Genomic DNA, 57,671 nt, shown 5'->3' with positions numbered 1-57,671 from the left:
GCGAATACCTCGGTGACACCGTCCAGGTCATCCCGCACATCACCGATGAGATCAAGCGCCGCATGCGGCTTCCGGCCGAAGGCAAGAACGCGCCGGACGTCATCATCACCGAAATTGGCGGCACCGTGGGCGACATCGAGTCGCAGCCCTTCCTCGAGTCGGCCCGCCAGGTCCGCCAGGACATCGGCCGCGGCAACGTCTTCTTCGTCCACGTCTCGCTGGTGCCCTACATCGGACCCTCGCAGGAACTGAAGACCAAACCGACGCAGCACTCCGTGGCGGCCCTGCGCTCCATCGGCATCCAGCCCGAGGCCATCGTGGTCCGCTCGGACCGCGAAGTCCCAGAGCCGATGCGCGCCAAGATCGGCCGCATGTGCGACGTCGATATCGAAGCCGTCATCGGATGCCCGGATGCCCCCAGTATCTACGACATCCCCAAGACCCTGCACACGCAGGGACTGGATTCCTACATCGTCCGCGCCCTGGACCTGCCGTTCAAGGACGTTGACTGGACCAGCTGGGACAAGCTGCTCGAAGCAGTGCACAACCCCAAGCACCACGTGGAAATCGCGCTGGTGGGCAAGTACATCGACCTGCCGGACGCCTACCTGTCCGTGACCGAGGCCCTGCGTGCCGGCGGCTTCGCCAACGACACCAAGGTCAAGATCCGCTGGGTACCGTCGGATGAGTGCGAAACCCATGAAGGCGCCGTGGCGTCCCTGGACGGCGTGGACGCCATCTGCGTTCCCGGCGGATTCGGCATCCGCGGCCTCGAAGGCAAGCTGGGCGCCCTGAAGTACGCCCGCGAAACCAAGCTGCCGGTCCTGGGCCTGTGCCTGGGCCTGCAGTGCATGGTGATCGAATATGCGCGCAACGTGGTGGGCCTCGAAGGAGCTTCCTCGTCCGAGTTCGAACCGGATTCCAAATACCCGGTGATTGCCACCATGGAAGAGCAGCTGGACATCGTGGACGGCAAGGGTGATCTTGGCGGCACCATGCGCCTGGGCCTGTACGAGGCAAAGCTCGACGACGGCTCGGTCATTGCAGAGACCTACGGCAAGACCACTGTCAGCGAACGCCACCGGCACCGCTACGAGGTCAACAACAAGTACCGCGACCAGATCGCTGCCGAGGGCCTCGTGTTCTCCGGAACGTCACCGGACGGCAAGCTCGTGGAATTCGTAGAGCTGCCCCGCGAGGTCCACCCGTTCTACGTGGCAACCCAGGCGCACCCCGAACTGAGCTCACGGCCCACGCGGCCGCACCCGCTCTTCGCCGGGCTCGTCAAGGCCGCACTGGACCACCAGAAAGCACAGGACGCGCCGGCAGCCAAGCCGTTGCGTACGGTTGCCGCAAAATAGAACCGAATAAGTAGAGGACGGCGCGATGCCCGGCACACCTGAAACCCCCCAAGCTGCACGGCAGGTTTCGGATGCACCGAGCCCGCGCCGTCTTCTGTCTACGGAGAAGGTCTACGAAGGCCGGATCTGGGATGTGGTCAGCGACAGCTTCCAGCTGAGCGAAACGGGGGAGTCCCTGACCCGGGACTACATTGACCACCCTGGCGCCGTGGCCGTCCTGCCCATGAACGATGCCGGCGAGGTTCTGCTGATCAGGCAGTACCGGCACCCCGTGGGCATGGACCTTTGGGAAATTCCAGCGGGCCTGCTGGATGTGGAAGGCGAGGATTTTGTGGCGGGGGCTGCCCGCGAACTCGCCGAGGAGGCGGACCTCGCGGCCGGCGAATGGAACGTCCTGGTGGACTTCTTCAACTCGCCGGGCTCCTCCAGCGAGGCCATCCGCATCTACCTCGCCCGGGACCTCACCGACGTGCCTCACCAAGAACGCCATGAGCGGACCGATGAGGAGGCCGAGATTGAGTTCCACTGGATCGCTTTGGACGACGCCGTGGCCGCGGTCCTGGAAGGCAGGCTGCACAACCCGTCCGCCGTCGTCGGCATCCTGGCCGCCGCCGCGGCGAAAGCTGACGGCTTTGCGGGACTGCGCCCCGCGGATGCACCCTGGCCTGCGCACCCCAGCCAGCGTTGATGACGGCGAGCACTGAGGCCGAAGCCCCGACGCCGCCCGTCCGGCCACAGACGGCCATCGACCGTGCCATCACCGAGTATCTGCAACATATGGGCGTGGAACGCGGCCTGGCAGCCAACACACTCTCCGCCTACCGCCGTGACCTGGCGCGCTACTCCCGTTACGTGACGTCGGAGGGCTGCCAGGGCCCGGGCCAGATCACCCGCCACCACGTGACGGGGTTCCTGATGGCCCTCAACGACGGATCCGACGGCGGCACGGCCCTGGGCGTCCGGTCTGCTGCCAGGACTGTGGTGGCCGTCCGGGGGCTCCACAAGTTCTGGGCTCTGGAGGGGATCACAACGACGGACCCCGCCAGCGACGTCCACCCGCCCATGCCGGGAAAACGGCTGCCCAAGGCCATCAGCGTCGACGAAGTCACCCGGATCCTTGAAGCCGCGGGCACGGACACCGCCACAGGGCTCAGGGACCGTGCCCTGCTCGAATTTCTCTATTCCACCGGGGCGAGGATCAGCGAGGCCGTGGGCCTGGACGTTGACGACATCGCCCTGCACGAGGCCGAAGCCGGGCCCGCCGTGGTTCGCCTGTTCGGCAAGGGATCCAAGGAACGGCTGGTGCCGCTGGGATCCTATGGGGCGCGGGCTGTGGACGCGTACCTGGTGCGCGGCCGTCCACTGCTGGCGGCGAAGGGCAAGGGAACGCCCGCCCTGTTCCTGAACGCCCGCGGCGGCAGGATCAGCCGGCAAAGCGCCTGGACCATCCTGAAGGCGGCCGCGGACAAAGCCAACGTCACCAAGGATGTTTCCCCGCACACACTGCGGCACTCCTTCGCGACGCATCTGCTCGAAGGCGGCGCCGATGTCCGCGTGGTGCAGGAACTCCTGGGGCACGCCTCGGTTACCACAACGCAGGTCTACACCCTGGTTACGGCTGACACACTGAGGGAAATTTACGCAGCAGCCCACCCCCGGGCGCTGGGCTGACGCCGGCGGCCACGCTATAAGGTTGGGGGCATGACGTTTACCCCTGTCACCCTGTGCTTTCTCACCCGTGAGTCCGCCGGTGTGCCGCAGGTCCTGCTGGGCCTGAAGAAGACCGGCTTCGGCCGCGGCAAGGTGGTGGGCCTCGGCGGCCATGTTGAGCCGGGGGAGACAGACGCAGAGGCTGCCTGCCGTGAAGTCCACGAGGAAGCCGGGATTGTGGTCCGGCAGGAGGATCTGCGCGACGCCGGCGTCGTGACCTTCGATTTTCCTGCCCGCCCGGAGTGGAACATGAGTTCGCGGCTCTTTGTCGCAGCCAATTGGACCGGGCAGCCGGCCGAAAGTGCCGAGATCCGGCCGGAATGGTTCGACGTCGGCGCCTTGCCGGTGGACCGGATGTGGCAGGACGCAGCGCACTGGCTGCCGCTCGCGCTTGCCGGGTCATTCCTGCGCCTGACAGTGGTCCTGAACGATGACAACGAGACCGTCCGCGAAGTGCTGGACTGATCACGCCCCACCTCTGCGTTGGCGTAACGGCCGACGGCGGGCCGGCCACCTTCAAAGGTGACCGGCCCGCCGTCGTGCGTTCAGAGGTTTGGGAGCCGGGTGGGCCCACGCCGGCGAGGGACCCGAACCGAGCTTGCGAGGTTTGGGAGCCGGTGGGGAGGATTACGGAACGTGCCGTTCGTCCGGTCCGTTGTACTCGCTCAGCGGGCGGATCAGGGAGTTGCTGGCTGCCTGTTCCATGATGTGGGCGGTCCACCCGGTGATGCGGCTGGCCACAAACAGGGGAGTGAACGTGGCAGTGTCGAAGCCCATCAGGTGGTAGGTGGGGCCGGCCGGGTAGTCGAGGTTCGGTTTGATGGCCTTGGCCTCGTCCATGGCCTGCTCGAGGCCGTTGTACAGCCCCAGCAGTTCAGGGCGGCCGTAGTGGGCGATCATCTTGTCCAGCGCGGCCTTCATGGTGGGGACGCGGGAGTCCCCGTGCTTGTAGACGCGGTGGCCGAAGCCCATGACCTTTTTCTTCTGGGCCAGTGCATCCTCCATCCATGCCCTGGCGCGGGCGGCCGCTTCATCCAGTGATTCCTCGGGCCGGATGCCGATCTCGTCGAAGGTGTGCATCACGGCTTCGTTGGCGCCGCCATGAAGCGGGCCTTTGAGTGCGCCGATCGCGCCCGTTACTGCCGAGTGCAGGTCGGATAGGCTGGACGTGATCACGCGGGCGGTGAAGGTGGAGGCGTTGAAGGAGTGCTCGGCGTACAGGATCATCGAGACGTTGAAGGCCTCCACGACCTCCGGGACCTGGTCTTCACCGAACGCCATCCACAGGAAGTTTTCCGAGTAGCCCAGGTCATCCCGGGGCTCCACGACTTCCTGGCCGCGCCGGCGTCGCTGGTCGTAGGCGACCACCGCGGGCATGGCGGCGAAGAGATCCACGGCCTTGGCCATGTTGGCCTCGGGCGAGGAGTCCTCGGCCAGAGGGTGGCGTGCGCCCATGACGGATGCTGCGGTCCGGCAGACATCCATCGGGTGGGCGGTAGTGGGAATTGTGTCGACGATCTTCTTCACCACAGGATCAAGGGCGCGGCCGGCACGCTCGCGGGCAGAGAACGCGGACAGTTCTTCAGGGGTGGGCAGTTCGCCGTTCCACAAGAGGAAGGCCACTTCCTCGAAGCTGCATCTGGCGGCGAGCTCCTGGACGGGATAGCCGCGGTACAGCAGCGAATTGGTGTCCGGGTTGACCTTCGAAACCGCGGTGTAGTCCACCACGACGCCGGCCAGGCCCTTCTTGATATCAACAGCTTCCATGCTGTCCTCCTTCGTTCATTGGGCAAGCCCGGATGTGCCGGAATGCTTGCAGTCTCCTTGGTGGCTCTCGGGTCCTAGCGGACGCCGGGAATTTGGAAGTTGAAAACGCCGGTATCGAAGTGGTTGTAGGCCTCATAGTCCACAAGGTCATAAAGCCGCGCACGGGTGAGCATGTTCTCCACCTGTGCTTCCTGCGACCCTGTTGCCTTGATCGATTCCAGAGTACGCTCTGCTGCGCCCATGGCAATGCGCAGCAGCGTGACCGGGTAAATGACCATGTTGACGCCCACACCCTGCAGCTGGTCCACGGTGAACAGATCGCTCTTGCCGAACTCGGTCATGTTGGCAAGGATCGGCACGTCCACGGCGTCGCGGATGGCCTGGAACTCGGACAGGTCCTTCATCGCTTCCGGGAAGATGGCGTCCGCACCGGCTTCCACGAGGGCCCGTGCCCGGTCCTTGGCGGCTTCGATTCCCTCCACGGCGCGGATATCGGTCCGGGCCATGATGAGGAAGTTCGGATCGCGGCGGGCATCAGCCGCGGCGCGGATGCGCTTGGTGGCCGTGTCCTGGTCCACCACGTTCTTGCCATCCAGGTGCCCGCAGCGCTTGGGGTTGAACTGGTCTTCGATGTGGCAGCCGGCCAGGCCGGCGTTCTCCAGTTCCTGGATGCTGCGGGCCACGTTCATGGGCTCGCCGAAGCCGGTGTCCGCGTCCACCAGCGTAGGCAGGTCGGTCATGCGGGCGATCTGCCCGGCACGCGTGGCCACCTCGGTGAGGGTGGTCAGCCCAATGTCCGGCAGGCCAAGGTCATTGGCCAGCACGGCTCCGGAGACGTAAACACCGGCGAAGCCCTTTTCCTCGATCAGCCGCGCCGAGAGCGGGTTGAAGGCGCCCGGGAACTGTTGGATGGTGCCGGACGCGAGCATGTCGCGCAGCGCGATCCGCTTCTGTTCCGGGGTTGTCTTGGAATACAGCATCTGGTTCTCCTGTGCGGGGTGGGTAAGCAGAGCTTAGAAGAGGCCGGCGGGTGCGTTGCTGAGGTCGATGACACCCGGAGCGGCGGTGATGTTCAGCTGGTCCAGTTCGCCCGGGCCCAGGTCCGGGAGGCTTTCGGCGGCCGCGAGGAAACGCTCGATTTCCGCCTCGGCGACCAGGCCGGCTGCCAGGCTGCGGAACTTGTTGATGTACTGCTGGCGGGCGAACGGCCGGGCGCCGAGCGGGTGGGCGTCGGCTACGGCGATCTGGTCGGTGATGACCGTGCCGTCGGTGAGGGTGATTTCCACGGAACCGCCGAAGGCCTTCTCGGCGATGTCCAGCGAGTGGTAGCGGCGGGTCCATTCGGGGTCTTCCACGGTGCTGACCTTGTTCCACAGCTCCACGGTGTCGGCGCGGCCGGCACGCTCAGGACTGTAGGAGTCAACGTGGTGCCAGGAGCCGTCCTGGAGTGCCACGGTGAAGATGTACGGGATGGAGTGGTCCAGGGTTTCCCGGCTGGCCGTGGGGCTGTACTTCTGGGGGTCGTTGGCGCCGGAACCGATCACGTAGTGCGTGTGGTGGCTGGTCTTGATCAGGACCGAGGCCACGTTGGACGGGTCCGTTGCCTCGGGGTGCTCGGCGTGGAGCTTGCGGGCCAGGTCGATCCAGGCCTGGGCCTGGTATTCGGCGGAGTGTTCCTTGGTGTACGTGTCCATGATGGCCCGCTTGGCTTCGCCGGCCTCGGGCAGGGGGACTTCGTAGGAGGCGTCCGGGCCGTCCAGCATCCAGGCGATCACGCCGTCTTCACCTTCGTAGATCGGCACGGGGGAGGTCTGGCCGCGCATGGAGCGGTCCACGGCTTCCACCGCCATCTTGCCCGCGAACGCCGGTGCGTGGGCCTTCCAGGTGGAGATCTCACCCTTGCGGGATTGCCGGGTGGCGGTGGTGGTATGCAGCGCCTGGCCGACGGACTGGAAGATCGTCTCGACGTCCAGGCCCAGGAGCGTGCCGATACCGGCGGCGGCGGACGGGCCGAGGTGCGCCACGTGGTCGATCTTGTGCTTGTGCAGGCAGATGGCCTTGACCAGGTTGACCTGGATCTCGTAGCCGGTGGCAATGCCGCGGATCAGGTCCTTACCGCTCGCGCCGACGTGCTGGCCCACGGCGAGAATCGGCGGGATGTTGTCGCCCGGGTGCGAGTAGTCAGCCGCCAGGAACGTGTCGTGGTAATCAAGCTCGCGGACGGCCACGCCGTTGGCCCAGGCTGCCCACTCGGGGGAGACGCGGTCCGTTATGCCGAAGACGCCGGCTCCCTTGCCGTTGGTGGTCGGTGCGTGGGTCAGCGCCTGGGCGCGGGCAGCCACGATCGGGCCGCGGTTCAGGGAGGCGATGGCCACGGAGGCGTTGTCGATGACACGGTTGATGACCATCTCGGTGACCTCGGGAGTGACCTCGACGGCGTCGGCGGCGACGACGGCGATCTTGTGCGCCAGCTGGTCTTCGCGGGGGAGGTTCTCTTCGCTCTTGTAGACGCGGACGTGGTTGAGCTTAACCATGGTGCTCCTTCTTAGTGCTGTGGGTGGGTGGCTTTGACGTGGGAAAGGCTGCGGTGCAGGTGCAGGGTGGTGGCTGCCTCGGCGAGCCTGGCGTTGCCAGCGGCGATGGCCTCCGCGATGGCCGCGTGTTCGACGGCGGCCGCGTTCAGACGCGGGGCGTCATCGGCGGCGAGGCGGCGGACCCGGACCAGATGGACACGCAGGCTGCGCATCGCCTGGGCGAGGTAGGAGTTGGAGATGGCGGCGTCGATCGCCTCATCCAACCGGCCCACCAGGGCGTAGTACTCATGCCGGGCGGGATCGGCGTCGCTGATCAGCTCCTGCGCCCGCAGGAGATCCGCGTGGAGTTTCTCAAAGACCGCGCGCTCGCCGCGTTCGGCAGCGAGGGCGGCTGCCTTGCCCTCCAGGGTTTCGCGGAGCTCGAACATCTCGTCGATGTCCTCCAGTGAGATGTCGGTGACGACGACGCCGCGGCCGCCCGCCGCCGTCGTCAGTCCTTCCGCGCTGAGCCGGCTCAGCGCCTCCCGGACGGGAGTGCGTGAGACGCCCAGGCGTTCCGACTGCTCCACCTCGGCAAGGACCGTTCCGGGTGCCAGTCGCCATTCGATAATGTCTTCGCGAAGCGTTGCGTAGGCTTTGTCGCTGGCCCGCATGGTCCCTCCCTTCAATCGGCTGCTTAGGAACAGTGTATACACGAATTGCCATTGAGCCCAGTAAATTGGCGAAAACCGACACTAACACGTCATCTGTGTATACAAATACATTCGGCGCCCTCGTCCAGCCCGGGCCAGCGCTACAAGATGGGGCTCGTTGACCGCGCGCCAGCGGACTACAGTTGGCGCCATGCGAAAACTCATCGTCCAGCAGTGGGTTACCGTCGACAACATCGCCGCGGAAGAGGACGGCGGACTCAGCTTCGTGTCCGGGGAGCCCTTTTCCGAGACCACCAACAAGGCGTTCAAGGCAAGCGTGATGGGGCTCATCGACACGGTCGACACGATGATTCTCGGCGCGAATACTTACGCCCAGTCCAAGGACTACTGGCCGTATGCCGACGAGCAGGGCGAGTACGGCGAGAAGCTCAACAACCTCACCAAGTTCGTTGCCTCGTCGACGCTGGATGACGCCCCCTGGGGCGACTTTCCCGCCGCGACCGTGACGCACGACCCGGCCGCCACCATCCGGGAGCTCAAGGAGCAGGGCGGCAAGGACATCTGGCTGTGGGGGAGCTTGACGCTCATGCACTCCCTGCTGGACGCCGGCATCGTCGACGAAGTCCGGATGCTGGTCTGCCCGGCGTCACGCGGCAAGGGAACGCGCATCTTCGAGGATCGGCAGGACCTGCTGCTGGTCGAGGCCACCGGGTTCGAAAACGGTGTGGTACTTCTGCGCTACGAGATCAAGAAATAGGCGGAAAGTCCGATTTTTTGCCGGCAATGCCGTTTCCGTCCTACGGAGGTCTGCATTATGTCCCACCAAAACGATCCCGGCGCGCATGACGAGCACGGGCATCCGCATCTGATTGACCCTGAGCCGTGGGGCACCGGTGACCCCGCGGTCGAGGAAATCGTGAGGGGGGAGCCATCCACTCGGGTCCGGGTGCCCGCGGGCGTGAGCCCCCGGCTCTATAACGAGGACCTGGCGCCCACCACGCGCAAGGGGCGCACCTGGCACGCCTACAGCATCTTCACGCTCTGGGCGAACGACGTGCACTCGCTGGGCAATTACGTGTTTGCCATCGGATTGTTCGCCCTGGGATTGGGCGCCTGGCAGATCATGCTCGCCTTCCTGCTCGGCGCCGTCCTGCTGTTCCTTCTCCTGAACCTTTCGGGGTTCATGGGCGAGCGGACCGGCGTGCCGTTCCCGGTCATGAGCAGGATCGCGTTCGGCATCCGGGGCTCCAATATCCCCGCCATCATCCGCGGCGCCGTGGCCGTCGCCTGGTTCGGCATCCAAACCTATCTGGCCTCGGTGGTGCTTCGTGTGCTGATCCTAGCCCTCGCGCCGTCGCTGGCACCGCTCGATACGGACTCGTTCCTCGGGCTCTCGACCCTGGGCTGGATCTCGTTCGTTTCGCTGTGGGCGGTGCAGACGGGGATCGTGAGCTTCGGCATGGAGATGATCCGCAAGTACGAGGCGTTCGCTGGCCCCATCATCCTGGTCACCATGCTCACGCTGGCCGTCTGGATGTTGGTGGAAGCCGGCGGGACCATCGCCTGGTCCACCGCCGACTCGCTGACAGGCCCGGTGATGTGGGTGCGGATTTTCCAGTCGGCCGCGCTGTGGGTGGTCGTTTACGGGACGTTCGTGCTGAACTTCTGCGATTTCACCCGGGGCGCACCGTCCAGGCGGTCGGTGGTGCGGGGCAACTTCTTCGGCATCCCCATCAACATGCTCTTCTTCGCCGCCATCGTCGTTGTCCTCGCCGGCGCCCAGTACAGGATCGACGGTACGGTCATCGAGTCGCCCACCGACGTCGTCAACGCCATCCCGAACACGCTCCTGCTGGTGCTGGCCTGCCTGGCCCTGATCATCCTGACGGTGGCCGTGAACCTCATGGCCAACTTCGTGGCACCCATATACACGCTGGCCCACCTTTTCCCGCGGACGCTGAACTTCCGCCGCGCAGCCATTATCTCCGCGGTGATCGGCCTGGTGATCCTGCCCTGGAACCTGTACAACTCGCCCGTGGTCATCGTCTACTTCCTCGGCGGGCTGGGCGCCCTCCTGGGACCACTGTTCGGCGTCATCATGGCCGACTACTGGCTGGTCCGTAACGGTAAGGTCAACATTCCGGATTTGTACTCGGATTCCCCCGACGGGGAGTACGCCTACACCCGTGGCGTCAACCGGAAGGCCGTTATCGCGGGCACACCGGCTGCGATCGTCGCGCTGGTGCTTGCCCTCGTCCCTGCGTTCACGTATATCTCCGGCTTCTCCTGGTTCGTCGGCGCGATCCTGGCCGCCGTCACGTACCTGCTGATCATGGATCGCCGTACGCCGTTCCACGCCGTCAACGGCGAGGATATCGCCGTCGCACCGAAGCACTGACCGGCCCGACAAGGGCAAAGAGTCCCCCAACGAAGGAGTTCCAATGCCACAGGCTTTGACCTCGCGGTTCCTGTTCGGTCCGGGACCGAGCAACTGCTACCCGGAAGTGACCGCCGCGTTGGCGCATCCGGTGATTGGGCACCTGGATCCGGTCTTCATTGAACGGCTCGACAACACCTGCGAAGGCCTCCGCACGGTCTGGGGGACTCAGAATGCCCGCACACTGCCCTTGAGCGTCACCGGTTCCGGCGGCATGGAAGCGGCTTTTGTGAACACCGTGGACGACGGCGATGTAGCAGTGATCGCCGTCAACGGCCTCTTCGGTGAGCGCATGTGTGAGGTGGCCCGCCGCTGCGGCGCCACCGTGGTTCGTGTAGACCACGAATGGGGCACGCCCATCGACGTCGAACGCGTCCTGGCGGCCAACCCGCGGCCGAAGGTGATTGCGGCCGTCCACGCCGAAACGTCAACTGGCGTGCTGTCCGACGTCGCATCGCTCGGGCAGAACAAGGGTGATGCGCTGTTAATTGTCGACGCCGTGACATCCATCGGCGGGCTGGAACTCCTGGCAGACGACTGGGGAATCGACGTCGGCTATGCCGGCACCCAGAAATGCCTCGGCGTGCCACCGGGGCTGTCGCCCTTCACGATGTCGGGCATGGCCTTCGAGCGACGGATCAAGAATCCCCGCTCCTGGTACCTGGACGTCGGTCTGCTCGGCGGTTACGTCGGGGCCGCCAGCGGCAGCGGTCGAACCTACCACCACACGCCGCCGGTCACCATGATCGCCGGTCTCGAGGCGGGCTTGCAAAGAATCCTGGCCGAGGGACTGGACGCGGTCCAGGCGCGCCACCGCGCGGCAGGGGCCGCGTTGCAGGCAGGGCTCCAGGAGATGGGACTTGAGCTGTTCGCGGCCGAGGGCCACCGGCTGCCCAGCCTTACCACTGTCAAGGTCCCGGACGGCGTCGACTCCGCGGCCGTGCGCCGCCATCTGCTGGAGCACTTCAGCATCGAGATTGGCTCAGGGGCGGGCAAGTACACTTCCAGCATCTGGCGGATCGGAATGATGGGCCCGAACGCAAACGCCGCATCAGTGACTCTGGCGCTGGGGGCCCTCAAGGAAGCCATCTCCGCTGCCTAGCCACACTCTGTAGTATCAGGGCCGCTTCCAGCCGTATTCGTTCTCCGGCCTGCCGGGCGTGCCGTAGCGGGGCGCTCGCGAAACGCGGCCGGCGTCGGCGAGGTATTCGAGGTAGCGCCTGGCGGTCACGCGGGACATGCCCAGGGCGGCCATGACTTCCGTAGCTGAAACAGATTCCGAATGCTGTTTCAGGTACGTCTGGACCGAGTCGAGAGTGGAGACTGAGAGGCCCTTGGGCAGGGGCAGTTCCGACGGCGCCCGGAGGCTTGCGAAGGCCTGGTCCACCTCGCTCTGGGAGGCGCCGGTCCTGCCGGCACCGGCCTCCGGGGAAGCCAGTTGCTGCCGGAACAGCCGGTAGCTGGAGAGCTTGTCCTCGAACGTGGCAAACGTGAAGGGCTTGATCAGGTACTGGACCACGCCGATGGCGACGGCGCTGCGGACAATCGCCACTTCCCGGACCGCGGTGATGGCAATGATGTCCGCCAGGATTCCTGCCGCACGCATCCGCCGGGCGATGTCCAGGCCATGCAGGTCCGGAAGGTTCATGTCGAGGAGGACCAGTTCCACCGGCTGGCCGGCGGCCGCCAGATCCGTCAGGAGCCTGAGCGCGGACTGGCCGTCAGGGGCCGTCCCGGCAACAGTGAACCCTGCCATCCTCCCCACATAGGCCGCGTGCGCGGCCGAGGCCACCGGTTCGTCCTCCACAACGAGGACGCGGATATCGGTCACTGGAACTGCTCCTCTTTGTCGGTCCCGGCGGCCATGGCCGGCAGGAAGACATGGAAGCGTGCGCCGTCCTTGCCTGTGATGGTCATGGTACCGTCCAGGCGCTGCACGGCCTGGCGGACGAGGGCCAGGCCAATGCCGCGTCCAAACGGACCGGAGGCCTTGGTACTGAAGCCGTGCCGGAAAATGTCCTCCACGGCGGCGGGGTCCACGCCGGGGCCGGAATCCGCCACCGTGATGTCCAGGCCCTCGACATCGGACTCCACGGTCAGCTCCACTGTCCTGGGAACCGCGCCATCCGCGGCGGCGTCGATCGCGTTGTCCAGGAGGTTTCCCAGGATGGTGACAAGGTCCTGGACAGCCAGGCCGGCAACGGACGCGGACCCCTCGGTGGAGAGCGTCAGCTTCACTCCGCGCTCATTCGCTTCGGCGGCCTTCCCCATGATCAGGGCGCTGAGGACCGGCTCGTCCACGGAACTCACCATCTCGTCGGTCAGCTGCTGGCTCAGTTCGAGATCCTTGGTGGCGAATTCCAGGGCCTCCCGGGTTCGGCCCAGCTCCAGCAGGGAAACCATGGTGTGCAGCCGGTTGGCGTGCTCGTGGGTCTGGGCGCGGAGGGCGTCGGACAGCGTCCGCATCGTTTCGAGTTCACTGCCCAGCGATTCGATCTCCGTCCGGTCCCGGATGGTGGCCACGGTGCCGAACACCGCGGGGCGGCGGAGGCCGGGAGAGTCGGGCCCGACGGCCGGGCCCTGGTTCACCACCACGATCCGCGGGCCCGTCAGGTGGATTTCGTCGTGGGCCGTGCGGCCGGATTCAAAGAGTTCCTTCAGGCTGGGGGCCAGCGGGAGGTCCGTCAGGGAGGGCGGCCGGGACGGATCGTTTTCCGAATCGCGCGGCTCCAGTCCCAGCAGCTCAGCGGCCTGGTCGTTGTACATCACCACCCGGCCCTTGGTGTCGATCAGGATCAGCCCCTCACGCACGGAATGCAGGACCGATTCGTAGTAGGCGAACAGCTGCGCCAGCTGCTCCGGCCCCCACCCCCTGGTCACGCGGCGCAGGTAGCGGCCCAACAGCCAGGACGCCAAGGATCCGCCCACGAGCAGGGCCAGGCCGAGGACCAGCAGTGCGGGCAGCCGGCCGGAAAGTGCCACGTCAACTGTCCGGACCGTGACGCCGGCGGCAACCAGCGCCTTGACGTTCCCCGCGGCATCTTTGACCGGAACAACAGTCCGCACCGACGGCCCCAGCGTTCCTGCTGTGACCTCGGTGAAGACTTCGCCACGCAGCGACGCCTCGATGGAGCCGATGTACGGCCTGCCCAGCTCCTCGTCCCGGGGATGCGTCCACCGCGTTCTGTCCGGCGCCATGATGGTGAGGAAGTCCGCTCCGGATCCGGCCATGACGTCCAGGGCGTAGGGCTGGAGCAACGCCGACGGATCCGTACGGTCCGCGGCCTGGAGGACCAGGGGATTGGCGGCGACGGCGGCAGCAACACCCGCCATCCGCCGGCCGGCTTCCTCATAGCTCCGGTCCCTGGCATCGACGAAGGTGGCGGTGCCGGCCACCGCAATGAAGGCCAGCACAATGAGCAGATTCGCCACGAACAGCCTGCGGGCGATACTCCAGCGGTGGAACATCAAGCACCTCCCATGACCAATATGAACGCAACAGTGAGCTAAGTCACGGTGTGGCCAATGATGGATATCACACCGGACCGACGCGATGAGCCCAGAGAATGCGCCGCAGCGTCTACCAGATTATCCATAAGGAGACACATCATGGCTTCTCAACGAGGAGAGTCGCTCGGCACCGTGGAGACGCGGCGCAAGGGCCTGGACAAATCGCACTACCTTTACATTGCCGTTATTGCCGCCGTCATCCTGGGCGCCGTCGTCGGCCTGCTGTTCCCCGAGGTCGGCAAATCACTGAAGCCCCTCGGCGACGGCTTTATCAAGCTCATCAAAATGATGATTGCACCGATCATCTTCTGCACCATCGTCCTGGGAATCGGCTCCATCGCCAAAGCCGCAACGGTCGGCAAGGTCGGCGGCCTGGCCCTGGGCTACTTCGTCGCCATGTCCACCTTTGCCTTGGGTATCGGCCTTGTCGTCGGCAACCTCATCCACCCGGGTGAGGGTTTGAAGCTGGCGGCGTACGACCCTAACAAAAAGGCGGAAGTAGACAGCACCGTTGCCTTCCTCCTGGGCATCATTCCGGGCGACATTCCGGTTCTGCCCACGCTCTTCGCCGCCATCCTCGTAGGCTTCGCCCTCCAAAAGATGGGCCCACAGGGCGCTCCTGTCCTCAAGGCCATCGGCCACGGCCAAGTGCTGGTATTCCGCATCCTCATCATGATCATGTGGCTTGCCCCCGTCGGAGCTTTCGGTGCCATCGCCGCCGTCGTCGGAGCCACCGGCTTCCAGGCGATCGTCAGCATGTTCACCCTGATGGCCGCTTTCTACATCACCTGCGCACTGTTCATCGTCATCATCCTGGGTGGCCTGCTCAAGGTGGTTACCGGCGTCAACATCTTCAAGCTCATGAAGTACTTGGGCCGCGAGTACCTCCTGATCTTCTCCACCTCCTCCTCCGAGGCAGCCCTTCCACGCCTCATCGCCAAGCTGGAACACCTGGGGATCTCCAAGCCCGTCGTCGGCGTCACCGTCCCCACCGGCTACTCCTTCAACCTGGACGGCACGGCCATCTACCTGACCATGGCGTCCCTGTTCGTGGCCAACGCCATGGGCACGCCGCTGGATCTCGGAGCGCAGATTTCCCTGCTGATCTTCATGATCATTGCCTCCAAGGGTGCCGCCGGCGTCACCGGTGCCGGCCTGGCCACTCTGGCTGCTGGTCTCCAGGCGCACGCGCCCCAGCTGCTGGGGGGCGTGGGCATGATCGTTGGTATCGACCGCTTCATGTCCGAGGCCCGCGCACTGACCAACTTCACCGGCAACGCGGTTGCCACCGTGCTGATTGGGACCTGGGTCAAGGAAATCGACAACAAGCAGGTGGGCGAAGTCCTCTCCGGCCAGGCCCCGTTCGACGAGCAGACCATGATCGCCGGACATGGCGAGCCGATGACGGCTTCTCCCAAGGAGCCGGTGCTGGTCAACGCCTAACGCGGCACTGAATCTGACCAAGCTGCGGACCGCCCGCACAGCCCCGGCTGTGCGGGCGGTTCCTGCGTGCGGCAGGCTAACCTTCGACCTCTACCAGAAGGTCAAGGCTCAGAATCCACGCAAAGTCAAGTTCCCTCGAATACCGTGTCGGGGCCTGTAGCCTAGGTGGAAAGCAGGATCGGCGCTGGAGTTCCAGCGGCAGGAAAATCACCGTCATCGAAAGTGTGGATAGATACGTGAGCAGCGAACAGGGTTCGGCAACTCTGGAAGGCACGGAACTCGATCTGGAAGACGCCGTGATGGGTCCCACCGGGCGCCCCCACCGCGAATTTCCGGAACCCGCCCCGCTGTCGTCCCACGGTCCCGCGCGCGTGATCGCCATGGTCAACCAAAAGGGCGGCGTCGGCAAGACCACGTCCACCATCAACCTGGCAGCGGCCCTGGCCGAATACGGCCGCAGGGTGCTGCTGGTTGACTTCGACCCGCAGGGCGCGCTGTCCGCGGGCCTGGGCATCAACCCGCACGAACTGGACCTGACGGTCTACAACGTCCTCATGGACCGCAAGGTGGACATCCGCGACGCCATCCACCAGACCGGCGTCGAAAACGTGGACCTGCTGCCGGCCAACATCGACCTCTCCGCCGCAGAAGTGCAGCTGGTCAATGAAGTCGCCCGTGAGCAGGTCCTGGACAGGGCGCTGAAAAAAGTCGAAGACGATTACGACGTCGTCCTGATTGACTGCCAGCCCTCCCTGGGCCTGCTGACGGTCAACGCCCTGACCGCCGCCCACGGCGTGATCATCCCGCTGATCTGCGAGTTTTTCGCGCTCCGTGCGGTAGCCCTGCTGGTGGAAACCATCGACAAGGTCCAGGACAGGCTGAATCCCGGCCTGCAGGTTGATGGTGTCCTGGCCACCATGTACGACGCCCGCACGCTCCACAGCCGCGAAGTCATCACCCGCCTGGTGGAAGCCTTCGGCGACAAAGTCTTCGAGACGGTCATCAAACGCTCCATCAAGTTCGCGGACGCCACTGTCGCGGCCGAGCCGATCACCAGCTACGCCGGCAGCCACATCGGCGCCGATGCCTACCGCCGCCTGGCCAAAGAGCTGATTTCGCGCGGCGGCGCACCCTAAACACGCCGTGGCCGAGTCCAAACCCGGCTTTGAGGTGCGGCTTGCCAACTTCACCGGCCCGTTCGACCTCCTGCTGGGCCTGATCGCCAAGCACCAGCTGGACATCACCGAGGTGGCCATTGCCACCGTCACTGATGAGTTCATCAAGTACATCAGGAAGCTCCAGAAGCTCGGCGAGGAATGGGCGCTGGATGAAGCCAGCGAATTCCTGGTCATCGCCGCCACCCTCCTGGATCTCAAGGCCGCAAGGCTCCTGCCCGCCGGTGAGGTCGAGGACGACGAGGACATCGCCCTACTGGAAGCGCGGGACCTCCTTTTTGCGAGGCTCCTCCAATACAAGGCGTTCAAACAGGTGGCAGCCCTGATGGCCGGAACCCTGGAACAGGAAGCCAGCCGGTTTCCGCGTCAGGTTGCCTTGGAGGAGCACTTTGCCGCCATGCTCCCGGAACTGGTGTGGAAGCACACCCCGGACCAGTTCGCCCGCCTGGCCGAGTCCGCCCTGAAGGCCAAGACGCCGCGGCCCACCGAGGTGGGCCTTGCCCACCTGCATGGCAGCGCCGTCAGCGTGAAGGAACAGGCCGAGATCCTGGGGCTCCGGCTCCAGTTGGGGAAGCCACTGTCGTTCCGCGCGTTGATCGCCGATGCCGATTCCACCCTCGTGGTGGTGGCCAGGTTCCTGGCGTTGCTGGAGATGTTCCGGGACAGCGCAGTCTCCTTCGACCAGGTGTCGCCCCTAGGTGATCTCACTGTCCACTGGACCGTAGACGGCCGAGACTGGTCAACAGAAAACCTAAGCGAAGAATACGAGGAAATGTCGTGAGCCAAGAACTTCCGGAGCCTGGGGCGGAGCCGGGAATGGACGTCCGGGATCTTCCCGGCGGTGCCAAGGCTGCACTCGAGGCGGTCCTGATGGTCCTGGACCAACCTGCCAGCGCTACTGAGCTGGCGGCCGGGCTTAACCTGACCGTCGCCGTCGTCGAGCAGTTACTGGCGGAACTGCAGCGGGAGTATAGCGGCTATACTGTTAAAGCCCCGGACATGGACCGTGCCAGCGATGCTGGTTTCAGCGCCAGCCCCCGGGGTTTTGAATTGCGGAACATCGCCGGTGGCTGGCGGATCTACTCCCGCGCAGACTTTGCCGAGATCGTCGGACGGTTTGTGCTTGAGGGTCAGACGGCCAGGCTCACGCAGGCGGCCTTGGAAACACTGGCTGTCATCGCGTACCGCCAGCCTGTCTCCAGGGCCCGGGTGTCTGCAATTCGAGGAGTCAATGTCGATTCTGTCGTACGGACATTGACCCAGCGCGGGCTGATCGAAGATTCGGGACACGATCCTGAGTCGGGTGCCATCCTCTACCGGACCACGTCGTATTTCCTGGAACGGATGGGAATCGGCTCCGCAGCGGAACTGCCCCAGCTCTCACCCCATCTTCCGGGGCTTGAGGGCATCGCGGAGTTCTACGACGCCGACAGAATGTAGGCGGGAAATCCCGCATGCACATACGAATATTCATAAGGGCAGATAATTTCTGCATGGCTGGCTAGGGTTGTTCTTGGACAACCAGCGGGCCAAATAACGAAGGACGGGTCATGACACAGGCGGGACGCCAGGGTTCACCACGTAACAGTTCGGGACGCAACAGTTCAGAACGCAATGCCGGACAGGGCGGCGCCAGCCGTAATCCGGCGCAGGGCGGCGCAAGCCGTAACCCTGCACAGGGCGGCAGCGGCCGCCCCAGCGCGGCGGGCGGCGGATTCCGCGCCGGCGCAGGCAAGCGTAACGCCGGATTCGGCGGCGGCGACCGGCCGTACAAGGCCCCGAGGCCTCGCGAGGAGCCATTTGTGGATCCCGGCGACGCCCCGGCATCGTCACCGGCCGGCCGCGGTGCCTCCGACTGGAAGCCGGCCGGCAGCACAGCGGCGCGCAAGCCTGCTGCCCGCAAACCGGGCGCCAACAAGGCTCCCGGCACCCCGGGCGCACTCAAGCCCAAGCCGCGCACCGGCAGGCCCGGGGCGGCCGCGTCACGCGCCTTCGGCAGCGAACGGTTTGGCCAGAACCTTGGCCCCGTGCGGAAGCCTGCCCGCAAGCGTGGACCCCGCAGTGACGTTCAGCAGTCGGAAATGCACGACGCCGACGGCACGCGCCTGCAGAAGGTTATGGCCCAGGCCGGCGTGGCTTCGCGCCGCGTCTGCGAAGAGATGATCGCCGAAGGCCGAGTAGAGGTCGACGGCCAGGTTGTCACTGAGCTTGGTGTCCGCGTGGACCCCAAGACAGCAGTCATCCACGTTGATGGCCTGCGCATCCAGCTGGATGAAAACCTCGTGTACATGGTCTTCAACAAGCCCAAGGGCGTGGTGTCCACCATGGAAGACCCCGATGGCCGTCCCTGCATCAGTGATTTTGTGCGGAAGACCCACCAGGGCGAACGCCTGTTCCACGTGGGCCGGCTGGACGTCGCCACCGAAGGTCTGCTGCTGCTGACGAACGACGGCGAATTGGCCAACCGGCTGACCCACCCGTCCTACGAGGTCCCCAAGACCTACCTGGTCCAGGTCCGCGGCCCGTTCCCGCAGGGAGTTGGCGCCCAGCTCCGGGAAGGTGTGGAACTCGAGGATGGTTTTGCCTCGGTTGACTCCTTCAAGCTGGTGGACTCCACTCCGGGCCACGTGCTGATCGAAGTGATCCTGCACTCGGGCAAGAATCGGATTGTCCGTCGCCTGTTCGACGCCGTCGGGTTCCCGGTCCTGCGGCTGGTGCGCGTCAAGGTGGGTCCCATTGGCCTGGGCGACCAGCGCCAGGGCAGCATCCGCAACCTTGGCAAGCAGGAAGTCGGCCACCTGCTGGCATCCGTAGGACTCTGAGGCATGTCCGCATTTCGCTCCCACGGGCGGGGGCACCTCAATGGGCCGGTCGTGGTGATTGGCACCGGCCTGCTCGGTGCCAGCATCGGGCTGGGCCTGCGTGGGCGCGGCGTGCCCGTGTTCCTGTCTGACCCGTCGCCGACCAACCAGGCGGTGGCCGTCGACATCGGTGCCGGCCAGCCCCTGGACCAGCTCGGGGACGAGGCGCCAGAGCTTGTGGTGGTGGCAGCACCGCCGGACGTGACCGCCGACGTCGTGGCCCGTGCGCTTGCCGACTACCCGGATTCAGTGGTGGTTGACATAGCCAGCGTCAAGGCCGCCATCCTGGCGGAGTTGGGCGGCCGCGGCGCGGACCTCGCCCGCTATGTGGGCACCCATCCGATGGCAGGGCGCGAAAAGTCCGGGCCGGTTGCGGCCCGCGGCGAGCTCTTCACGTCCATGCCGTGGGTGGTTTGTCCGGGCCCGGAGTCATCCGCGGCTGCCGTGCAGACTGCGCGTTCCCTGGCCACGGACCTGGGAGCTGTGGTTTCCCAGTTCACTGCCGACGAACACGACGAAGCTGTGGCCTTGGTGTCGCACCTGCCCCAGATCATGTCCTCGCTGCTGGCCAGCCGGCTGCAGGGGACGCCGCTTCACGCGCTGTCCCTCGCCGGCAACGGCCTGCGGGACGTCACGCGGATCGCCGCCAGCGATCCCACGCTGTGGGTCCAGATCCTGGGCGGCAACGCAGGGAAGGTCGTGGAGATCCTTTACGGAGTCCGCGAGGACCTGAACCGGCTCATCGGCACGCTCGAGGAACCGTTGGCGCCGGGCGCCAGGCTTGACCTGGCCCAGCTGATCAGCGAAGGCAATGCCGGGCAGGCCCGTATTCCGGGCAAGCACGGTGGCCCGCCGCAGGCCTACTCCTGGCTGACGGTCCTCGTGGATGACCGGCCGGGACAGATCGCGCAGCTCCTCACCGAAATCGGTGAGATCGGCGTGAACGTGGAGGACCTTCGGCTGGACCATTCCTCGGGCCAGAACGTGGGCATGGTGGAACTGTCCGTGCTGCCGAACAAGCATGACCATCTGATCGAAGCACTCAACGACCGCGGATGGCGGGTATTGCAGTAATGACACAAGAACTTCTTGACACCCTTCCGGCCTTGCGCGTCGGCAGGCCTTTGGTGGTTGCCATCGACGGGCCGTCAGGCTCCGGCAAGTCCAGCGTGAGCAAGGAAGTGGCCCGCCGGCTGCACCTTGCCTACCTGGACACCGGCGCCATGTACCGGGCCCTGACCTGGTTCTGCGTCACCAGCGGAATTGATCTCAGTGACGCCGCCGCCGTGGAGCAGGCTTCCCGGGACCTGATCCTGGAACTGAGCACCACACCGCGGGAGGAATACGTCCGCGTGAACGGCGCCGACGTCACGGACGCCATCCGTGAACCGGCAATTTCGTCGGCGGTCAGTGCGGTGGCCACCACCCTGGGTGCCCGGACCGAACTGATCCGCCGGCAGCGTGAGCTTATTGAAAAGCACCACCGCCGCATCGTGGTGGAGGGCCGGGACATCACTACAGTCGTGGCCCCGGGCGCGGAAGTCCGCATGCTGCTGACTGCCAGTGAGGAGGCCCGGCTTCGCCGCCGCGGCATCCAGCTGGGCGGCACGCAGGATGCGGAGCAGCTCGCCGCCCAGGTCACCCACCGTGACGCCAAGGATTCCACGGTGGTGAACTTCACCCAGGCTGCCGACGGTGTTGTCACCCTGGATTCTTCCGATCTGGACTTCGCCGAGACCGTGGACGCGGCGCTCGTGATCGTCACGAAGGTGCTTAACCGTGACTGACCGCGGCGTGCGGCTTCCCTCCGGCCTGACCATGACCTGGAGCCGGCCCGTCGGCTGGCTCCTGGACCACGTGGTGTACCGGACGTCCGTCACTGGCCGGGACAACGTGCCTACAGGCGGGCCGGTGATTTTTGCCGGCAACCACATCAGTTTCCTGGACGGGCCGGTGATGTTCGGCGCGTCGCCGCGTCCCATGCACATCCTGGTCAAGAAGGAGATGTTCAAGGGCTTGCTGGGTCGGGTCCTTCGGGCCTCCGGCCAGCTGCCGGTTGACCGCTCCGGGGACCGGGCTGCGCTGCTGCTGGGCAAGAACATGCTCGACGCCGGCCGGTGCATCGGGATTCTTCCGGAAGGAACTCGGGGGAGCGGCCAGGCAACAGACATCAACAACGGGGTGGCCTGGCTGGCTCTGAACTCGGGCGCCCCCGTGGTTCCCGTGGCCATCCTTGGCACCCGGACGGGCAACGAACACCTCGACACGGTACCCAGGCCGGGGCGGCGGTTCCACGTCAGCTTCGGCAACGCACTGACCCTCAGCCGCAACCCCGGCGAAACGGGCCGTGCTTCAATGGACAGGGCGGGAATGGAAATCCGCGCTGCGCTTGCGGGGCACGTCCAGGAGACCATCCAACACAGTGGGCAGCCTTTGCCCCACGCGGATTTCCGCACGAACTTCACAGCAGTAGCCGGGACGCCGGCAGATGACCACTAAGGAAAGTGCAATGAGCGATACGACTCAAACCTCCAGCCACTCCGGCGCCGGCGAAGATGAATACACGCCCACCGGCACGGACCAGGTGGCCGAGCGGCTGGCCGCCATCGACGACGACGAAGCGGAGATGCGTGCCGCGTCGCTCCGCGCCGGCTTGGACGACTACGAGCTCGACGAGGAAGACGCCGCCCTGCTGAGCGGGAACTACGACGACGAGGACTTTGACGGACCGGTCAAGCTCGATCCCGTGCTTGCCATCATCGGCCGTCCCAACGTGGGCAAATCCACCCTTGTGAACCGTATCCTGGGCCGCCGCGAAGCCGTGGTCGAGGACACTCCCGGCGTAACGCGGGACCGGGTGATGTACTCGGCACACTGGAACGGGCGCAACTTCACCGTGGTGGACACCGGCGGCTGGGAGCACGATGCCCGCGGCATCCACGCCCGGGTGGCCGAACAGGCCGAAATGGCCGTGGAAATGGCCGACGCCGTGCTCTTCGTCGTCGACTCCGCGGTGGGCGCCACCGCGACGGACGAGGGCGTTATGAAGATGCTCCGCCGCAGCAAGAAGCCGGTCATCATGGTGGCCAACAAAGTGGACGACTTCGCCCAGGAAGCGGACTCCGCCACCCTGTGGGGCCTCGGCTTCGGCGAGCCTTACCCCGTTTCCGCCCTGCACGGACGCGGCGTTGCCGACCTCCTGGACCACGTGATGGACACCCTGCCGGAGTTCTCCACGATTGAGGGCCTGGAACGCTCGGGCGGACCCCGCCGCATCGCACTGATCGGCCGCCCGAACGTGGGCAAGTCATCACTGCTGAACAAGCTGGCAGGCTCCGAGCGTGTAGTAGTGGACAACACCGCCGGCACGACGCGTGATCCGGTGGATGAGTTCATTGAACTCGGCGACCGCACCTGGCGCTTTGTGGACACGGCAGGCATCCGCCGCCGCCAGCACATGGCGCAGGGCGCCGACTACTACGCCTCCCTCCGGACGCAGGCCGCGCTCGAAAAGGCGGAGGTCGCCGTCGTTCTTCTCGCCGTTGATGAAGTCCTCAGCGAGCAGGACGTCCGCATCCTGCAGCTGGCCATCGAGTCGGGCCGCGCCCTGGTGCTGGCCTTCAACAAATGGGACCTGCTCGACGACGAACGCCGCACCTACCTGGAGCGCGAAATCGAACAGGACCTGGCCCACGTGGCCTGGGCGCCCCGGGTCAACATTTCCGCGCTGACCGGCTGGCACAAGGACCGCCTGGTCCCCGCCCTGGACCTGGCCCTGGAGAACTGGGACCGGCGCATCCCCACCGGCAAGCTCAATGCCTTCCTCGGCGAGCTTGTGGCGGCGCACCCGCACCCGGTCCGCGGCGGCAAGCAGCCGCGCATCCTGTACGGCACACAGGCGTCCAGCCGGCCGCCGAAGTTTGTGCTGTTCACCACCGGGTTCCTGGACCCGGGCTACCGCCGTTTCATCACCCGCAGGCTCCGCGAAACCTTCGGTTTCGAGGGCACGCCCATCGAGGTCAACATGCGCGTCCGCGAAAAGCGCGGCAAGAAGCGTTAATTAGGACACACCGGGGGCGTGCAGGCGGCAAAGTGTCACTTGCACCCTCCGGAATCGTGTAAGCTTTTCAAGGTGGTTCGGCCGGACTGCTGAGTTGAAATCCTGGCTAACATCAGGAGTAAACGCAGCGGAGAACGGCGGAACTAACGGGCTGTAGCGCAGCTTGGTAGCGCACTTGACTGGGGGTCAAGGGGTCGCAGGTTCAAATCCTGTCAGCCCGACCAAAACAGAAGCGTCCCGGAGAATTTTCTCCGGGACGCTTCTGTTTTGTGCCGTCCTTTTCGGATGTTTCGCGGCCTGGCCTATTTCAGGAACTTCGATGTCCGACGGTCCGCCAGGATCTTTCCCTTGGTCTGGCACGTGGGACAGTACTGCAGGGAAGTATCCGCGAAAGACACCTCCCGGACTGTGTCACCACACACGGGGCAAGCCTCGCCGGTGCGGGCATGGACCCGCATGTGGCTGCGTTTGACGTCCTTGAGCTCGCTGGGCGGCTTGCCCTCGGCTTCGGCCAGGGCTGTTCCGAGCACGCTGTGGATGGCGTCATAAAGCACCTGCACCGTGCCACGGTCCAAGGACTTGGCGGTGGCAAAGGGGGAGATCCTCGCAGCATGCAGGATCTCGTCGCTGTAGGCGTTCCCGATCCCCGCGATCACGCTCTGGCTCCGTAGGACGCCCTTGATCTGCTGGGAAGTGGAGCCGAGAATCTCCGCCAGCATGTCGGCGTCGAACGCTGCGCTGAACGGGTCCGGCCCGAGTGCCGCGACGCCCGGCACATCCTGGGGGTCTCGCACCACGTACACGGCAAGGCTTTTTTTGGTGCCCGCCTCGGTGAGATCCATGCCATGGGCACCGTCCGGCCCGGTGAATGCCAGGCGCATGGCGATGTGGCCTTTTCCCATCCGGAGCTGGGTATCCGTGGGGGAGTCCGTGAAGCGGACCCATCCCGCCCGGGCGAGGTGGAAGACAAACGACGGCCCGTCGGTGTCAATGCTGACAAATTTTCCGAACCGCCGCACGCCGGCGACGGTGCAGTTCTCCAGCGCTGTGAACGGCGGATCCGCTGTCTTCAGCACGGCGAAGGAAACGATCTGGACCTTCCGCACCACCGCTCCGCGCAGGTGCTCGTCCAGGAAACCGGCCAGGCCTGCAACCTCGGGAAGCTCCGGCATGGTTTACCTGCGGTCAGCCTGGCTGTCGGGTGCGGCCGGCGCCTCAGGAACAGGTGGCGCCTGGGGAGCAGGTGAGCTGGCCGCGGTATCATTCGCCGCCTTTGCAGCCAGGGAACGCTCGGCATCTGCCTTCTTGAGCACCTTCATCTTTTTGCCGCGCTGCCGCCAGACCCTCCACAGGATCAGGCCAACCACAAAGATCACGACGGCGGCGATGGCTGAGATTTGCGTCCACAACGGGAACCAGGTTGCTTCGGTGCCGAGGATCCGCTGTCCGTTATGGGCGGCCTGCGAGCTGCCGAACATGATCCCGGCGGTCAGCAGATTCGGGGACGCGAGAGCCACAGCGGCAACGAGGATGCTCAGCTTCCAGGGCCAGCTCACGGATTTGCGTGTGGCCTGCCAGGCGACCAAGAGGGGGACGAACGTAAAAACGAATCCGTAAAACATCCCCACCAGGATGCCCGCCCCAAGATTGCCCTGGACCTGGTTGCGGATAACATTCGCCCACCAGACCGGGAGGATGGCCGCAAAGGCAAAGTAAGCGATAGCGAGGACCACCAGCACCACCGCAACGAGGATGATCCGCGCAGCCCAGTTCGCATTTTTCGCGGGCGATTCCTGTGCATCTGATCTCATGCGTCTCATCATGTCAGAATCCTCCTCGAACGCCCGTGGAGTTGTGCCTATACTTTCAGCGGCGGCTTGTTTTCCAGGCCCCGTTGACATTGGTGATTGACCCGATGAAAGGCCCCTGATGAGCAACATTCCCGAAGACCTGTCCTACACCGCCGAGCACGAGTGGGTATCCGCACCGGGCGCCGACGGCGTGGTCCGGGTGGGCATCACCGACTTCGCGCAGGACGCACTCGGAGATGTTGTCTATGCCCAGATGCCGGAAGCCGGCACCAAAGTCACCGCAAACGAAGTCGTGGGCGAAGTCGAATCCACCAAGAGCGTCAGCGACATCTATGCTCCGGTCAGCGGCGAAGTCGTGGCACGCAACGAATCCCTCGATACCGATTCGGCCTTGATCAACTCCGATCCGTACGGCGACGGCTGGCTGATCGAGATCCGGCTGGCAGAAGCGGACGCTGTGGAATCCTTGCTCAGTGCATCCGAGTACGAACAGCAGGTAGGCTGAAGCTAACGGGTTCATCCGGGCCGGCCAACGGGCGTCTTCGCACGTCAGTGGCCGGATCGGGGCCCGGCATCGGATCCGCGAGGCGGATCCGTCAGGGCAAAAGTTGATTGCAGGCGTGAGAGCTGCAGCGAAAGAGGAGGAATCCATGGTTGGCCACGAACAGGACCCTGCCGAAGGCGAGTACGGCACAGGTGCGGCCAGGGCTTCGGAGACCACCTCGATCCATCTCACCCCCGTCTCCGACGAACCCACCATCGCCCCCAAGCTGTCTACGGACGAGCATTCATCCGTGGAGGCGCTGCCGGCCGGTTCCGCGCTCCTGGTGGCCCACAGCGGCCCGAACGCGGGTGCCCGCTTCCTGCTTGACACGGATACCACCACGGCCGGCCGTCATCCTGACGCCGACATCTTCCTTGATGACGTCACCGTCTCGCGGCGCCACGTCGAGTTCCGCCGCACTGCGCGGAGCTTTGAAGTGGTGGATACCGGCAGCCTCAACGGCACTTACGTCAACCACGACCGCGTGGACAGTGTTGAGCTAAAGTCCGGGAACGAAGTCCAGATCGGCAAGTTCCGACTCACCTTCTACCTGAGCCCTGCCCGCGCAGCAGGCCGCGCCTGATCCCGGGACACTTGCCTGTGGCAATGGCACAACCGGAACGCCGGGGGCCCCAAGTTTTGAACATCGGGGAAGTCCTCGCGCAACTCAGCGGCGACTTTCCGGGTATGACCGCGTCGAAAATCAGGTTCCTCGAGGAAAAGGGACTGATTAATCCGCGCCGTACTCCGGCCGGATACCGGCAGTACTCGGACAGTGACGTTGAACGTCTCCGTTTTGTGCTGGCACTGCAGCGGGACCAGTACCTTCCACTGAAAGTCATCAAGGACTACCTTGATGCGATCGACAGGGGAGAGCGGCCCGAGAACCTGCCGCCCGGCGTCGTGGTTTCGCCGCGGATCGTTTCGGATGAATTGGCCGTGGAGCTTCAGAACCGCGGCCGGAAATTCAGCGAGGAACAGCTGCGGACCGAGTCCGGCGCCAGCATTCCGCTACTCCAATCGCTGCTGAGCTTCGGGCTGATCAGCCACAGCAACGGCAAGTTCGACGAGCACGCCCTCCAAGTGGCCCGTGCCTGCGTGCAACTGGAGAGCCACGGCCTTGAACCGCGCCACCTGCGGCCGTTCCAGGCCGCCGCGGAACGTGAATTCGGACTCGTGGAGCGCGCCGTTGCGCCGCTCGCGTCCCGGCGCGATTCCGCGTCACAGGCGCGGGCTGCTGAAGCGGCCCGCGAAATCAGCGACCTCTGCCTGGTCCTGCACCGGGCACTGGTCCAGGACCGTATCTCACGTATGGACATCTGATGATCGAAGTGGAGATCGTAGGCGTTCGTATCGAACTGCCGTCCAACCAGCCGCTCGTTCTGCTGCGCGAGATCCACGGCGAACGGCACGTGCCCATCTGGATCGGGACTCCAGAGGCAAGTGCCATCGCCCTGGCCCAACAAGGGGTAGTGCCTCCGCGCCCGATGACCCACGACCTCCTGGTGGATGTGGTGGAGTCACTGGGCCATTCGGTTGTCAGCGTCAACATTGTGGCCGTTGAGGACAACATCTTTTATGGCCAGCTCCAGTTCGAGAACGGCACTACCGTCAGCTCACGGGCATCGGACGCCCTCGCGATCGCGTTGCGGGCCAAATGCCGCATCTGGTGTGCCGACTCCGTAATGGATGAAGCCGGAGTCCGTATCACCGAGCATGACGAGGGCGAGGACACTGACCCGGGCCCCACCGTGGACGAGGAGCGCGAACTGCGGCGCTTCCGTGAGTTCCTGGACGACGTGGAGCCCGAAGACTTCGACGGCTGAGGTCACGTTAAGGTTAAAGTTGAGCCTGAAAGTTCCGACACGCCTGCGCCAAGCGGCCTAGATCTTTGACCTTGGGGCGCAGCGGGCCTAACGTCGAAGGTATCAAGCTCCCATTGCTTACAGCAGCCGCGCAAGTCACACTGTAAAAGTACGACCCCCGCGAAATTACATGCATGGACTTCATGCGTGCACAGGCTGATGCAGTGGTCCCCGGGAGCTTATGACAAGGAGGATCCAGGTGAGTCCCAAAGGCGAAGCAGGCGGGCTGAAACAGCCCACAACGGCTGGTGTGGCTGTGCCCGCGAGCGGTGCCCAGGGCCTCCTGTTTACCGAAGACCTTCCCGTCCTGGACGAGGACGCCGGCTACCGCGGCCCCACGGCTTGCAAGGCTGCCGGCATCACGTACCGCCAACTGGACTACTGGGCACGCACCGGGCTTGTTGAGCCCGCAGTCCGCGGAGCCGCAGGCTCCGGCTCGCAGCGACTCTACGGCTTCCGGGACATTCTGGTCCTCAAGGTAGTCAAGCGGCTGCTGGACACCGGCGTTTCCCTTCAGCAGATCCGCACGGCGGTGGAACACCTGCGCGAACGCGGCGTGGAGGATCTGGCACAGATCACGCTCATGAGCGACGGCGCGAGTGTCTACGAATGCACGTCCGCTGACGAGGTCATCGATCTTGTCCAGGGTGGCCAAGGCGTTTTCGGCATCGCCGTGGGCAGGGTTTGGCGCGAAGTCGAGGGCAGTCTGGCCTCCCTGCCGAGCGAACACGCCGTCGAACAGTCCTTTCCCGACGACGAGCTGAGCAAGCGGCGCGCTGCGCGCAAGATCGGCTGACACAACAGGCTGACACAATACCAACAGAAGAGGCCACCTCCGGCGGGGGTGGCCTCTATTGTTGTCCGCGGAATCCTTGGCTGCAGCGGAGCTGCGGCCAAGGGGTTAACGCTGGGTACGGTTCCGCAGGCCGCTTCCGGTCGCGAGGAGGTTGACCAGGAGGGCGTCGAACAACGCAGCGGATGTCTTCGCGGATTCGCCGGGCCAGTGGTGCACCGGGTGGGCCGCGCCCTGGATCTGCTGCCAGTTCGCCTGTTCAGGGATGCGCGGGCTCAACAGCAGGTCACCGAACATCGATTCCATTTCCGCGAGCCGATAAGTGTGTTCGGAGGAACCCGTGCGCACGCGGTTGGCCACAATGCCTGCGGGGGACAGGTTCGGCGCGAATTCCTGCTTGAACAGCTGGATGGCGCGCATGGTCCGTTCCGTTCCCGCCACCGAGAACAGTCCCGGCTCTGCCACGAGCGCCACCTTGTCACTCGCGGACCAGGCCATCCGGGTCAGCCCGTTCAGCGACGGCGGGCAGTCAATGAGGACCAGCTCGTAGCGGTCGGCGCCAGCCAGGACCGCGGAAAGCCTGCGGAGGTCCCGACGGCCAAGGTCCGGGCGGTCGTAGATGCCGGTGTACGCCGAACCCACGGCGACGTCCAGCACGGCCGGTCCGGATCCGTTGGCATGCGCCCGTGCCGTCCAGGAGCTGCCCGCGACATTGTCTGCCAGTTTGGCCCGGCGGGGGCTCTTGAGCATCCTGCCGATGTCCAGCTGGTCGCCGGCCTGGACGCCCAGGGCAGTGGTCGCGTCCGCATGGGGATCGAGGTCCACCACCAGTGTGGGGATGCCCGCGGCAAGCGCCGCAGACGCCAATCCTGTGGTGACGGACGTCTTGCCGACTCCGCCCTTGAGGCTGCTGATGCTGACTACTTGCACTTGTGAGACCAAAACCTAACGCCGGCTGCCGTGTTGGGGGTAATGTTTGCTCCGGCACTGCCGAAGCCGGCGGCTCGAGCCGCCTTACTCATCATATGTGGCTGCGCCGGTGAATCCCGTCTTATGGGGACGCGGCATGGCACGGCGATGGTATGGGTGGCCGGTTCTGCCAGCCTCCGTCGATGCACGCGGGACATGACGGAAGCTTCTGTGACTGTGGCCACAATGATTTGTATTTCTGAGCGCGGGTCTTAGACACTGTGACCACTTACCGATACACCCGCAATGATGCAGGAGAATTATGTTTTCCAAGATTCTGGTGGCCAACCGCGGCGAAATCGCGATCAGGGCCTTCCGTGCCAGCTACGAGCTGGGCGCTAAGACCGTTGCTGTCTTCCCCAATGAGGACCGAAACTCGATCCACCGCCAGAAGGCCGATGAGGCATATCTGATCGGCGAAGTGGGGCATCCCGTCCGGGCCTACCTGGATGTTGCCGAAGTGGTCCGCGTCGCCAAGGAGTCCGGCGCCGACGCCATCTACCCCGGCTACGGCTTCCTTTCGGAAAACCCCGACCTGGCCCGCGCTGCACAGGAAGCGGGCATCACCTTCGTTGGCCCGCCGGCTGAGGTGCTTGAGCTGGCCGGCAACAAGGTGGCAGCACTGAAGGCTGCCCGTGAGGCCGGTGTTCCGGTCCTGAAATCGAGTGAACCCTCGAAGGACATGGATGAGCTGATCGCTGCAGCCGACGAGATCGGTTTCCCCATCTTCGCCAAGGCCGTCGCCGGCGGCGGCGGACGTGGCATGCGCCGCGTCGACACGAGGGAAGCCCTTCCCGAGGCCCTGCAGGCCGCCATGCGCGAAGCCGATGCGGCATTCGGTGACCCCACCATGTTCCTGGAGCAGGCGGTGCTCCGCCCGCGCCACATCGAGGTGCAGATCCTGGCCGACGCCGAGGGTAACGTCATCCACCTCTTCGAACGTGACTGCTCCATCCAGCGCCGTCACCAGAAGGTCATTGAGATCGCCCCCGCGCCCAACCTGGACGAAGGCATCCGCCAGGCCCTTTACCGTGACGCGGTGAAGTTCGCCAAGGCCCTGAACTACGTCAACGCCGGAACCGTGGAGTTCCTGGTGGACACCGTCGGCGAACGCGCCGGCCAGCACGTCTTCATCGAAATGAACCCCCGCATCCAGGTCGAACACACCGTCACTGAGGAAGTGACGGACGTTGACCTGGTGCAGGCACAGCTTCGGATCGCTTCCGGCGAGACCCTCGCGGACCTGGGCCTCTCCCAGGAGACGGTCCAGCTCAAGGGCGCAGCGCTGCAGTGCCGCATCACCACCGAGGACCCGGCCAACGGGTTCCGGCCCGACGTCGGGAAGATCACCGGCTACCGCTCCGCCGGCGGTGCCGGTGTAAGGCTCGACGGCGGCACCGTGTACTCGGGTGCCGAAATCAGTCCCCACTTCGACTCCATGCTCGTGAAGCTGAGCTGCCGCGGCCGCGACTATCCGGCCGCCGTGGCCCGCGCACGCCGGGCACTCGCGGAGTTCCGCATCCGGGGTGTGTCCACCAACATTTCCTTCCTCCAGGCCGTGCTCGACGATGCTGACTTCATTGCCGGCAACGTCGCCACCAACTTCATCGACGAGCGTCCCCAGCTGCTGAAGGCCCGGGTCTCCGCCGACCGCGGCACCAAGCTCCTGACGTGGCTGGCCGAAGTCACCGTCAACAAGCCCAACGGCGAGCTGAAAGTGCATTCGGATCCGGCCGCCAAACTCCCCGCCGTTGGGGATCGGCAGGCCGCACCGGGATCGCGCCAGCGTCTGCTGGAGCTTGGCCCTGAAGGCTTCGCCAAGGCCCTGCGTGAGCAGACCGCCGTGGCCGTCACCGACACCACCTTCCGCGACGCCCACCAGTCCCTGCTGGCCACCCGCGTGCGTACCCGGGACCTCGTGGCTGCCGGTCCCGCGGTCACAGCGCTCCTGCCGGAGCTCCTGTCCGTTGAGGCCTGGGGCGGCGCAACCTACGATGTGGCCCTGCGCTTCCTCGGCGAGGACCCCTGGGACCGCCTGGCTGCCCTGCGGAAGGCGCTGCCCAATGTCTGCCTGCAGATGCTGCTGCGCGGCCGGAACACGGTGGGCTACACGCCGTACCCGGAAGAGGTGACGGTTGCTTTCGTCAACGAGGCCGCCGCCACCGGCATCGACATCTTCCGCATCTTCGATGCCCTGAACGACGTGAACCAGATGGCACCCGCCATCCGCGCCGTCCGGGCCACCGGCACTGCGGTAGCCGAGGTAGCACTGTGTTACACCGGCGACATGTTGAACCCGGACGAGAAGCTGTACACGCTGGACTACTACCTGGAACTGGCTCAGCGGATTGTGGACGCCGGCGCCCACATCCTGGCCATCAAGGACATGGCCGGGCTGCTCCGCCCGGCAGCGGCCGCCAAGCTGGTGGCCGCCCTGCGCGAACGCTTCGACCTCCCGGTCCACCTCCACACCCATGACACAGCAGGCGGCCAGCTGGCCACCCTGCTGGCGGCAGTCGACGCCGGCGTGGACGCCGTTGACGTTGCATCCGCCTCGCTGGCCGGGACCACCAGCCAGCCGTCCGCCTCCGCCCTTGTGGCGGCGCTGGCGCACACCCCGCGGGACACCGGCTTGAGCCTTGACGCAGTCAGCTCCCTTGAGCCGTACTGGGAAGCGGTGCGCCGCGTCTACGCGCCGTTCGAATCAGGCCTCCCGGGCCCCACCGGCCGTGTCTACCAGCACGAAATCCCGGGCGGCCAGCTGTCCAACCTGCGCCAGCAGGCGATGGCGCTCGGCCTGGGGGAGCGGTTTGAGGCGATCGAGGACATGTACACCGCTGCGGACCGCATACTGGGCCGCCTGGTGAAGGTCACGCCGTCGTCCAAGGTGGTGGGCGATCTCGCCCTGCACCTCGTAGGTCTCAACGCAGATCCCGCGGACTTCAACGAAAACCCGCAGAACTACGACATCCCCGACTCCGTCATCGGCTTCCTGTCCGGTGAACTCGGCGACCCGCCCGGAGGATGGCCGGAACCGTTCCGCACCAAGGCGCTCCAGGGCCGCAGCATCAAGGTCCGCGACGTTGACCTCAGCCCCGAGGACAGCGCCGCGCTCAAGGGTGATTCCAAGACCCGCCAGGGCACACTGAACCGCCTGCTCTTCGAGGGTCCCACCAAGGACTACCTCAAGAGCGTGGAGACGTACGGCAACATTTCCGTGCTCGACACCCGCGACTACCTCTATGGCCTTCAGCGTGGTGCGGAGCACGAGATCCAGCTGGAGAAGGGTGTCCGGCTGATCGCCTCGCTGGAAGCCGTTTCCGAGCCCGATGAAAAGGGCATGCGCACGGTGATGTGCACCCTGAACGGCCAGTCCCGCCCCGTTGTGGTCCGTGACCGCTCCGTGGTGAGCAACGTCAAGGCCGCAGAGAAGGCAGACCCGGCCCAGCCCGGCCACGTTGCCGCGCCGTTCGCCGGCGCCGTCACCGTGACCGTTACGGCCGGTGACACGGTCAACGCCGGTGACACGGTGGCCACCATCGAAGCGATGAAGATGGAAGCCTCCATTACGACGCCGGTGGCAGGCAAAGTCTCGCGGCTCGCCATTTCAGCGGTGGAGCAGGTGCAGGGCGGGGACCTCCTCCTGGTCGTCGAGTAGACCCTACAAACAACGCGGGGTCACTTCACGCCCATCCGAGTGCATCGGGGGGCGGGAAGTGACCCCGCGTTGTTGTTTGCTTGGGACGGATATCCGCTAGCCGCGCGGCGCGCCGTACATTTCCTCGATGACTGTCTCGAAGTCCTTCATCACCTGGGCCCGCTTCACCTTCATGGACGGCGTCAGGTGGCCGGAAGCTTCCGTGAAGTCCGAAGCGACGATCCGGAATGACTTGATGGCTTCCGCCTGCGACACCGAGGCGTTGGCATGCGTGATCAGGTCCTGCACAGCGGCCTTGACCACCGGGTTCTCGACGGCTTCGTCGAGCGTGGTGGTGGCCGGCAGTCCGTGCCGCTGGAGCCAGCCCGGCAGGGCCTCCTGGTCCAGGGTCACCAGGGCGCCGATGAACGGCCGGTTGTCACCCACCACCAGGACCTGGGACACCAGCGCATCCGCCCGGATCTGGTCCTCCAGCAGGGCCGGAACCACGTTCTTACCGCCGGCCGTGACGATGATTTCCTTCTTGCGGCCGGTGATCCACAGGAAGCCGCTCTCGTCGAGCCGTCCGATGTCGCCGGTGCGGAACCAGTCATCGGCAAACGTATCCGCCATCAGGTCATCGCGCTTGTAGTAGCCGCGCATCACACAGACGCCCTTAGCCAGGATCTCGCCGTCTTCGGCGATCCTGACGGAGTTGCCCGGCAGGGGCTTCCCCACGGAACCGATCTTGATCAGGGCCGGCGTGTTGACGGAGATTGGGGCGGTAGTCTCGGTCAGGCCGTAGCCCTCGAGCACTTGCAGGCCGATGCCCTGGAAGAAGTGGCCCAGTCGCTCTCCCAGTGGCCCGCCGCCGGACACGGCGTGGGCAACATGCCCGCCCATGGCGGCACGTAGCTTGCCATAGACCAGCTTGTCGAACAGTGCATGGCGGAGCTTCAGCCCCAGGCCAACGTGCCCTGCCTGCCTGGCCTTGGAGAAGGCGATAGCGGTATCCGCGGCCCGGTGGAAGATGGGGCCCTTGCCGCCGTCCTCGGCCTTTGTCAGCGCCGAGTTGTAGACCTTCTCGAAGACCCGCGGAACAGCCAGGATAAACGTGGGCTCGTAGCTCTGCAGGTCGGCAAGCAGGTTCTTGATGTCCGGGGTATGCGCCACGGTGGTTCCGGCGGCCATGGCCAGGACGGAGATGAAGCGCGCGAACACGTGCGCCAGCGGCAGGAACATGATGGTCTTGGCGTTCTCGTGCACAATCTCGCCGATGATGGCCAGGGCGTTGTCGGAGAGCTCAACGAAGTTCCCGTGGGTGAGTTCGCAGCCCTTGGGCCGGCCCGTGGTTCCTGACGTGTAGATGATGGTGGCGATGTCGTCCAGGTTGGCGGCACTGCGTCGGGCCTCAAGGTCGGCGTCGCTGACGTCCCGTCCGGCCTCACGGACGGCGTCCAGTCCGCCGCCTTCGAGCTGCCAGACGTGCTGGAGGGCGGTGAGGCCTTCCGAGGTGGCAGCCTGCCGGATGATGTCCTCATGGTGGGCGGCCTCGCCGAAGGCGGCCACCGCCCCTGAATCGCCGAGGTTCCAGGCAACCTGCGACGGCGAGGAGGTCTCGTAGATGGGCACCGAGACGGCGCCGGCGAACCAGATGGCGAAGTCGATGAGGGCCCACTCGTAGCGTGTGCGGGACATGATGCCCACCCGGTCGCCGGCTCCCACGCCGCTGGCCATCAGGCCCTTCGCAAGGGCTTGGACGTCCGCAAGGAAGTCTGTGGCGGAGACGTCCCGCCAGGCGCCTGCGGAGTCCAGCCGCGAGAAGAGCGCCGGGTTGCTGGGCTTGGCTGCCTGCCGAAGCACAAGATCGGTGATGTTGGTTTCCGGTGGGACAACAACCAGGGGCGGAACACTGAATTCGCGCACTATAGCTCCTTTGATATCCATAGACCCGCACAGGGTATGCCTAAAGACTAATACGCCTGCAACTTGGCCGTGCAGAAACAAACCTACTGGCCAGTAACATATGAGTCAAAGAGGAGTGGGGTGGCCATGGGCCCGGCCTCCGGCGTTGCCCGCCCGGCGCGCCCTAGAATGAAGCACTATGTACGTAACGCCCCCTGGCGAGCCAGCCGCTCCGCTCCGACGTCCGGCCCCCTGGCGGCGGCGGCCGCTGGCCTCGAGGGCCCGGCCCAGACGGACGGAAACGTTCCGCGAGCACCTGCGGCTCGGGCGCAAGGGACTGGCAATCGGCATTGATATCGGCGGCACCAAGGTCGCCGCCGGCGTAGTGGACGCCGACGGAAGGATCCTGAGCGAGGCCCGGCGGTCCACCCCCGGCAGCGACCCGCGCGCGGTGGAGCAGGTCATCGTAGAGCTCGTGGACGAACTCGGGGCCGGCCACAGGGTGTGGTCAGTAGGCATCGGTGCGGCCGGTTGGATGGACCTGGACGGCGGAACCGTGCTTTTCAGTCCGCACCTCGCCTGGCGCAACGAGCCGTTGCGGGCAAACCTGCAGCGCCTGCTGCGCCGGCCTGTGCTGCTGACGAACGACGCCGACGCCGCGGCCTGGGCGGAATGGCGCTTTGGTGCGGGGCAGGGCGAGGACCGGCTGGTCTGCATCACCCTCGGTACCGGCATCGGCGGTGCCATGGTGATGGACGGGCGGGTGGAGCGCGGCCGGTTTGGTGTAGCCGGTGAATTCGGCCACCAGATCATCATGCCCGGCGGGCAGCGTTGCGAGTGCGGCAACCGGGGCTGCTGGGAGCAGTACGCCTCTGGCAACGCCCTGGGCCGGGAAGCGAGGATTCTGGCGCGCGCCAATTCGCCGGTTGCCCAGGAACTGCTGGCCTCCGTCGGCGGTGACGCCGAGCAGATCACCGGGGCCATTGTCACTGATCTGGCACTCGCCGGTGACGCGGCCTGCCGCGAACTCCTGGATGAAGTGGGCGAGTGGCTGGGCCTGGGATTGGCGAACCTGGCGGCAGCTTTGGATCCGGGACTGTTTGTGATCGGCGGGGGACTCTGCTCGGCAGGGGACCTGCTGGTGGAGCCCGCGCGCAAGGCGTTCGCCCGGAACCTAACGGGCCGGGGCTTCCGTCCGGCGGCCGGCATCGAACTGGCAGCGCTCGGACCAAACGCGGGGCTCATCGGGGCGGCCGATCTGTCCCGCGTCAGCAGCCGCATGCGGTGAGGGACGGACCTTAGACGCGGGCGCCGTCGTCGTTCTCGTCTTTTTCCTGGGGCAGCTTCATGATGAGGTAAACCACGGCAAGGATGAACACCGCCACCATGCCCACAATCGCCAGCAGCGGCGCTGACCGCCAGAACATTACGGCCAGGAGCAAGGCAACGGGCGCACCAATTGCGCCAAGCCACGCAAGCATGGTCAGGGGATCCGTACCGGCAAGGCTTGGCGGTTCTTCGGGAACGAAGTCCCCAGGGTCGTCCTCCGCAGCGTAGTCACGCGGGCCGAAGGCGGGGCCGCCCTGGCTGTCAGCGCCGGTCCGTTCGCCGGCGTCGGCCTGCCCGGTGGCACCCGGCGTCGCCGCCTGCCGTTCGGCTGCGGACAGTTCGGTGGGGGCTGTTCCCGCCAGACCCAGCGGATCAAAGTCGCGGAACGTCGCGGACCTGCCGGACCCGGCCACGGCCTCCGGGCCGGCCGGACCAGGAGTTTCAGGGTCAATGCCCGTGGCGTCAGGGCCCGGGGAGGCGGCGATGTCCGGGTCCGCTGTGCCGGTAGGGGTGGCAGGTTTCTCTTCGAGCCGGGCCACGAGGTCCAGCCACACAGCGTCGTCCTGGTTTGCGCTCTGGTCCGGCGAGCCGGAGTCGGGCCTATTCATGGGCGGTGCCCTCCTGGACCTGGGCTGCTGCCGTGCCGGCAACCACCGCCCGGATGAAGTCGGCGGACCCCTGGAAGATCTCCTCGGCGTCGTTATCCAGTGTTGCCACGTGGTAGCTGTTCTCCAGGGTGGTCAGTGTGAGCGGAGCGTTGGTCAGGCCGCGGCGCAGCGCTGCCACACTCGTGTCTGAAACCACGTGGTCCACAGTGGACCGGAAGACCCGGACAGGCGCGGTGATGCGGGGGAGCAGCCGGATGGTGTCCTTGAACATCTTGTTCAGCTCATGGGCCGCGGCTACGGGCGTTCGCGGGTAGGCGCCCTCGTCCATCCCGGGCTTGAGGATGTCGTTGGCAATGGCCGGGGTGCTCTTCAGGACCAGTTTCAGGATGCCGGCCAGTGGAGCGCGGGGATCATCAATCACCAGTCCGGGGTTCACCACGATCACCCCCGCCACGGGCCGGGTGGCGGCAATTCTCAGGGCCAGGGCACCGCCCATGCTCAGCCCGGCGACGAAGACGTGGTCGCAGCGGGAGTCCAGCTCCAGGTAGGCGTCGTCCAGGGCGCCGTGCCACTGCGGCCAGCGCGTGCGCGCAAGGTCCTGCCAACTGGTGCCGTGCCCGGGCAGCAACGGCATGCGTACGGCGAAGCCGGCGTCGGCAAGGGACTGGGCCCACGCGCGCAGCCCGTGCGGACTGCCCGTGAATCCGTGTGAGAGGACCACCCCGATCCGGGCTCCATCGCCGTTGACGGTGCTGCTGAAAGGGCTGTGGTCCGGTACGCCGGTCATGAAGTCTCCGAGGTGGTGTGAGGTGTGGCCGCGGTTCGGGCTGACGGTGCAGTGCTGGGTGCATGGGCAAGGAAGAAGGCGCTGGAACGGGCAAAAATCTCGGGCGCATCAACATCCAGGGTGGCCACGTGACCGCTGTTGTGCAGGTCCACTACCTCCACCAGCCGTGGGCCCAAACGCTGCCGCAACATCAGGAGTGAGGTGGCCGGCACCACGACGTCCGACTGGGACTTGAAAACCTGCACCGGGGCGGTGACCTGGTGTAGCCCGCGGGTGGCTGTGCCGAAAAGCTTCTTGAGCTCGTGCACGGCTGCCAAGGGAGTCCGTGAGTAGTCGCCGTCATTGGTGACGTCCGCCGTCGGCTGTTCCTCCTGAATGGGCAGCGTGGTGCGTTGGAAGTACTTGAGAACTCCGATGACCCGCACGCGGCGGTCGTAGAAGCTGAGGCCGGGATTCACCAAAGAGACCCCAGCCACGGGATGCCTGGCGGCAGTCAGCAGCGCAATGGCGCCGCCCATCGAGAGGCCGGCCACAAAACACTGCTCTGTCCGGGCGCTCAGCTGCAGGTACGCCGATTCGAAAGTCCCGTACCAGTCACGCCAGTTCGAGCGGGCGAGCTGCCGCCAATCCGTACCGTGGCCGGGCAGGAGCGGCACCGACACGGCGAATCCTTGGGCGGCGAGGTCCTCTGCCCAGGGCAGGACGCTGAGCGGGCTGCCGGTAAAGCCATGGCAGATGGCAATCCCGGTAGTGGCATTGGGTCCGTGGCCGGGGTAGCTGAAAGCGGCAGGCCGGGGCGCGATGCTGCTTTCTGTCATAACACCATCGTGTCATTGTTCTCGACAAATCTCACTAGAGTAGGGTTGCACTGGAGTGCCCGCCCGGCCAGACGAAGGGCCGGCCGGCCGGCTTCCGGAGAGGTTCGTCACGTGTTCTATTGGGTCATGAAGAGGATCTTCCTGGGGCCGGTGCTGCGGCTCCTTTTCCGCCCCTGGGTCAAGGGTCTGGACAATGTTCCAGCGCAGGGCGCGGCAATTATCGCCTCAAACCACCTGTCTTTCTCCGACTCCATCTTTATGCCGCTGATGGTCCGCAGGCCGGTTGTTTTCCTGGCCAAGTCCGAGTACTTCACCGGCGCCGGCATCAAAGGCAGGCTGACGGCCATGTTCTTCAGGCTCACCAACCAGCTGCCCATGGACAGGTCCGGGGGCGCGGCATCGGCTGTTTCGCTCAACGCCGGCATGGATGTCCTGACAAGCGGGGGACTGCTGGGCATCTACCCTGAAGGGACCCGCAGCCCCGACGCTCGCCTCTACCGGGGCAAAGTGGGCGTCGCCAGGCTGGCCCTGCAGGCTGGTGTGCCCGTGATTCCCGTGGCCATGATCGGCACGGACAAGGTTCAGCCCATCGGCAAGCGGATGCCGAACATCCGGCGCATCGGCATGATTTTCGGTGCGCCCTTGGATTTCAGCCAGTACGCAGACCAGGCGGAGGACCGGCTGGTCCAGCGCAAGGTCACCGACGAAATCATGTTCGAGCTGATGCGGCTATCCGGCCAGGAGTACGTGGACGAGTACGCCGCCGTGGTGAAGCTCCGCCTTACGGGCGCAGCAGCCACCGAGGCTGGGGGGGCCACCGCGAAACGCGCCGATCCTGACGGCGGCGCTGAGGGCACTGATGCCGAGGGTAAGGACCCGGCAGCGGGCTGACTGTGACGCCGCTCTCGGTACGCGTGACGGTCAGGTGTCCTGAAGCCAGCCGCGCACATTAGTCTTAGATAGTGACTGAGCTATCTGCAAAACCTGCCTTTTCGCTGTCCAGCACCGCCCAGAGCGGAGCAGCCAATTATCCTGGCCTCGATGATTGGCGTGACCTTCCCGTTTCCCAGCAGCCAAGCTGGCAGGACAAGGACGTTTTCGACGCGTCTCTCGGGGAGCTTTCCGTGCTCCCGCCGCTGGTTTTCGCCGGCGAAGTGGACGTTCTCCGGGAACGGCTGGCGGCTGCAGCGGAGGGCAAAGCCTTCCTGCTGCAAGGTGGCGACTGTGCTGAGACCTTTGAAGCGGCAACAGCGGACAAGATCAGCGCCCGGGTCAAGACCATCCTCCAGATGGCAGTGGTGCTCACCTACGGCGCAGCGATGCCAGTCATCAAGATGGGCCGAATGGCCGGCCAGTTCGCCAAGCCCCGCTCTTCCAACGACGAGACCCGCGACGGCGTGACCCTCCCGGCGTACCGCGGCGACATCGTCAACGGCTACGAGTTCACCCCCGAGTCCCGTGGCCATGACGCCGCCCGGATGCTCAAGGCCTACCACACGTCCGCCTCCACGCTGAACCTCATCAGGGCCTTCACACAGGGCGGCTTCGCGGACCTGCGCTCCGTGCACCAGTGGAACAAGGGCTTCACCGAAAACCCGGCGCACGCCCGTTACGAATCCCTGGCCCGTGACATTGACCGCGCCATCAAGTTCATGGCCTCCTGCGGGGCTGATTTCGAAGCACTCAAGCGGGTGGAATTCTTCGCCAGCCACGAGGCCCTGCTGCTGGACTACGAGCGCGCACTGACCCGCATCGATTCGCGGACCGGATTCCCGTATGACACCTCGGCGCATTTCCTCTGGATCGGGGAGCGTACGCGCGAGCTTGACCACGCGCACGTTGACTTCCTCTCACGCGTCCGGAACCCCATTGGCGTGAAGCTGGGCCCGTCGACAACCGGCGACGACGCCCTCCGCCTCATCGACAAGCTGGATCCCGAGCGGGAGCCGGGCAGGCTGACGTTCATCACGCGTATGGGCGCGGGCAATATCCGCGAGAAGCTTCCCGCCATTGTGGAGAAGGTGACCGCCTCCGGCGCCAAGGTTCTCTGGGTCACCGATCCGATGCACGGCAACACCGTCACCTCGCCCAACGGCTACAAGACCCGGAACTTCGACGACGTCATTGACGAAGTGCGCGGGTTCTTCGAAGTCCACCACGCTTTGGGCACGGTTCCCGGTGGCCTCCACGTGGAGATGACCGGCGACGACGTCGCCGAATGCCTGGGCGGTGCCGATCCGGTGGACCAGGAAGCGTTCCTCGACAAGTACGAGTCGGTCTGCGATCCGCGCCTGAACCACATGCAGTCCCTGGAAATGGCGTTCCTGGTGGCCGGAGCACTGGCCAAGCACTGAGCGCTCTACTCGGAGTCGGACTTCCGCAGTGGTGTGGCCTGCAGACCGCCGGCTACACCACTGTCAGGGTGACGACGGAGCCTTCAGACACCTTTTTCTTCACCGGGTCCTGATCCCGTACCGTGCCGAAGAAGCCGCCGAGGATATTGTTCACCCGTACCTCGAAGCCCAGCGCACGCAGCGCTTCTTCGGCTTCCTTGGCTTGTTTGCCGATGAAGCTGGGGACTTCAACGAGCTTGGGTCCGTCGGAAATGGTCAGCGTCACCGTGCCGCCCTTGGTCAGGGTGCCGGTCGCAGGCGACTGCGCGGCAACCGACCCCTTGGGCACGTGCCTGTCGTTGACTTTGTCCTTCGCGACATCGGCGTTGAGGCCGGCCGCCTTAATGGCGTCGACGGCGGCGTCCTCCTCCAGCCCGACGACTGACGGAACGGGGATCGGCTGCGGGCCCTTGGAGACGGACAGGGCTACCGGAGTGCCATGGCGCGCTGGGGTTCCTGCGGCGGGATCCTGGGCCAACACAACGCCGGCGGCAACGGCGTCATCAAATTGTTCAGTAACGGTACCTAGCGCCATTTCGGCCTGGTTCAGTGCATTTTTAGCGTCGTCAAGTGTTCCGCCGGTCAGTTTCGGGAGTTCGAACAGTTGCGGCCCCTTGGAAACAAACAGGGACACGAGCTGGAACTTCCTGGTCTCTGTGCCGGCAGTCGGGTCGGAGCCCACAACGAGGCCGGACGGAACGTCGTCGTCAAAGACATCGTTGGTACGCGACTGGAACCCCGCCTCGCTCAGCAGTTGCTGGGCCTGGGCCACTGACTTGTTGGCGACCGCCGGAATGGTGCCCGGCGACCCGGGGCCCATGCCGAAGAACCAACCGGCTCCTGTGGCAAGCAACGCGATGATGACCAAGACCACCACCCAGAGGGCGCCGCGGCGCCGCGGGTTCCCCTCCCGCAGACTCCGGACAGGGGTCGCCGCAGCCCGGGACCTTGCCTTCTCGTCCTCCCTGTCGAGCTTGCGGCGGGCGCGTTTGCTGAGGGGGATCGCTGCCGGAACGGCGTCTTGAGCATCTGGCCTGTAGTGCGCTTCCGGCCGGAACTGTTCGCCTGGCCGGTAGTCGGCGTCGGGCGGATACAGGGCATGCGGAGCGTGCGGTGGGTGCTGTGGCTGCGGCCGGGAGAAGGACGACATCACGGCGGTGGGGTTGTTGGTGCGGGCGATGATCTCGGTCTGGTTTTGCTGGCCTTCTTGGGTCGCGGCAGGCGGCCTGAGGTCCAGTTCGGCATCCGTGAGGTTGGTCCGGATGTGGCGGAGTTCCTGCAGCAGGGCGTTGCCGTCCACCGGGCGGTTCTCGGGATCGTTTGCGGTGCACCACTGGACGAGTTCATCCACCTCGGCGGCGAGGCCAGGCACCAAGGCCGACGGCGGACCGACCGTTTCATTCACGTGCTTGTACGCAACCTGGATGGGGACCTCGCCGTCGTACGGCTGCTGGCCGGTCAGCATCTCATAGAGCATGATGCCCACCGAATAGATATCACTCCGGGTGTCAGCCTGCTTTCCCAGCACAAGCTCGGGGGAGAGGTAACCCACCGTACCGATCAGCGTCCCGGTGCTCGTTGACGTCGTTACCGCCCGGGCCAGTCCAAAGTCGCCGATCTTGATCCGGCCGTCGTCGGCAATCAGGACGTTCTCCGGTTTCACATCCCGGTGGATAAGCCCCGCTGCATGGGCCGCGCCGAGGCCCTGCACTACCGGATCAATCAGGGCAAGGGCCAGGCGGGGAGGCAGCGCACCTTTGGATCTGATGACGTCCCGGAGGGTGTGACCCTTGATGTGTTCCATGACCAGATAGGCCGTCTGGCCGTCGTTACCCTGGTCCAGGACTCCCACCACATGGGCGTGGGACAGCTTCGCGGCGGCTTTCGCCTCGCGGCCCAGCCGGTCCAGGAACGTCTCGTCGGTGGCGAGGTGGGGATGAAGGACCTTCAGGGCAACATCGCGTTCCAGCCGAAGGTCCGTTGCCAGATATACGGTGGACATGCCGCCGCGCGCGAGTTTGGAGCGGACGGCGTAGCGGTTGTCCACCAGCGTTCCAACGAGACGGTCTGACACTTGTTCCTGCACCCTACGATACTAATCCCGCATGGAAAAGGGTCCGAACCGACGTGCGGTCCGGACCCTTATCGTTACTCCCCGGGCCGGCTTCAGCAGGCATGGGGGACAGTGGCGCGGTGGCTCTTTAGCCGAAGTTCTTCTGGTGCGCCTTGATGGCAGCTACGTAGGCCTTGGTGTCGTCGTACATGCCGTATTTGCTGACAGAGTACTGGCCCTGGTAGTACCCCGCAATTGCTGTGTCGAGGTCCTTGCTGGTGGCGATAAGCCGTTTGATGATCGCCACGCCGGCCGTCGCGTTGTCGTAGGGGTCCAGCAGATTCAGCTTCCGCCCTACGAGGTCTGAGGCCCACTGCCCGGAGGACGGGATGACCTGCATGGTGCCGATCGCGTTGGCAGGTGAAACCGCACGCTGGTTAAAGCCGGACTCCTGGTGCGCGAAGGCCAGGGCCAGGGTGGGGTCCACTCCCAGCTGGCGTGCCGTGTCAGCCACAATTGCGCGCATCTCGGCCCGGGACGGTACGGGAGAGGCGTTCAGCAAGGCCTTGTTCTCGTTGGCAGAGCTCACAACGGCAGCGGGGTAGGTGAAACCCAGGAAGGAGCTCGGCACCAGCGGGGCGGCGGGGGCCGCCGGGGCCGCCGGGGCGGCCGGGGTGGACGAAGCGGGCTGAATGGAGGCGCCGGGAATCACCAGCTTGTTGCCGGGGTAGATGACAGTAGTCATGCTCAGCTGGTTGGCCGCCAGAATGTCCGAGAGCTTGACGCCGTGCCGGGAGGCGATCGCGGACAGGGTGTCGCCGGCCTTGATCGTGTATGAACCGCCGGGAGCAGGCGCAGCAGGCGCGGGAGCCGGCGCTGCGGGAGCGGAAGAAGGCTGCACGGCCGAAGCCGGTGCGGCCGGGGCTGCGGGAGCACCTGCGCCGACTTTGATCTTCTGGCCGGGGTAGATGATGGAGCGCATGTTCAGGCCGTTCCAGCTGAAAACGTCCGACAGGCTGACATTGTGCCGGGCCGCGATGGCGCCGAGCGTATCGCCGGACTTTACGGTGTAGCTGCCTCCGGCGTTGGCCGGAGCGGCCGCGGCAGGGGCCGCAGGAGCCGGGGCGGGGGCGGGGGCGGGGGCGGAACCCGTGCCCGACAGCTTGATCTTCTGGCCGGGATAGATGATGGTGTTCGGCTGAAGGTTATTGAGCTTGAGGACCTCGTAGGTGTTCAGTCCGAATTTGCCGGCGATTCCGCTGATGGTGTCGCCCCGGGCGATGGTGTATTCCGCGGGAGCCGCCGGCTGCATGGGCTGGAAGGCAGCCGGAATGGTGGTGGAAACCGAGGCCGCCGGGATCAGGGCAGCCTTCGCATCGGCCGCCTGGGCCTTCATCGCGGCGGCAAGGGTTGCCGGGATAGCGCGGGCAGGGGCCTCCGCGGCGGCAGGTTGGGCGAGGGCCAACGACGACAGGACAACCGCAGGAAGCGCTGCTGTGGTGACAGCGATCATGGGCAGGCTCTGCCTGGAGGGCTTTGGCGAGCGGGACGTCGTCATGGAAAGAATCCTCTTCTTCAACTGCCGGGGCGGGAGATGCGATGTGACTATTGATACTAGTGTTACTTAAGTTATTGATGTTTCAAATGTGATCTATGTGAATCTCTCACGAAAGTTCGCATAGCACAAGAATTCCGCCCCACGCAGAATAAAGAGTTTTATGGAGTGTCGCGTGATTCGCGGCAGTGGCGGCCAATCCCGACTAGGCGGCAGGGCTCCGGCCGTGGCAACCTTGATCCGTGAGTAACGTAGAAAGCCTTGTGGGCGAGTGGCTGCCCCTGCCGGATGTCGCGCAGTTGTTGGACGTTTCGATTACGAGAGTCCATGGCCTTATTGATGAACGCGCTTTGGCGGCCCTGCGGGTCGGGGAGCGCCGGATACGTTCAGTTCCGGCCGCGTTTATCCTGGACGGCCAGGTTGTCGACAGCCTCAAAGGGACCATTGTGGTCCTGGCGGACGCCGGCTATTCCGACGAGGATCTCATCGTCTGGCTGTTTACCCCCGACGAGTCGCTCCGCGGCCGGCCGATTGATGCATTGCGGGAAGGCCGCAAGACGGAAATCAGGCGCCGGGCCCAGACCCTGGCCTGGTAAGCAGCACAAAGGGCCCGGACGACGCCGGGCCCGCGGACGTGGCCAAGACGGGCGCCAACGTCAGGATGCGCGGCTGACCGTCGCTTCCGCCAGCTTCCGCAGGGCAGTCTTGGGCAGTTCTTCCAGCGGCAGCTGTTCCAGTGCGTCATACGCCGCGGCGCCAAATTCGTTGATCAGCACTTCAGTGGCCTGAAGTGCCCCCGACTCTTCGATGATCCGGCGGATCTCGGCCACATCGGCGTGGCCCAGGTCAGGGCTGCCCAGCTTCGCATCGATAAACGCCGATTCTGCGGTTGATGCCTGGCCCAGCGCGAGGGCAATGAGTACGGTCCGCTTGCCTTCGCGGAGATCGTCACCTGCCGGCTTGCCCGTGGTGACAGGGTCCCCAAAGACGCCCAGGACGTCGTCGCGCAGTTGGAACGCCTCGCCCAGCGGCAACGCGAAGGCCGAGTAGCCCCGGAGCAACTCGTCCGGAGCGTCCGCCAAGGCGCCGCCAAGCGCCAGCGGGTGCTCAGTGGAATATTTGGCGGACTTGAACCTGATGATGGACTGTGCCCGTGTCACTGCTCCGGCCCGGTCCCGGACAGGACCGGCCACTTCCTCGAGGATGTCAAGATACTGCCCCGCCATCACCTCGGCACGCATGAGGTTGAAGATCAGCCGTGCCCTGCTGCCTGCAGCGGCCTGTGCGCCGATGTCCGTGAAGGCCTCCTCGCTGAACGAGAGGCAAAGATCCCCGGTGAGGATTGCGGCTGCATGCCCAAACCGCTCGCTGTCCAGAGCCCAGCCCTGCGCGTGGTGCAGCTGGCTGAAGCGGCGGTGCACGCTGGGGCCGCCCCGCCGCGTGTCCGAGCGGTCGATGATGTCGTCATGGATCAGGGCAGCTGCCTGGAAAAGCTCCAGGGCCGATCCCGCCGTCACGATTTCCTGGGCCGCCGGCTCGCCGCCCGCGCCGCGCCACCCCCAGTAACACATCAGCGCACGGAGCCTTTTGCCGCCGGTCACCAGGTTCGAAATGGAACCCATAATGGGATCGATATCGGGTGAAATGGCGGCCATCAGGGATTGCCGCGTGGTGAGGAAGTCTGTCAGCTCACCGGCAACGGCGGCGACGAATGCAGTCTGCTCAATCCTTAGCTGCTCCGAAACGCTCACTTGGCTGACTCAGCAGCCACGTTGGCGCCGATGGTGAACGTGGAGACACCGGCCGCTTCGACGGCGGCGATGTTGACCGTCTCGGAGTCGTTCCGGACGAAGTCCTTGGAAGCAACGGACCCCACTGCATCGCCGGGGACGGCTTTGAATCCCTGCGCCTCCAGGTGCTTTGTGTAGAAATCCACGACGGCGGCAGTCGGGGCATTGATGCTTGCCACGAGTGCCGCGGTGGCGGGCGTGGAGGTCTTGTCAAAGCTGCTCGAAATCACCGTGGCGCCGGGCATCAGGGGAAGCAGTGTTTCCGGGAACCCCGCGACGATTGTCCCAACAGTGGCGGACGTTCCCGGCGACGCCGTCGGACTGGCGGACGCGGTGATGCTGGCGCCGCCCGACGCTGGTGAGGAGGTAACTGGGGAGGATGATGTCACTCCGGGTTCCGCGGGGCTGCAGGCGGCGAGGGTCAGCAGAGCGCCCGCGGCCAGTGCCGCTAATCCTGTTGGCTTAAGACTTCTCATGACGGTCACAGGGACTGTCCTCCTGGTGTTGATGCCGGATTCAGCCTCCAGTTTAGTCAGTACCAACCGATACAATTGCCGGTGTGGGGCCTGAGCGGAACAACCAGTACACCGAAGCGGGTCTTCGTGAGCTCCGGCGTAACTGCATCATGCACGTGGACATGGACGCCTACTTCGTCTCCGTCGAGCTTCGCACGCGGCCGGAACTCCGCGGCAAACCGGTGATCGTTGGATTTCCCGCCGACCGCTCAGTGGTCCTCTCGGCGTCGTATGAAGCACGCGCGTTCGGGGTGAAGTCCGCCATGCCCATGCTGGTGGCGGCCAGGATGTGCCCCAAAGCGGTCATCATTGAACCGCGCCACAAGCTGTACTACGAGGTTTCCGCCCAGCTGATGGAAATCTTCGAGTCCATCACCGATCTCGTGGAACCACTGAGTGTGGACGAAGCCTTCCTGGACGTCGGCGGCGCCATCCGCCGGTTGGGACCCCCGCGCGTCATCGGCGAATTGATCCGGCGCCGGGTGGCTGCCGAACTGGGCATTACGGCCTCCGTGGGCATTGCAGCCAGTAAGTTCGTGGCCAAGATTGCTTCCACGCGTTGCAAACCAAACGGGCTGTTGCTGATTGGACCCGACGAGACAGTGCCCTACCTCCACAGCCTGCCCGTCGGGGCCTTGTGGGGAATCGGCGCGAAGACTACGGACGTCCTTGCCCGGATGGGCATCCGGACGGTGGCGGACGTGGCGGCCACGCCTGTGTCCTCCCTTAAGAAAATGCTGGGTGCCACCGGTGAGCACGTGTACCGGTTGTCGTGGGGGATCGATCCGCGGCCCGTGACCCCCGTGAGGCTCGAGAAGAGCATCGGGGCTGAGGAGACGTTCGCCGTGGACACGGGCGATGACGCGCTGATCGCCCGGGAATTGCTGCGGCTTTCCCACCGGACGGCAGGACGGCTGCGGAGTTCGGGGATGGTGGCACGGACGGTGGCGTTGAAACTCCGCTACGCCGACTTTTCCACCATCACCAGGAGCCGCACTGTGCACACACCCGTTGACAGCGCCCAGCTGATTTATGCCGTGGCCATCCAGCTCCTGGAATCATTGGGGAGCCGTCCCATGACCGTGCGGCTTGTTGGCATCCGGGCCGAGCAGCTCGAAGACACCGCCCACACGTCCCTTCAGCTGAGCCTTGACCGCCGGGATGACAACTGGCGGGCAGCAGAACAAGCCCTGGACGAGGTAAGCCGGAAATTCGGAAGCAAATCCGTCCTCCCCGCCAGTCTGCTGGATTCCGGAAACGGGTCTTAGCAGGGCGCCGGCACCTTGCCTGCGAGTTTCAGGGAGGTGATGGCCGTCTTTCAGAACGGCCCCCGACAAACTATCCTTATATGTACATAGTTTTCAGTTATTGCCGGACTTCTTGGACATGCTGCAGTTCCAATGGCCCGCATGCCGGTGTTCGCCTTCCGCCATCGTCGGCGGGGCGGGAACCTCCCGGGCATGTCGGTCGTTATCGGAGCAGTAGTACGGGATGGGACCAGCCCGGACGTTGGCCTACTTAAGGAGGTCGTGATGCCGCTCTCGGAGCACGAACAGAAGCTGCTGGAGCAGCTGGAGAAGCAGCTGCACGAGGACGATCCGAAGTTCGCGAATTCCATGGGTTCGGACCCTGGGCGAACGTGGTCCACCCGTCACATCGTGATTGGGGTGCTCTGCGCCCTCGCGGGGATCGCCCTGCTCCTGGTCGGCGTTACAGTCCAGAACATCTTCGTGGGTGTCCTGGGCTTCGTGGTTATGGGCGCGGGTGTGTACTTCGCCACAATGCGTAACGCGTCCGGCGGCAAGCAGCGCTCCGCACCTGGCACTGGTAAGTCCGGGAAGCCCCGGAGTTCCTTTATGTCCAGCCTGGAAGAACGCTGGGACGAGCGTCGCCGCGACGAATCCTAAGGCAGCGCCTGCAGGAACGGTTCCACGGCGATAGGCCGTGCCGTCCTCCATTTCCCTCCCCTCGGTCAGGATGACCGCAGCAGAAGACCCGCCCCGGCGGGTCTTCTGCTTTTAACCCGGAGGCAGGTAGCGCCGGGGGTCTGTTTGAGTGCTCAAACCGGCACCTACTCCTACGTGGTTGGGGAGCCCGGGGACCGTGGATCCGCCGCCGGCGTCAGATGAGAGCCCGACGGCGGCCAGGCGCCGCCGTCGGGCAGTTATGGTTCGCGCCGAAACGGCGCCGGGCCCTCCACTTCCATCCACCGCCTGCTCCCGCGCCATTTGGGGGACAAAGGCCTGAAATGGGGGAATATTGGCCTGATTTGCGTTGACTGTGGTGGAAAGTGGAGTAATGTGGAGGACATAAGAGGGTAGTTGCAACACAGGGGATGTGCAGTTCCTGACGGCAGACAGGCGGTGGGCCAGTGTTTCTGGGCACACACTCGCCACGTCTGGACGAAAAGGGCCGAATTATCCTCCCTGCGAAGTTCCGTGAGGAGCTTGCCAGCGGGCTTGTTCTCACCAGGGGACAGGAACGTTGCATCTACGTCTTCAGTGAGCAGGAATTTGCACGTGTCCACGAGCAAATGCGGGAGGCGCCCATTTCCTCCAAGCAGGCCCGGGACTATATCCGCGTCTTTCTCTCTGGAGCCTCGGACGAGGTACCTGACAAGCAGGGGCGCATAACCATTCCGGCCGCGCTCCGGGAGTACGCAGGCCTCGGCAGGGAACTGGCCGTTATCGGTGCAGGAACCCGGGCCGAGATCTGGGATGCCCAGGCCTGGAACGAGTACCTCGCGGAGAAGGAAACCGCCTTCTCCGAAACCGACGACGCCATTCCGGGGATCCTGTGATCACCTGAACGGCCCGGCGGACGCTTCTTGAACGAGATCTCCAGCCGCCCATCGAACAGTCAACCTGGCTCACTTCCCCGGAGCCAGGCCGGCCGGACGATAGGCGCGGATGGGGATCTGGCTCAAGAAGCAGCACCACCAACACCCACGGCAGGAAAGGACGAAGGCATGAACGATGACCCGAAGCCAACGTCCGAACGCCATGTGCCGGTCCTCAAGGACCGGTGCATCAATTTGTTGGCCCCCGGCTTCGAAGCGGCCCGCCTCCGAGGTGAGACCCCCATCGCGATTGACGCGACCCTCGGCATGGGCGGCCACTCCGAAGCCATGCTGGAGCGTTTCCCGGATCTGCACCTGATCGGCATCGACCGTGATGAGGAAGCCCTGGCACTGGCAGGGGAGCGGCTGGCGCCTTTCGCTTCCCGGACTGACCTGGTCCACGCCGTCTACGACGAAATCGCCGACGTCCTCGAAGACCTGGGCGTGGCACAGGTTCATGGCATCCTGATGGACCTGGGCGTTTCATCCCTGCAGCTGGACGAGCGTGAGCGAGGCTTCGCCTATTCCTTTGACGCCCCGCTGGACATGCGGATGGACATCAGCCGCGGCCAGACCGCAGCAGATGTGGTCAACAACTACAGCGAAGAGGATCTCGTCAGGATCATCCGGAAGTGGGGCGAGGAGAAGTTCGCCGGCCGGATCGCCAACAGGATTGTCGCGGCGAGGACAGTTAAGCCTTTCGCCACCACCGGGGAACTCGTGGAACAGATCCGCTCCGTGGTGCCGGCGGCAGCCGCCAAATCGGGCGGCCACCCGGCCAAACGGACGTTCCAGGCACTGCGCATTGAAGTGAACGAGGAACTCGACGTGCTGGAGCGCGCTGTTCCGGCCGCCGTGGCAGCAACGGCCCTGGGCGGACGCATTGTGGTGATGTCTTACCACTCCCTCGAGGACAAAATCGTCAAATCAGTTTTCCAGGCTGGCTCCAAATCCTCCGCGCCGCTCGGATTTCCGGTGGAGCTTGAGGAACACAAGGCGTTCCTCAAAACCCTGACCAAGGGCACCGAGGTACCCACCGCCGTCGAGATTGCAGAAAATCCGCGCGCAGCCTCCGCCAGGCTGCGGGCCGTGGAACGTATCAGAGCCAGGAGAGAAGCATGAGCACTGCCGCCGTCAAGAACTTTCCGGTCGTCTCCGGCAGTAGCGCCCCGGCGATCAGGTCGCTTCCTTCTGGCACCGGCCGCAGGGAACGCACACCCCTGTCTGTGGTGCGTTCCGCCCCCAAGAAGCGCCGTGCGCCGTTTGTGGTGATGTGTTTCGCCCTGCTTGCTGTTGCGCTCGTAGCCGTGCTGGTCCTGAACATCTCTGTCTCTACCTCCCAGTACCAGCTGGTGGAACTGAGGGGTAAGCAAAGCACTCTGACCAAGCAGAACCAGGACCTGACACAGCAGGTCCAAAACTTCGAGGCGCCCCAGAACCTGGCGGCAAAGGCCTCAGACCTGGGCATGGTGGCTTCGACCGTCAAAGGCCAGATCGACCTCTCCACCCTTGCCGTCACGGGCAAGGCAACTCCGGCGGTGAAGGGTGGCGCGGCTGGATCGGTTATCCCTGCTCCAGCCGTAGAGGGAGTGCTCACCGTGGTTCCCCCGGCAACGAAGTGGGAGGCGCTGAGGAACCGTAAACCGGCTGGCGAGGAACCGGCCCCTGCTGCGGCCCCTGCACCGGACCGTGCAGCGGCACCTGCCGCTGCAGCATCGCCGGCTGAAGCGCCCGCACCACCGGCGCGTGCCGTGGAGCTCCACGGCGGTTCGGTTCCAGCACCCGAACAGAAGGTGCCCGGGTCTAACCGGTAGCCGCTGAAGGACAGCCAGTCAGGTAATAAACAGGCAACAAGGCGAGCAGCAAGGGAATCACGGTGGCGCAGAGGACGGGCAAGGCAAAAAGCGGCAAGGCCCCTAACGCCACCAAGCGGCTGCGCCTCGGCCTGGGCATTATGCTGACGCTGCTATTAGTGGTGGGCGGCAAGCTCTTTTTCGTCCAAGGGCTCGACGTCGGCGGGATGGCCGCAGCTGCGCTCGATTACCGGATGCGCGAGACTTCCCTCCCCGCCGAACGCGGCAGCATCCTTGGCGCCAACGGGACGGTCCTGGCCAACAGTGTGATCCGCTACAACGTTGTGGTGGACCAAACCACCAACACGAAGACAGAGAAGTTCTGGCGCCTGGAGGAGGGCGCGGACAAACTTGTTGAAGTCAGCCGGGAGCAGGGCATCAGCGAACTCGCGGCTGTCCTGGGCATGGACGCTGACGAACTCAGGAACGCCGTGACGGGCGAATCGAAGTACCACATCGTCGCTAAGGACCTGAAGCCGGACGTTGAGCTCAGGGTCTCGGATCTCAGTATTCCCGGCATCGTCACTGAGGGCGTCAGCAAACGCGTGTACCCCAACGGTTCCGTGGCCGGCGGTATTATCGGCTTCCTCCAGGACGGCAACACGGGCCAGGCGGGGATCGAGCAGACGCAGGATAGGCTGCTGCGCGGGAAGGACGGCAAGCGGCTCTTCGAGATCGGTGCCGACGGTCTCCGGATTCCGGTCGGCGTGGATGAGCTGACACCGCCGGAGGACGGCAAGGACGTCAAGCTCACGCTCAATTCCGATCTCCAGTATTTCGCCCAGCAGGCCATTCAGAGCCAGTCAGACAAACAGGGCGCCGAGTGGGGTGTCATCACCGTGATGGATGCCAAGACCGGTGACATTGTCGCGATGGCGGACACTAATGCCCCGGATCCGAACGATCCCGGACGGGTGGCTGCCAAGGACCGCGGCGTGCGCTCCGTGACCGCAGCGTATGAGCCCGGCTCGGTACAGAAGATGATCACGGCCGCGGCCTTGATTGAAGAAGGAAAATCCAGCCCCCTGGATACGTTCACTCTCGGACCGTCGTACACCGTGGACGGCCAGACCTTCACAGACGCCTTTACCCATGGCACCGAAGAGCGCACGCTCGCCGGAATCCTGGGTTGGTCAATGAACACCGGCACCGTGGCGGCCGGGTCACGGCTGACCAAGGAACAACGGTACGACTGGCTTAAGAAATTCGGCATCGGCGAAGCCCCGGACATTGGATTGCCGGCTACGGCCTCCGGCATTCTCACACCGGCGGACCAGTGGGACGGCCGCCAGGAATACACGGTGCTGTTCGGGCAGGGCGTATCGCAGTCCACCCTGCAGACGGTCCGAGCCTTCCAGACGATCGCCAACAACGGTGTGATGCTCCAGCCGCGCCTGATTGACGCGTACGTTTCACCGGACGGAACAGAGGAGAAAGTCGCCCCGCAGCCTTCCCGCCAGGTGGTGTCGGACGGCACCGCGCAGCAGGTCCAGGACATCCTGGAAAGCGCAGTTACCGAAGGCCAGATCAAGGACGCCGCGATCGACGGATACCGGGTGGGGGCAAAGACCGGTACCTCTGAATCGCCGTGCGACGACGGGAAGTCAGGGTTCTGCGGCTACACCGCTTCAATTGTGGGGATGGCACCGATGGATGATCCCCGGTTTATTGTTGAGGTGGTGCTGCAGCGGCCCAAGGGCAATATCTACGGCATTACGCAGGGGCCCGTGTTCCGTTCGGTCATGAGCCAGGCACTGCGCACCTACAACGTCCAGCCGTCCACGGGCGAACCGGCCAGGCTGCCGCAGTACGCCAAGTAGCATCAAGCCAGGCAGCAGTTCCCCCCACGCCCGCAGCGGAAGCAGTCTCCCGCGGGCATGATCCACTAGCACCACCATCGGAGATTCCCTTGTCAGAGCAGAACGCATCAGCCAGCAACGCGGGGCCGGCAGGGGAACCGGCCCCCGCGCGGTTCAGGCCTACGGCAGTTGCTGCCGTCAGCCTGGACACGATCGGCGACGCGATCGGTGTGCAGGTCCCGGGCGCCTCCGCTGCCGTCAGCGTCACGGGAATTTCACTGAACTCGCGAACCGTGGAGCAGGGCGACCTCTATGTGGCGCTGCCTGGTGCTTCCCGCCATGGCGCAGAGTTCGTGTCGCAGGCGGTCGGCAGGGGAGCGGTGGCAGTCCTGACCGACCACGCCGGCGCACGCCTTCTCGCGCTGTCTGCGGATACCGCCGTCCCCGTCCTGGTGGTGGACGGACCGCGCAACGTGGTGGGGCCGCTGTCCGCCATGATCTACCAGAGCCAGCCAGCAGCTGGGCGGACGCCGCGCTTGTATGGTGTGACGGGAACCAACGGCAAGACCACCACCACGTACTTCATCAACGCCTTGCTTAGTGCGCTCGGGCAGCAGACCGGCCTGATCGGAACCATCGAAATCCTGGCCGGCGGAGAACCGGTTCCCAGCCTCCTGACCACGCCTGAGTCACCGGATCTCCACGGCTTGCTCGCCCTCATGCGGGAACGGGGACTGGACGCCGCGTCCATGGAAGTCTCCTCCCACGCCGTATCCTTCCAGCGGGTGGACGGTGTGCTCTTCGACGTTGCCGGTTTCACGAACCTGACGCAGGACCATCTGGATCTGCACGGCACCATGGAGGACTACTTCGCCACAAAGGCGGAGCTGTTCACGCCCGGCCGTGCCCTTAGGGCTGTGGTGACGGTCGACGACGAATGGGGCCGCAGGCTTGCGGCCACCGCAGGGATCCCGGTCACCACCCTCTCGATGACACCCGGCGGAGCTCCCACCGACTGGACCGTAACGTCCACCTCCGCGCGTGGGCTGGGTACCGGCTTCAGCCTGCAGGGACCCGACGGCGTTACCCTGAATGTCCACACCGGCCTGCCGGGCACTTTCAACGTGGCCAACGCCGCGCTGGCCACGGTAATGGTCATGGCCAGCGGGATGGACGCCGCCACCGTGCAGGCCGCCCTGGACCACCACGACCCCTTCACCGTCGCGGTACCGGGACGGATGCAGCTCGTCTCCGACGAACCGGCGGCCGTCGTGGACTTCGCCCACAACACTGATGCCCTGGCACGGGCACTGGAAGCGGTTAGGTCGCCGCTGCCCGGCTCCCGGGTGATCGTCGTTTTCGGAGCCACCGGACAGCGCGACCAGGGCAAGCGTCCCGCCATGGGCGCCGTCGCCGCAAAGATGGCCGACATCGTCATCGTCACAGATGACGACCCCCACGACGAGGACCCTGCGGCCATCAGGGCAGATGTGCTGGCGGGCGCACGGTCAGCGAGCGAACAGGAATCTCCGGAGTGTGTCATCGAAGAGGTTTATCCCCGCGACGCCGCCATCCGGCGCGCCGTGGAACTGGCCGGTCCGGCCGACACCATTCTTGTGGCCGGCCGCGGCCATGAGGTCTGGCAGGAAGTCAAGGGCGTCAATCTTGCACTGGACGACCGTGTGGAACTGCGGAACGCCTTGACAGCCAGGGGATTCACCGTTCTCCGAGACGACCGGATAGAGTCCTAGACCGAGATGATTGCACTTACTGCGGCGGAAATCGCCGATATCACACACGGACGCCTGGACGCCGATCCGGGGATCACGCCCCTTTCGGTGGTCACCGATTCGCGCGAGGCTGCCGCCGGGTCGCTATACGTGGCGAAACCTGGCGAGCACGCTGATGGCCACGACTTCGTTGCCGCCGCCTTCAGCCGCGGTGCGGTGCTGGTCCTCGCCGAGCGCCCCGTAACGGGCCCGGACGGCGTCAACTATCCGGCCGTCCTAGTAGAGGATGCCGTGCTGGCCATGGGTGCGCTGGCCGCCGAAGCGGTTCGTCGGATCCGCCTGGCCCGTTCTGCCGCAGGCGACCCCCTGACCGTCATCGGGATCACCGGTTCCGCCGGGAAGACCACCACGAAGGACCTCCTCGCCGGCATCCTCACGCAGCAGGGCGTCACTGTTGCCCCGCAGGGGTCCTACAACGGCGAGGTGGGCGTACCGCTCACCGTCTTCCTCGCCGACACCCAAACGCGGTACCTGGTGATCGAGATGGGCGCCACAGGGATCGGGCACATCCGCTACCTGGCCGACATGGTGAGGCCTGACATCGGCGTCGTCCTCGGCATCGGCACTGCCCACGCCGGGGAGTTCGGCGGCGTGGACAACATTGCCCAGGCCAAGGGCGAACTGGTGGAGGCCCTCGCCGCCGGCGGCACCGCCGTCATCAACCTCGACGACGACCGTGTCGCTGCCATGCGCAGCCGCACCGGCGCCACCGTGCTGGGCTTCTCGGCCGAAGGACGCCCTGACGCGACCGTTCGGGCCGAGAATCCGGACACAAACGCTGAGGGCAACCCGGAATTCGAGCTCGTCCTGCCCGGCGCCGAAACAGGCCTGCACGTCAGCAGCCGCCTCATCGGCGCCCACCACACCGGCAACCTCCTCGCCGCAGCAGCGGCCGCGCACGCGGCCGGAGTGTCCGGCAAGGACATCGCCGCATCGCTGAGCACACAGTCAGCAGCCAGCCGTTGGCGGATGGAACGCACTGAACGTGCTGACGGCGTGACCATCATCAACGACGCCTACAACGCCAACCCGGAGTCCATGCGGGCGGCCCTGCGCACGCTGGCCGACCTTGGCCGCGGACGGCGCACCTGGGCCGTCCTGGGCGCCATGCTGGAACTGGGACCAGATTCGATCCGTGAACACACCGTTGTGGGCACCCAAGTGGTCCGCCTGAACATTTCCCGGCTGGTCGTCGTCGGCCGCGAAGCCCGTGCACTTTACGTTTCCGCCGTCCAGGAGGGTTCCTGGGGCGACGAATGCGTCTTTGCCGAAACCGCCGAGGACGCCTATGCGCTCCTGAACGCCGAGCTTGAGCCCGGCGACCTGGTGCTTTTCAAGTCGTCCAACAGCGTTGGACTGCGGCACCTGGGCGATCGGATAGCATTACCCCCACAATCCACGGAACCCACCGATGAAGGGAGCGAGCTGCTGTGATTGCACTACTTATCGGCGCAGGACTTGCCCTGCTGTTTGCCTTGGTGGGAACGCCGCTGTTTATCCGCTTGCTTGTCCGCAAGAGCTACGGCCAATTCATCCGTGATGACGGACCCACGTCCCACCACACCAAACGCGGCACTCCCACCATGGGCGGCACCGTGGTGGTGGGCGCGGTCCTGCTCAGCTACGGGCTGACCCACCTGATTATGTGGATGATGAACCCGGACTCGGCAGGCCCCTCCGCCTCGGCCCTGATCCTGCTCTTCCTGATGGTCGGCATGGGGCTGGTGGGCTTCCTGGACGATTTCATCAAGATCTCCCGCCAGCGGAGCCTTGGCCTGGACGCGAAGGCCAAGCTCATCCTCCAGGCCGCGGTAGGCATAGCCTTCGCCGTCCTGGCACTGAACTTTCCCGACCCGGACGGCCTGACGCCGGCCTCGACTAAAATCTCCCTGGTCCGCGACATTCCCTGGCTGGACCTGGCCTTCGCCGGCACGGTGGTCGGCGCAATCCTCTTTGTGCTCTGGTCCAACCTGATCGTCACCGCCGCGACCAATGGCGTGAACCTCACTGACGGACTGGACGGGCTGGCTGCCGGTGCATCGATCATGGTGTTCGGTGCCTACACGCTGATGGGCATCTGGCAGAACAATCAGGCCTGCGGGTCACCGCGCGAGGCCGGCAGCGGCTGCTACTCCGTCCGGGACCCCCTGGACCTGGCGCTCCTGGCCGCCATCCTGAGCGCCGCCCTCGTGGGGTTCCTCTGGTGGAACACCTCCCCGGCGAAGATCTTTATGGGCGACACCGGGTCGTTGGCCATCGGTGGTGCGATCGCCGGTTTCGCCATCCTCTCGCGCACGGAACTCCTGTTGGGACTCATCGGTGGCCTGTTCGTTCTGATTACCCTCTCCGTGATCATCCAGGTGGGCTACTTCAAGGCCACCGGCGGTAAGCGCGTCTTCAAGATGGCACCGCTGCAGCACCATTTTGAACTCCAGGGCTGGGCAGAAGTCACGGTAGTGGTCCGGTTCTGGATCCTGGGCGGCCTCTTCGTGGCCGTGGGCCTGGGT

General features: G+C 65.2%; 52 protein-coding genes and 1 tRNA gene (2 of these 53 running past the window's edge). 36 read left to right on the top strand and 17 right to left on the bottom strand.

Annotation, left to right across the window (positions count from 1 at the left end; genetic code table 11):
- The 4 genes in view from AU252_RS02785 to AU252_RS02770 are tightly spaced (at most 30 nt apart) and all read left to right on the top strand, a layout consistent with a single transcriptional unit that may run on beyond the window.
- A protein-coding gene (locus AU252_RS02785; protein ID WP_058929424.1) for a CTP synthase crosses the window boundary here: on the top strand, positions 1–1,361 show its 3' portion. It extends 385 nt beyond the left edge of the window; only the last 1,361 of its 1,746 coding nucleotides appear in the window; the start codon falls outside the window, past its left edge; the stop codon is at positions 1,359–1,361.
- Between the two features lie 25 nt (positions 1,362–1,386).
- Positions 1,387–2,049: an NUDIX domain-containing protein gene (locus AU252_RS02780; protein ID WP_058929423.1), complete on the top strand. Its 663-nt coding sequence runs from the start codon at positions 1,387–1,389 to the stop codon at positions 2,047–2,049.
- Complete coding sequence (gene xerD / locus AU252_RS02775) at positions 2,049–3,032, top strand: site-specific tyrosine recombinase XerD (RefSeq protein WP_205630626.1); 984 nt, start codon at positions 2,049–2,051, stop codon at positions 3,030–3,032. Before AU252_RS02780 ends, xerD begins: the two co-directional genes overlap by 1 nt.
- Positions 3,033–3,062: 30 nt before the next feature.
- Entirely contained in the window at positions 3,063–3,536 is a 474-nt protein-coding gene (locus AU252_RS02770) for an 8-oxo-dGTP diphosphatase (protein ID WP_058929421.1), read from the top strand.
- A gap of 162 nt (positions 3,537–3,698) precedes the next feature.
- Here AU252_RS02770 and AU252_RS02765 read toward each other — a convergent pair whose 3' ends face one another.
- From AU252_RS02765 to AU252_RS02750, 4 genes are all read right to left on the bottom strand, one after another.
- Positions 3,699–4,838, bottom strand: a complete 1,140-nt coding sequence (locus AU252_RS02765) for a bifunctional 2-methylcitrate synthase/citrate synthase (protein ID WP_058929420.1) — start codon at positions 4,836–4,838, stop codon at positions 3,699–3,701.
- A 74-nt stretch (positions 4,839–4,912) separates the two neighbouring features.
- Positions 4,913–5,818, bottom strand: a complete 906-nt coding sequence (gene prpB / locus AU252_RS02760) for a methylisocitrate lyase (RefSeq protein WP_058929419.1) — start codon at positions 5,816–5,818, stop codon at positions 4,913–4,915.
- A gap of 33 nt (positions 5,819–5,851) precedes the next feature.
- Complete coding sequence (locus tag AU252_RS02755) at positions 5,852–7,372, bottom strand: MmgE/PrpD family protein (RefSeq protein ID WP_058929418.1); 1,521 nt, start codon at positions 7,370–7,372, stop codon at positions 5,852–5,854.
- Positions 7,373–7,383: 11 nt separating this feature from the next.
- Complete coding sequence (locus AU252_RS02750; protein ID WP_058929417.1) at positions 7,384–8,025, bottom strand: GntR family transcriptional regulator; 642 nt, start codon at positions 8,023–8,025, stop codon at positions 7,384–7,386.
- A 190-nt stretch (positions 8,026–8,215) separates the two neighbouring features.
- Between AU252_RS02750 and AU252_RS02745 the strand changes: the two genes are divergently transcribed.
- From AU252_RS02745 to AU252_RS02735, 3 genes are read left to right on the top strand one after another with little or no spacing between them, the layout of a single operon-like run.
- On the top strand, positions 8,216–8,782 hold the full coding sequence (locus AU252_RS02745; protein ID WP_058929416.1) for a dihydrofolate reductase family protein: 567 nt from the start codon (positions 8,216–8,218) through the stop codon (positions 8,780–8,782).
- Between the two features lie 57 nt (positions 8,783–8,839).
- Positions 8,840–10,423 (top strand): NCS1 family nucleobase:cation symporter-1, encoded by a 1,584-nt coding sequence (locus AU252_RS02740; protein WP_083510231.1) that lies wholly within the window; start codon positions 8,840–8,842, stop codon positions 10,421–10,423.
- Positions 10,424–10,466: 43 nt separating this feature from the next.
- Positions 10,467–11,564: a pyridoxal-phosphate-dependent aminotransferase family protein gene (locus AU252_RS02735; protein ID WP_058929415.1), complete on the top strand. Its 1,098-nt coding sequence runs from the start codon at positions 10,467–10,469 to the stop codon at positions 11,562–11,564.
- A 15-nt stretch (positions 11,565–11,579) separates the two neighbouring features.
- Here the strand turns inward: AU252_RS02735 and AU252_RS02730 are convergent, their stop codons facing one another.
- Positions 11,580–12,293, bottom strand: a complete 714-nt coding sequence (locus tag AU252_RS02730) for a response regulator (RefSeq protein ID WP_058929414.1) — start codon at positions 12,291–12,293, stop codon at positions 11,580–11,582.
- Positions 12,290–13,930 carry a sensor histidine kinase gene (locus tag AU252_RS02725; RefSeq protein WP_058929413.1) on the bottom strand — a complete coding sequence of 547 codons (1,641 nt, stop codon included), beginning with the start codon at positions 13,928–13,930 and terminating at the stop codon, positions 12,290–12,292. The genes AU252_RS02730 and AU252_RS02725 overlap by 4 nt, the downstream gene beginning before the upstream one ends.
- A 141-nt stretch (positions 13,931–14,071) precedes the next feature.
- Between AU252_RS02725 and AU252_RS02720 the strand changes: the two genes are divergently transcribed.
- The 10 genes from AU252_RS02720 (at position 14,072) to AU252_RS02675 (ending at position 23,735) form a co-directional block, all read left to right on the top strand.
- Entirely contained in the window at positions 14,072–15,415 is a 1,344-nt protein-coding gene (locus AU252_RS02720) for a cation:dicarboxylate symporter family transporter (RefSeq protein WP_058929412.1), read from the top strand.
- Between the two features lie 236 nt (positions 15,416–15,651).
- On the top strand, positions 15,652–16,551 hold the full coding sequence (locus AU252_RS02715; protein ID WP_056342349.1) for a ParA family protein: 900 nt from the start codon (positions 15,652–15,654) through the stop codon (positions 16,549–16,551).
- Between the two features lie 7 nt (positions 16,552–16,558).
- Positions 16,559–17,371 carry a segregation and condensation protein A gene (locus tag AU252_RS02710; RefSeq protein WP_058929411.1) on the top strand — a complete coding sequence of 271 codons (813 nt, stop codon included), beginning with the start codon at positions 16,559–16,561 and terminating at the stop codon, positions 17,369–17,371.
- A gap of 35 nt (positions 17,372–17,406) precedes the next feature.
- A complete protein-coding gene (gene scpB / locus AU252_RS02705) occupies positions 17,407–18,030 on the top strand; it encodes an SMC-Scp complex subunit ScpB (RefSeq protein WP_058932704.1) in 624 nt (207 codons plus the stop codon).
- 110 nt (positions 18,031–18,140) lie between these two features.
- Positions 18,141–19,412, top strand: a complete 1,272-nt coding sequence (locus AU252_RS02700) for a pseudouridine synthase (protein ID WP_058929410.1) — start codon at positions 18,141–18,143, stop codon at positions 19,410–19,412.
- 3 nt (positions 19,413–19,415) lie between these two features.
- Complete coding sequence (locus AU252_RS02695) at positions 19,416–20,525, top strand: prephenate dehydrogenase (protein ID WP_058929409.1); 1,110 nt, start codon at positions 19,416–19,418, stop codon at positions 20,523–20,525.
- Positions 20,525–21,238 carry a (d)CMP kinase gene (cmk, locus tag AU252_RS02690; RefSeq protein ID WP_058929408.1) on the top strand — a complete coding sequence of 238 codons (714 nt, stop codon included), beginning with the start codon at positions 20,525–20,527 and terminating at the stop codon, positions 21,236–21,238. Before AU252_RS02695 ends, cmk begins: the two co-directional genes overlap by 1 nt.
- Positions 21,239–21,269: 31 nt before the next feature.
- Complete coding sequence (locus AU252_RS02685; protein WP_058932703.1) at positions 21,270–21,950, top strand: lysophospholipid acyltransferase family protein; 681 nt, start codon at positions 21,270–21,272, stop codon at positions 21,948–21,950.
- A 10-nt stretch (positions 21,951–21,960) separates the two neighbouring features.
- Positions 21,961–23,511 (top strand): ribosome biogenesis GTPase Der, encoded by a 1,551-nt coding sequence (der, locus tag AU252_RS02680; protein WP_058929407.1) that lies wholly within the window; start codon positions 21,961–21,963, stop codon positions 23,509–23,511.
- Between the two features lie 147 nt (positions 23,512–23,658).
- Positions 23,659–23,735: transfer RNA gene (locus tag AU252_RS02675), tRNA-Pro, on the top strand.
- Positions 23,736–23,813: 78 nt separating this feature from the next.
- Here the strand turns inward: AU252_RS02675 and AU252_RS02670 are convergent.
- On the bottom strand, positions 23,814–24,683 hold the full coding sequence (locus AU252_RS02670) for an Fpg/Nei family DNA glycosylase (RefSeq protein WP_056342328.1): 870 nt from the start codon (positions 24,681–24,683) through the stop codon (positions 23,814–23,816).
- 3 nt (positions 24,684–24,686) lie between these two features.
- Positions 24,687–25,322, bottom strand: a complete 636-nt coding sequence (locus AU252_RS02665) for a hypothetical protein (RefSeq protein ID WP_058929406.1) — start codon at positions 25,320–25,322, stop codon at positions 24,687–24,689.
- A gap of 118 nt (positions 25,323–25,440) precedes the next feature.
- Here AU252_RS02665 and gcvH point away from each other — a divergent pair, with 118 nt between their 5' ends.
- The 5 genes from gcvH (at position 25,441) to AU252_RS02640 (ending at position 28,527) form a co-directional block, all read left to right on the top strand.
- Positions 25,441–25,827 carry a glycine cleavage system protein GcvH gene (gcvH, locus tag AU252_RS02660; protein ID WP_058929405.1) on the top strand — a complete coding sequence of 129 codons (387 nt, stop codon included), beginning with the start codon at positions 25,441–25,443 and terminating at the stop codon, positions 25,825–25,827.
- A gap of 145 nt (positions 25,828–25,972) precedes the next feature.
- On the top strand, positions 25,973–26,449 hold the full coding sequence (locus tag AU252_RS02655; RefSeq protein ID WP_058929404.1) for an FHA domain-containing protein: 477 nt from the start codon (positions 25,973–25,975) through the stop codon (positions 26,447–26,449).
- 23 nt (positions 26,450–26,472) lie between these two features.
- Positions 26,473–27,189, top strand: a complete 717-nt coding sequence (gene ftsR, locus AU252_RS02650) for a transcriptional regulator FtsR (protein WP_056342316.1) — start codon at positions 26,473–26,475, stop codon at positions 27,187–27,189.
- Positions 27,189–27,692, top strand: a complete 504-nt coding sequence (locus AU252_RS02645; protein WP_056342311.1) for a bifunctional nuclease family protein — start codon at positions 27,189–27,191, stop codon at positions 27,690–27,692. The genes ftsR and AU252_RS02645 overlap by 1 nt, the downstream gene beginning before the upstream one ends.
- 238 nt (positions 27,693–27,930) lie before the next feature.
- A complete protein-coding gene (locus tag AU252_RS02640; RefSeq protein WP_058929403.1) occupies positions 27,931–28,527 on the top strand; it encodes a MerR family transcriptional regulator in 597 nt (198 codons plus the stop codon).
- 105 nt (positions 28,528–28,632) lie between these two features.
- Here the strand turns inward: AU252_RS02640 and AU252_RS02635 are convergent, their stop codons facing one another.
- Entirely contained in the window at positions 28,633–29,454 is an 822-nt protein-coding gene (locus tag AU252_RS02635) for a ParA family protein (RefSeq protein ID WP_058929402.1), read from the bottom strand.
- Positions 29,455–29,755: 301 nt separating this feature from the next.
- Between AU252_RS02635 and AU252_RS02630 the strand changes: the two genes are divergently transcribed.
- Positions 29,756–33,151, top strand: coding sequence for a pyruvate carboxylase (locus AU252_RS02630; RefSeq protein ID WP_058929401.1), 3,396 nt, complete (start codon positions 29,756–29,758; stop codon positions 33,149–33,151).
- 96 nt (positions 33,152–33,247) lie between these two features.
- Here the strand turns inward: AU252_RS02630 and AU252_RS02625 are convergent, their stop codons facing one another.
- Complete coding sequence (locus AU252_RS02625; protein WP_058929400.1) at positions 33,248–35,056, bottom strand: AMP-dependent synthetase/ligase; 1,809 nt, start codon at positions 35,054–35,056, stop codon at positions 33,248–33,250.
- A 178-nt stretch (positions 35,057–35,234) separates the two neighbouring features.
- Here AU252_RS02625 and AU252_RS02620 point away from each other — a divergent pair, with 178 nt between their 5' ends.
- Positions 35,235–36,323, top strand: a complete 1,089-nt coding sequence (locus tag AU252_RS02620) for an ROK family glucokinase (protein ID WP_058929399.1) — start codon at positions 35,235–35,237, stop codon at positions 36,321–36,323.
- Between the two features lie 10 nt (positions 36,324–36,333).
- Here AU252_RS02620 and AU252_RS02615 read toward each other — a convergent pair whose 3' ends face one another.
- The 3 genes from AU252_RS02615 to AU252_RS02605 are packed head-to-tail and all read right to left on the bottom strand — an operon-like array spanning position 36,334 to position 38,577.
- Positions 36,334–36,972, bottom strand: coding sequence for a hypothetical protein (locus tag AU252_RS02615; RefSeq protein WP_058929398.1), 639 nt, complete (start codon positions 36,970–36,972; stop codon positions 36,334–36,336).
- Positions 36,965–37,759, bottom strand: coding sequence for an alpha/beta hydrolase (locus AU252_RS02610; RefSeq protein WP_058929397.1), 795 nt, complete (start codon positions 37,757–37,759; stop codon positions 36,965–36,967). The genes AU252_RS02615 and AU252_RS02610 overlap by 8 nt, the downstream gene beginning before the upstream one ends.
- Positions 37,756–38,577 (bottom strand): alpha/beta hydrolase, encoded by an 822-nt coding sequence (locus AU252_RS02605; RefSeq protein ID WP_058929396.1) that lies wholly within the window; start codon positions 38,575–38,577, stop codon positions 37,756–37,758. Before AU252_RS02605 ends, AU252_RS02610 begins: the two co-directional genes overlap by 4 nt.
- Positions 38,578–38,688: 111 nt before the next feature.
- Between AU252_RS02605 and AU252_RS02600 the strand changes: the two genes are divergently transcribed.
- Both AU252_RS02600 and AU252_RS02595 read left to right on the top strand, forming a co-directional pair.
- Complete coding sequence (locus AU252_RS02600) at positions 38,689–39,468, top strand: lysophospholipid acyltransferase family protein (RefSeq protein ID WP_058929395.1); 780 nt, start codon at positions 38,689–38,691, stop codon at positions 39,466–39,468.
- Between the two features lie 71 nt (positions 39,469–39,539).
- Positions 39,540–40,931, top strand: a complete 1,392-nt coding sequence (locus tag AU252_RS02595) for a class II 3-deoxy-7-phosphoheptulonate synthase (RefSeq protein WP_205630625.1) — start codon at positions 39,540–39,542, stop codon at positions 40,929–40,931.
- Between the two features lie 52 nt (positions 40,932–40,983).
- On the opposite strand, the gene pknB is transcribed toward AU252_RS02595, so the two are convergent.
- Positions 40,984–43,056 carry a Stk1 family PASTA domain-containing Ser/Thr kinase gene (gene pknB, locus AU252_RS02590; RefSeq protein ID WP_058929393.1) on the bottom strand — a complete coding sequence of 691 codons (2,073 nt, stop codon included), beginning with the start codon at positions 43,054–43,056 and terminating at the stop codon, positions 40,984–40,986.
- Between the two features lie 115 nt (positions 43,057–43,171).
- Entirely contained in the window at positions 43,172–44,581 is a 1,410-nt protein-coding gene (locus AU252_RS02585; RefSeq protein ID WP_058929392.1) for a lytic transglycosylase domain-containing protein, read from the bottom strand.
- Positions 44,582–44,820: 239 nt separating this feature from the next.
- On the opposite strand from AU252_RS02585, the gene AU252_RS02580 reads away from it, so the two are divergent.
- Positions 44,821–45,174, top strand: coding sequence for an Rv2175c family DNA-binding protein (locus AU252_RS02580; protein WP_058929391.1), 354 nt, complete (start codon positions 44,821–44,823; stop codon positions 45,172–45,174).
- A gap of 60 nt (positions 45,175–45,234) precedes the next feature.
- On the opposite strand, the gene AU252_RS02575 is transcribed toward AU252_RS02580, so the two are convergent.
- The gene (locus AU252_RS02575) at positions 45,235–46,329 is read right to left on the bottom strand and encodes a polyprenyl synthetase family protein (protein ID WP_058929390.1); all 1,095 of its coding nucleotides are present in this window, start codon (positions 46,327–46,329) and stop codon (positions 45,235–45,237) included.
- A complete protein-coding gene (locus AU252_RS02570) occupies positions 46,326–46,853 on the bottom strand; it encodes a hypothetical protein (protein ID WP_058929389.1) in 528 nt (175 codons plus the stop codon). The genes AU252_RS02575 and AU252_RS02570 overlap by 4 nt, the downstream gene beginning before the upstream one ends.
- A 140-nt stretch (positions 46,854–46,993) precedes the next feature.
- Here AU252_RS02570 and dinB point away from each other — a divergent pair, with 140 nt between their 5' ends.
- From dinB to mraY, 9 genes are all read left to right on the top strand, one after another.
- Entirely contained in the window at positions 46,994–48,151 is a 1,158-nt protein-coding gene (gene dinB / locus AU252_RS02565; protein WP_083510229.1) for a DNA polymerase IV, read from the top strand.
- Between the two features lie 264 nt (positions 48,152–48,415).
- Positions 48,416–48,790 carry a DUF3040 domain-containing protein gene (locus AU252_RS02560; protein ID WP_056342262.1) on the top strand — a complete coding sequence of 125 codons (375 nt, stop codon included), beginning with the start codon at positions 48,416–48,418 and terminating at the stop codon, positions 48,788–48,790.
- A gap of 464 nt (positions 48,791–49,254) precedes the next feature.
- Positions 49,255–49,683 (top strand): division/cell wall cluster transcriptional repressor MraZ, encoded by a 429-nt coding sequence (mraZ, locus tag AU252_RS02555; RefSeq protein WP_058929387.1) that lies wholly within the window; start codon positions 49,255–49,257, stop codon positions 49,681–49,683.
- 168 nt (positions 49,684–49,851) lie between these two features.
- Entirely contained in the window at positions 49,852–50,844 is a 993-nt protein-coding gene (gene rsmH, locus AU252_RS02550) for a 16S rRNA (cytosine(1402)-N(4))-methyltransferase RsmH (protein ID WP_058929386.1), read from the top strand.
- Entirely contained in the window at positions 50,841–51,536 is a 696-nt protein-coding gene (locus AU252_RS02545) for a hypothetical protein (protein WP_058929385.1), read from the top strand. Before rsmH ends, AU252_RS02545 begins: the two co-directional genes overlap by 4 nt.
- 62 nt (positions 51,537–51,598) lie before the next feature.
- The gene (locus tag AU252_RS02540; RefSeq protein WP_058929384.1) at positions 51,599–53,395 is read left to right on the top strand and encodes a peptidoglycan D,D-transpeptidase FtsI family protein; all 1,797 of its coding nucleotides are present in this window, start codon (positions 51,599–51,601) and stop codon (positions 53,393–53,395) included.
- 89 nt (positions 53,396–53,484) lie between these two features.
- Entirely contained in the window at positions 53,485–55,125 is a 1,641-nt protein-coding gene (locus AU252_RS02535; RefSeq protein WP_058929383.1) for a UDP-N-acetylmuramoyl-L-alanyl-D-glutamate--2,6-diaminopimelate ligase, read from the top strand.
- 6 nt (positions 55,126–55,131) lie between these two features.
- Positions 55,132–56,598, top strand: coding sequence for a UDP-N-acetylmuramoyl-tripeptide--D-alanyl-D-alanine ligase (locus AU252_RS02530; protein ID WP_058929382.1), 1,467 nt, complete (start codon positions 55,132–55,134; stop codon positions 56,596–56,598).
- On the top strand, positions 56,595–57,671 hold the 5' portion of the coding sequence (gene mraY, locus AU252_RS02525; protein WP_058929381.1) for a phospho-N-acetylmuramoyl-pentapeptide-transferase. 33 nt of this gene lie beyond the right edge of the window; 1,077 of the gene's 1,110 nt are visible here — the first part of the coding sequence; its start codon is at positions 56,595–56,597; its stop codon lies off the right edge, out of view. The genes AU252_RS02530 and mraY overlap by 4 nt, the downstream gene beginning before the upstream one ends.

Origin of the sequence: Pseudarthrobacter sulfonivorans (assembly GCF_001484605.1) — a bacterium.
In the GTDB taxonomy this organism is placed as follows: domain Bacteria; phylum Actinomycetota; class Actinomycetes; order Actinomycetales; family Micrococcaceae; genus Arthrobacter; species Arthrobacter sulfonivorans_A.
This window is presented reverse-complemented; position numbering and strand designations above follow the sequence as displayed.

What these genes read in the sequence shown, in the direction of transcription:
- AU252_RS02560 (WP_056342262.1), top strand. Translation starts at nt 48,416, where the DNA reads ATGCCGCTCTCGGAGCACGAACAGAAGCTGCTGGAGCAGCTGGAGAAG.
- AU252_RS02765 (WP_058929420.1), bottom strand. Translation starts at nt 4,838, where the DNA reads ATGGAAGCTGTTGATATCAAGAAGGGCCTGGCCGGCGTCGTGGTGGAC.
- AU252_RS02545 (WP_058929385.1), top strand. Translation starts at nt 50,841, where the DNA reads ATGAGCACTGCCGCCGTCAAGAACTTTCCGGTCGTCTCCGGCAGTAGC.
- AU252_RS02605 (WP_058929396.1), bottom strand. Translation starts at nt 38,577, where the DNA reads ATGACAGAAAGCAGCATCGCGCCCCGGCCTGCCGCTTTCAGCTACCCC.
- der (WP_058929407.1), top strand. Translation starts at nt 21,961, where the DNA reads ATGAGCGATACGACTCAAACCTCCAGCCACTCCGGCGCCGGCGAAGAT.
- AU252_RS02755 (WP_058929418.1), bottom strand. Translation starts at nt 7,372, where the DNA reads ATGGTTAAGCTCAACCACGTCCGCGTCTACAAGAGCGAAGAGAACCTC.
- AU252_RS02615 (WP_058929398.1), bottom strand. Translation starts at nt 36,972, where the DNA reads ATGAATAGGCCCGACTCCGGCTCGCCGGACCAGAGCGCAAACCAGGAC.
- AU252_RS02695 (WP_058929409.1), top strand. Translation starts at nt 19,416, where the DNA reads ATGTCCGCATTTCGCTCCCACGGGCGGGGGCACCTCAATGGGCCGGTC.
- cmk (WP_058929408.1), top strand. Translation starts at nt 20,525, where the DNA reads ATGACACAAGAACTTCTTGACACCCTTCCGGCCTTGCGCGTCGGCAGG.
- AU252_RS02770 (WP_058929421.1), top strand. Translation starts at nt 3,063, where the DNA reads ATGACGTTTACCCCTGTCACCCTGTGCTTTCTCACCCGTGAGTCCGCC.
- prpB (WP_058929419.1), bottom strand. Translation starts at nt 5,818, where the DNA reads ATGCTGTATTCCAAGACAACCCCGGAACAGAAGCGGATCGCGCTGCGC.
- AU252_RS02530 (WP_058929382.1), top strand. Translation starts at nt 55,132, where the DNA reads ATGATTGCACTTACTGCGGCGGAAATCGCCGATATCACACACGGACGC.
- AU252_RS02655 (WP_058929404.1), top strand. Translation starts at nt 25,973, where the DNA reads ATGGTTGGCCACGAACAGGACCCTGCCGAAGGCGAGTACGGCACAGGT.
- AU252_RS02645 (WP_056342311.1), top strand. Translation starts at nt 27,189, where the DNA reads ATGATCGAAGTGGAGATCGTAGGCGTTCGTATCGAACTGCCGTCCAAC.
- AU252_RS02630 (WP_058929401.1), top strand. Translation starts at nt 29,756, where the DNA reads ATGTTTTCCAAGATTCTGGTGGCCAACCGCGGCGAAATCGCGATCAGG.
- xerD (WP_205630626.1), top strand. Translation starts at nt 2,049, where the DNA reads ATGACGGCGAGCACTGAGGCCGAAGCCCCGACGCCGCCCGTCCGGCCA.
- AU252_RS02750 (WP_058929417.1), bottom strand. Translation starts at nt 8,025, where the DNA reads ATGCGGGCCAGCGACAAAGCCTACGCAACGCTTCGCGAAGACATTATC.
- scpB (WP_058932704.1), top strand. Translation starts at nt 17,407, where the DNA reads ATGGACGTCCGGGATCTTCCCGGCGGTGCCAAGGCTGCACTCGAGGCG.
- AU252_RS02610 (WP_058929397.1), bottom strand. Translation starts at nt 37,759, where the DNA reads ATGACCGGCGTACCGGACCACAGCCCTTTCAGCAGCACCGTCAACGGC.
- ftsR (WP_056342316.1), top strand. Translation starts at nt 26,473, where the DNA reads ATGGCACAACCGGAACGCCGGGGGCCCCAAGTTTTGAACATCGGGGAA.
- AU252_RS02735 (WP_058929415.1), top strand. Translation starts at nt 10,467, where the DNA reads ATGCCACAGGCTTTGACCTCGCGGTTCCTGTTCGGTCCGGGACCGAGC.
- AU252_RS02780 (WP_058929423.1), top strand. Translation starts at nt 1,387, where the DNA reads ATGCCCGGCACACCTGAAACCCCCCAAGCTGCACGGCAGGTTTCGGAT.
- AU252_RS02740 (WP_083510231.1), top strand. Translation starts at nt 8,840, where the DNA reads ATGTCCCACCAAAACGATCCCGGCGCGCATGACGAGCACGGGCATCCG.
- rsmH (WP_058929386.1), top strand. Translation starts at nt 49,852, where the DNA reads ATGAACGATGACCCGAAGCCAACGTCCGAACGCCATGTGCCGGTCCTC.
- AU252_RS02700 (WP_058929410.1), top strand. Translation starts at nt 18,141, where the DNA reads ATGACACAGGCGGGACGCCAGGGTTCACCACGTAACAGTTCGGGACGC.
- AU252_RS02745 (WP_058929416.1), top strand. Translation starts at nt 8,216, where the DNA reads ATGCGAAAACTCATCGTCCAGCAGTGGGTTACCGTCGACAACATCGCC.
- AU252_RS02720 (WP_058929412.1), top strand. Translation starts at nt 14,072, where the DNA reads ATGGCTTCTCAACGAGGAGAGTCGCTCGGCACCGTGGAGACGCGGCGC.
- AU252_RS02670 (WP_056342328.1), bottom strand. Translation starts at nt 24,683, where the DNA reads ATGCCGGAGCTTCCCGAGGTTGCAGGCCTGGCCGGTTTCCTGGACGAG.
- AU252_RS02685 (WP_058932703.1), top strand. Translation starts at nt 21,270, where the DNA reads ATGACCTGGAGCCGGCCCGTCGGCTGGCTCCTGGACCACGTGGTGTAC.
- AU252_RS02620 (WP_058929399.1), top strand. Translation starts at nt 35,235, where the DNA reads ATGTACGTAACGCCCCCTGGCGAGCCAGCCGCTCCGCTCCGACGTCCG.
- AU252_RS02585 (WP_058929392.1), bottom strand. Translation starts at nt 44,581, where the DNA reads ATGACGACGTCCCGCTCGCCAAAGCCCTCCAGGCAGAGCCTGCCCATG.
- gcvH (WP_058929405.1), top strand. Translation starts at nt 25,441, where the DNA reads ATGAGCAACATTCCCGAAGACCTGTCCTACACCGCCGAGCACGAGTGG.
- AU252_RS02665 (WP_058929406.1), bottom strand. Translation starts at nt 25,322, where the DNA reads ATGAGATCAGATGCACAGGAATCGCCCGCGAAAAATGCGAACTGGGCT.
- dinB (WP_083510229.1), top strand. Translation starts at nt 46,994, where the DNA reads ATGCACGTGGACATGGACGCCTACTTCGTCTCCGTCGAGCTTCGCACG.
- AU252_RS02725 (WP_058929413.1), bottom strand. Translation starts at nt 13,930, where the DNA reads ATGTTCCACCGCTGGAGTATCGCCCGCAGGCTGTTCGTGGCGAATCTG.